Origin of the sequence: Haloarcula sp. JP-Z28 (genome assembly GCF_011440255.1) — an archaeon.
GTDB lineage: Archaea > Halobacteriota > Halobacteria > Halobacteriales > Haloarculaceae > Haloarcula > Haloarcula marismortui.
This window is the reverse complement of the sequence record NZ_JAAOHT010000027.1, coordinates 1-46,201: the sequence shown is the minus strand read 5'-3', so window position 1 is coordinate 46,201 and position 46,201 is coordinate 1. Positions and strand designations below refer to the sequence as shown.

Here is a 46,201-nt window from a genome sequence, read left to right as displayed (position 1 = left end):
CCGACGATTCCGAGTACGATGCCGATGACAAACAGCCAGTACCCGTAGGCCTCGTCGTCGGTCGTCGGCTCGCCGATGCGGCTCCGATACACTGCGAGTAATGTGTTATCAGCTGCCATGTTTGAAACACACAGAGGTGGTATATTACCTTGGTGTCGGCCATCGGGGCTTCGAGTGACTTATACCGGTTGCGTGGTAACATCAGTGGGAATGAGCAATCCGGAACTGGATGTCGTTGAGTTTCTGCTGACGGCCACTATTTACAGCGAGCGGCGGGACCTTGAGCCGGACGACCTGCCGGCCTCGTACCGGTCCGTCTTCTGGAGCGACGGCGAGATCGAACGGCCGCTGTCGGTCACCAACTCAACCGCGAGCGAGGCCACCGGTGTCGAGCGGCCCTGGGCGGCCATCTCCGGCTTGATGTTCACCGACCGCGACGATTTCTCGGGGAGTATTTCCATGACGGACCGCGACCTCGCCGAGGAGTGGTTCCTCGAACGGGTCGACGCCTCGGACCTCGAAGACAACCCGGTCCTGGCGAAAGCCTTCGAGGACCAGGTCGAGGGCGCTGACTACGAGCGGGCCCGCCAACAGAACCGACCGTCGCGCGCCGACCGCGCGTTCATCGACGCTAAACTGGAGGAGGCGTTCGACACCGACGACGAGGACGACGAGGAGATGCTCGACCTGGTCGATGTGCGCGCCCCCGAAGAGGTGGAAATGACGCTTGCCGACCTGGTGTTGACCACTGACCAGGAAGACGAGATCCAGAAGATCGTCAAGGCCATCGAACACCGCGACTACCTTGCCCGGATCGGCCTGCGCGAGATCGGGAAACTCCTCTTTGTCGGCCCGCCGGGGACCGGCAAGACCAGCGTCGCCCGCGCGCTGGCGCATGACCTTGACCTCCCCTTTGTCGAAGTGAAGCTCTCGATGATCACCAGCCAGTACCTCGGCGAGACGGCCAAGAACGTCGAGAAGGTGTTCGAGGTCGCAAAGCGGCTTTCGCCGTGTATCCTCTTCATGGATGAGTTCGACTTCGTCGCCAAGACCCGCTCTTCCGACGAACACGCCGCGATCAAGCGCGCCGTCAACACCCTCCTCAAGAGCATCGACGAGATTTCACTTATTCAGGACGAGGTGTTGCTCATCGGCGCAACGAACCACCCTGACCAGCTCGACGCCGCCGCCTGGCGGCGCTTCGACGAAATCGTCAACTTCCCCAAGCCGGATAGCGGTATGCGCGCGGACATCCTCCGTATCGTCACCCAGCAGATGGAGATCGACGACTTCGACCCGGAGACACTGGCCGACCTCACCGAGGGGCTGACCGGCAGCGACCTTCGGCTCGTGCTCCGTGAGGCCGTGCTCAATGCTCTGACCGAGGAGCGGACGACGCTCACACAACAGGACCTCGAAGACGCCATCATCGACTTCGAGGAGCGGGACAACCTCAAGAACATGGACATGATGGACGGCGACGCCGACGCGCTGGTCGCCGGGAGCGGCGGCTTCTCCGGCGACGGCGGCAGCGACCACGACCACGACCACTGAGCGATTGCTTACCCGCTCAGGCACCCGTTCTGGCTATCGGTATGAGCGATTTACTTATCAATGCAGGAACCATTCGGTAGCCATGGCTGACGACAGCGTATTCACCGAGACAGACGACCCCGCCGAGTCGTGGGTTGACGTTCGCATGACTGACCCGCAGGAAGGCGAGTGGGACGTAGACGTGGTTATCGCCGAGAAGCAAGTCGAGTACGTCGACCTGCGCATCCGCCCGGAGTTACTTGAGGGATTCTTCGAGTGTCTGTTCGACGACCTCGCCGACGAACGCGCCCAGTCCCTGCTGGTGGCGACGATGGAGCGACAGGGCATCGACCCGGCGAACCTGTTCGATAGCCAGTAACGAAAGCGAGGGGCTTAGGCGGGTCGCACTCTGAAGGACCGGTAATGGAGGTCACGCTGCTTGGGACCGGCGACACGACGGGGACGCCGACTGTCCAGTGCGACTGTGACACGTGCGAACGGGCGCGCGACCCTGACGAGGAACTCCGGGCCAGTGTTCGCGAGCGCGGCATCGACCCTACCGGCGGGGTCGAACGGTCGCGCTTCTCCGTCGCCGTAGAGAACGATGCAACCGGCGAGTCGTTGCTGGTCGACCTGAGTCCGGACTTCCGTCACCAGTTCCTCCGCGAGTCGGTCCCGCTGCCGGACGCGGCTATCATTACCCACATTCACTTTGACCACCTCGATGGCCTCGGCAATGCCTACCGTTTGTTCGACGAACTGCCGGTCCACGCCGCCGACGAGACGGACCCGGTGACTGACGAGAGCGTCGCTGAGGCCGTCCGGAGCCGCTATGACTACCTTGACACGGTATCGGTCCACGCACAGACGCCGCTCGAGCCGTTCACCGTCGCCGGCTTCGAGGTGACGCTCGTCCCGGTCACGCACCCGCCGCTTTTGTGTTACGGCCTGCGCATCGAGGAACCACAGACCGGTGCAGTGCTGTCGATTTCCGGGGACACCTGTTATGACGTGCCCGACCGCTCGAAATCCGTGCTGACCGGGGCCGACCTCGCGCTCGTCGAGGGCATCGTTCACCCGGAGGCCTGCGAATACCACCCGAAAGGCGGCACGCACCACAATGAGGACGGCGTGCCGCGGACCTTTGGCACGAAACACATGACCCTGCCCGGCGCGCGGGACTTCGCTGCCGACATCGAGGCCGACGACTACCGTATCGTCCACACCGCACACTACGTCCCCGCGGACAGGGCCTTCGCCGACGACATCGGACTCGACGGCGAGCAGTTCACGCTCTGACCCGGATTCGGCTGGGTGAAACGGACCGTAGATTATAGGCCATGGCAGCTAATGCCGTTGTATGGACAGGCGCGGCATCGCGGAGGTCGGTGGGCTGTCGCTGGCTGGCGGCGTCCTCGCAATCGCCGTCCAGCAGGGTATCGTGGGCAGTATCGACTGGGTGCTGGTGGTGGGACTGGTCACCTGTGTCGGTATCGCGGCCGCGGCGAACTATCAGGCCAGAACGAAACACGCGGCCAAAGTCGCTACCGAAGCACCGGCGGTGACCGAAGACAACTACGAACAGCACGGCCGCCCGACCGCTGGCGACGGCGGTTCCCCTCCCGATGACACCCCCTCGACGGACGACACCCGGTAGCGGTGACAACTTCTCGTGGCTATCCGAACCGATCCAGTCCCGACTGGCGACGCCTGCGCCCGTCGGGGTCTGCCTGCCACGGCGTCCGCTCGGCCCGGAGTGAGTCGCCGTCGACGGCCGGCGGGTCGGCCGCCTCGTGCCCACCGCAGTCCGGGCCGCAGTCGTCGCTTTCGCGGACAGCGCGGTCCTTCCACTGGCAGTACGGAATTCCGTCACTGTCGGGTGAACAGCGCTCACATGCTGGGTAGTCGAAACTCCGCCATCCCTTGCCGTACGCTCGCTCGGCTAGTTGCCGACGCGCGCGGGCCTTCTCCGAAGCGCCGACCATCCGCACGTCCGTCTGGACCGGCCGCTCCGCAAGGAGTTCGACGCCGGCGTCGTCTGTCGACAGTGGTGTCGCCTCTCGACGGACGTCTATCGTTCCGCTGTCGGCGTCGAACCGCCAGACGCCGACTTCCTCGGGAATCCGGTTGAGGTGCGCCCCGGTAACGTAGGACGCCGTCGCCAGTACGACGCGGTTGGCGAGCGCGAGCGACACGTCGGTCCGCAACTGTGATTCCAGATCGCCGGGGCGACTCAGGTCGGGCTTGTTCTCGATGGCGACGATTTCGCCGAACCAGTCGGGATATCGCGTCGTCTGTCGGACGTATGTCCGGCCACCCCGACGCTCCCGCTCGAAAAACCCTCGCTCGGCGGCCAGTTTGACGGCCCGCTCGGCGCGGTCGGGGTGACAGTCGAAGGCGTCCTTCCAGTACCGCGCCCGACCTGGGCCAACGTCGCTTTCAATGGCCGCCGTCGGCAGCCGTTCGGGAGTGATGGCCGCCCGCTCGTCGAGTTCAGGACCCGGCTCAACGACGACGGTGTCGAGGACGCGCCGGCCGTGGACAGCGCCGCCGAGCTGCCGGCTTACCAGACGGCCCTCGCGCTCAAGATGGGCACACAGCGCCAGTTCGAAGTCGAACTCCCGCACGACCGGAGGCAGGGCTGGGACGGGCAAAAGCCCCGCGCCCGGTTACCGGCTGGCGACGAAGAAACAGATCAGCGCCGCCAGCGCGAGGACCGGACTCTGTGAGAGTAGCGTCAGCAAGCCGAGGTAGACAGTCAGCACTCCCAGCAGGGAACGGCCGGTCAGGGGTGGATACGTCGGCCTGTACAGCTCGGGGTCAGCGTAGGGCGCAGGCTGGTACATTACAGTGAAACAATGGTCCCGAACGCCGATAAGTATAATCTGAATGATATTTCTGCGGGAGACACGCATCGGGGATCTCCTGAAAACGATTTCAGTCAGCGGAAAAACAGCGTACCCCCACAGGACCAACAGGTCGGCTCAGTGCCCGCAGTCCTGTCGCTCGAACTCGACCGGCTGGAGGTTGCCGTCCAGATAGGCAGTCAGTTCCGCTTCGGCCAGCGGAATCTGGACCGCGAGCCGCCACGGGTCGGTGGCTTCGACACTGGTGTACTGGTCGTCGACACACCAGGGCAGCGTCCAGTAAGGCCGACTCGACAGGTCGACGCCGTGGTCGTCGTAGAACGCTGCAACGCGGGAGTTATCGAGTAGCGTCAGCCCGACAGGCGAACAGAGTTCGTGGCGACACCGCTCGCAGACGAACTCGGCGCGGACCGACACGTCGAGACAGCAGTCGCCATCGCGGGATATCTCCGTCCCCATCCGACCGGCGCAGTCCGGGCAGACGCCGTCGGCGGCCAGACAGTGGAGGTGTCGCACCCGCTCGGCGAAGGCCGTCGCGACTTCCGCCGGTGTCCGGTCGACCAGACCGCCCGGCGGGAACGGGTACTCGCCGTGGGCCTTCCCGCAGTCCTCGCAGTCGATGGCGAACTGCTCGTCGGCGTACTCGGCCAGCAGACCGCCGCCACACCGCGTACAGGCCCCGGTCACCGGGAACGGGTCGATGTCGGGTGTCCGCGTGAACGTTCCTGCCCGCACCGCGCGGATGACCTGCGCCCCGGCGTACCGGAGGTCGTACCCGTCGGCTCCCTGGCTGACGAACTGGCCGGTGAGTTCCTGCAGGTGATAGTTGAACTGCCCGCTGTCGGCTAGCTCGACGTCGTCGAACAGCTCCGAGAAGCGAACTGGTCGGTCATCTGTGCGCCACAGCGCCTCCAGAATGTCCAGACGCGTCTCGCTTGCGATGACCGAGAACGCCGTCGCCGGGTCAATGTCGGCATCCGTTTCGGGGGACTCATCGACTCGCATCGTACGTTGACCTGTTCCTGCATAAACAAAAGCGTTCACAGAAACACAGTTACGTAATACCGGTGACAGAAGATGTCCACGATACACGATCGCTTCAGCGTTTCAGTCCCGCTCACTGAGCAGGGCTCGACTGGTTCGTCACGGGCGACAGCATGGGCTGATTGCTGCCCCCGACAGTATCGCAATGGCGATAGCCGGCGTAGCACCCGACTCGCACAGTCCGCTGCTCGCTCAGTGACGGGGTCGCGTCGCTATGTCGGGGCCAATACCGAGCAATCCAGTGACGTTGCCGCGGTCAGCAGGGACCAAATCGGCGATTGAACCGGGGTCGGCGGGGCGCAAACAGTAGGTTTATCAGTTGCACGCGGCGAAACTCCACCAAGATTACTCTCGAAATGACATCGAACAAACAACCGGAGGTGAACATCGGACTCGTCGGGCACGTCGACCACGGAAAGACGACGCTCGTACAGGCATTGTCCGGCGAATGGACCGACCAGCACTCCGAGGAGATGAAGCGCGGTATCTCTATCCGACTCGGCTACGCCGACGCGACGTTCCGTCGCTGTCCGGAGGCCGAGGAGCCGGAGGCCTTTACCGTCGACGAGCACTGCGACGACCACGACGTCGACACCGACCACCTCCGGACGGTGTCGTTCGTGGACGCGCCCGGGCACGAGACGCTGATGGCAACCATGCTGTCCGGCGCGGCCATCATGGACGGGGCCGTCCTCGTCATCTCGGCGACCGAGCCCGTCCCGCAGGCCCAGACTGAGGAGCACCTGAGCGCGCTCGATATCATCGGCATCGACAACATCGTCATTGCCCAGAACAAGGTTGACCTTGTCGACGAGGAGCGGGCGATGCAGAACTACGAGCAGATTCAGGAGTTCGTCGAGGGCACCGTCGCCGAAGGCGCACCGGTTGTCCCCATCAGCGCGGGCCAGGAGGCCAACATCGACCTGCTTATCGAGGCTGTCCAGTCTGAGATTCCGACGCCGGAACGGGACCCGGACGAGGACGCCCGCATGATGGTCGCACGCTCGTTCGACATCAACCGTCCCGGTACGACCTGGGACGACCTGATGGGCGGCGTGCTTGGCGGGTCGCTCGTTGGCGGCCAACTGGACGCCGACGACGAGATCGAACTCCGTCCCGGCCGCGAGGTCGAGGAAGGCGGCAAGACGGAGTGGCAGCCCGTGACGACGACGGTCCGCTCGCTCCAGTCCGGCGGCGACTTCGTGGACACGGTCACGCCGGGTGGCCTGCTCGGCGTCGGGACCGGGCTCGACCCCGCAATCACCAAAGGCGACGCGCTCGCCGGACAGGTCGCCGGGCCGCCCGGGAGCCTCCCGCCGGTCCACGAGACGTTCACGATGGACGTGGACCTGCTGGAACGCATCGTCGGTGACGATGGCGGTGAGGTCGACGAAATCTCGACCGGCGAACCGCTCATGCTGACTATCGGCACCGCCACCACGGTCGGGTCGGTCACGAGCGCGCGCGACGACGAATGTGAAGTCGCGCTCAAGCGCCCGGTCTGTGCGGCGCCGGGCTCGAAGATCGCGATCAACCGCCGTGTCGGCGCTCGGTGGCGGCTCATCGGTGTCGGCACGCTGCGGTGATGATCGTGCTGGACACGAACGCGCTGATGATGCCGGTCGAATGTAACGTACGCCTGTTCGAGGAACTCGATAGGGTGCTGCCGGACGCGACGGACTACGTCGCGCCCGCTGCCGTCCGCGACGAACTGGCGAAACTGGCCGATGGGGCTGGCGCGGAAGCGACGGCCGCCTCTGTCGGGCAGGACCTGCTCGACCGGTGTGCGATTCGGGAGACGACGGCGGACTACGCGGACGACGCCGTCCTCGAACTGGCACAGACAGACGATGCGACACACGCGGTCACGAACGACAGGCCCCTCAAACGACGCCTGCTGGACGCGGGCGTTCCAGTAATTAGTTTAAGGGGCCGGAACAAACTGGGTATCACTCAACCATAACACATGTATAAACGGGTACGCCTACGCGATACGGTCGAAGTCCCGCCACGCTTTCTGGCGGAGGTCAGTCCGGGGCTGGTCAAACGGCTCCTGCAAGAGAAGCTCGAAGGACGAATGGACGAAGACGTCGGCAGCGTCGTCTCCGTTATCGAGGTCCACGACATCGGCACCGGTGCCGTGCTGCCGAACAAGCCCGGCGTCTACTACGAGGCCGAGTTCGACGCCCTCACGTTCGACCCACAGATGCAGGAAGTGGTCGACGGCGAGGTCGTCGAGGTCGTCAACTTCGGGGCCTTCATCGGCATCGGGCCGGTCGACGGTCTGCTCCACGTCTCCCAGATCTCCGACGAGTATCTGGCCTACGACGAGGAGAACCAGCAACTCGCCTCCCGCGAGTCCAACCGGACGCTCACCGTCGGTGACGCCGTCCGGGCGCGTATCGTCACCAAGAGTATCGACGAGCGCAACCCGCGGGACTCCAAGATCGGCCTGACGGCGAAACAGGTCGGCCTGGGCAAGCACGGCTGGCTCCAGGAGGAGCGCGAGCGCCGTGAAGGCACGGCGGAAGCCGGTGATAGCTGATGGCGGACCGACTCGTCTGTCGCGACTGTCACCGCGTCCAGAGCGCGGAGATCGAAAGCCAGTGTGAGGCCTGCGGCGGCACCGCACTGACCGAGGACTGGGCCGGCTACGTCGTCATCGCGCACCCGGAGCGGTCAGACATCGCTGAGGAGATGGAAGTGACCGAGCCGGGCAAGTACGCGCTGAAAGTCCGCTAACGTGTCCGACGTCGTTCTCGAACTCCCGAGTGACTTGCGGCACGAGCTGAAAGAGCCGCTCGGACGGATTTATACTGATACAGCGGCGCTGCTGGCCGACGCCGGTGACCCCATCATCGCCGTCGGCGACATGGTCACGTACCACCTCATCGAGGCCGGGCGGACGCCCGACCTCGCGCTAGTCGACGAACGGACCAAGCGCTCGGCCGTCGACGCGGACGTGGCAGCGGCAATCGACGGCTTCGACCGGACGCTCTCAGTCGACAACCCGGCTGCGACACTCACCGCAGACCTGCTTGCTGCACTCAGAGACGGTCTCGACAGCGACGAGACGACACTTCTGGATGTCGACGGCGAGGAGGACCTCGCTACGCTCCCTGCAGTGCTTGCCGCGCCTGCTGGTGCCAGTGTCGTGTACGGCCAACCGGACGAGGGAATGGTGCTGGCCGACTGCGACGACACAGCCCGGGACCGGGTCCGGTCGCTGCTGGAGCGGATGGACGGCGACGCCGAGCGAGCGATTGCACTCGTGTCGAACTAACTAGCAAAAACGCGGACTGATTTTATTCCGGCCGAGGGACGCTGAGGTTCTGCATTTCTGTCTCACAGCGGCCACAGGAGACCGTCGAGCGCTCGCTACAGAGACGCTTCCCGCAGTCCGGGCATTCAAACAGCTGTTCGTCGTCGTCGCATGGGGCGGGGTCTGACCACGTTGGCATACTTGTGACTCATTAGCATTTGTCACGGCATAAACTTTGCTCATACCCGAACAAAAGACAACACCTGTCCAGAGAAAGTGAACGTATGGTCACTCAAGAACGTGGACGTGCCTGACCAGCGAGCGGTGAACGCGTCGCTTGAAGTAGTCAGTGACGGCCCAGCCCGCGCCGGTCGCGGCCTCGCGCCAGTCGCGGTCGGCGACGAGGACGCACCGCCCTGCGACGCGGGCGGCTTCGCCGAGCGCACCGGACACGAGCGGGGCCAGGTCACCTTCAATACGGGACTGACGACCGTAGGGGGCGTCGAAGACGACGGCATCGACGGTGTCGTCGGCCACTGGCAGTGCGGACGCATCGGAGCGGAACACCCCCCACTCGCCCGGGTCCGGGTACGACGCTCGCTCAGGGTGGCCGTCGCCGTCGAGTGCGTAGGCCAGGTTCTTGCGTGTCCCCGAGACCATCTTTTCTTGTGCGTCGCCGCCGACCACGTCGGCCCCGACCAGCCCCGCCTCTAGCAGGAGACCGCCGGTGCCACACATCGGGTCCAGTATCGTTGCGTCCGGGCCGGCTCCGGCGATATTGACCAGCGCGCGGGCTTCGAGCGGGTCCATGCTGCCGGGCTGGAAGAACGGACGGTCCGTCGGCTGGCGGCCCCCGAAGTCCCGCACGCTCTCGGCGGTAAGCCAGCCCAGCGCACAGCAGGCCTCGCCGGTCCCGCCCTCCTCGTCGCCGTCGGGGTCCGAGAGATAGGCGTAGAGGACGTGGTCGGGGTTGTCGAGGTCGACGGCGAAGCCGCGGTCGGTGAGCACGCCGCCCAGCGTCCGCTCGGCCTGTTGCGTGTCGATACCGGTGCTCGCTCGCACGTCGACCGCGCGCACGGCGACGCTCCCTTCGCGGTCGATGGTCGCGGCCGATAGCAGCGCGGCGGCGCTTTCGATGTCCGGGTCCGAGGTTCCGATCAGGTCACAGGCCCGGTGGGTGAACGCGAGGTGGCGAACGCGGTCGCTGATACCCCGTGCCGTCGCCAGTCCGGGGGCGAGCACGTCGACGGCGCTCGCGGCGCTTGCGGCTTCCCGCCGCGCGAACGCGTCGTCCTGCCCGCCAAGTTCGAGGACGTACACGCCCGAGCGGTGTGGGCGAGCGGCTATGAGCGTGCCGGTCGCGCCCGGGAACAAAACGCACAAGCGAGCGGCCGACGAACCCCGAGTATGCTCCAGTCCGGGTTCTCTAGCCTGACCGGCGGTGGTATCCTCGCGGTCCTCGTGACCGTCCTCGTCACCTGGCTCTTTTACGCTCTGACCCTCCACCTGGCTGCGACGTTCTTTATCGGCGACGTGCCGAGCCAACTCGCCGCAAAGGCGGCCCTCGCGCCGGCAATCGTCTCGCTCATCCTCCAGCGTTGGGGCGTCGAGTCCGGCGTCGTCTCGGCGGACCTCGGCGTCGCTGTCGTCCTGTTGCTCACTCTCGTTGCTGACGGGATCGCCATCAGCCTCTCCTATCGGTTGTCGACCCGCTCGACGGCCCCGCTCGTGGCGCTGCATCTGGCGTTTGCGGCGGTGCTTGGGTTCGCGCTGAACAACATTTTTATGTTCTTCTGACCCTCCGAGCCGGGACTGTGGTGGGAGTGTCTGCCGAATGCGGGCGCGGAGCGCGGCCTGCATACCGCGCCTTCGGCGCGGTTTCACTCCGAGCGCGGCCGCAGGCCGCGACTCGGAGGTCGTTTGTAGCGTAGATTTTTGCGAACCCGCTCCCCATAGCGCGCTCATAAAGCGCGCGAGGAGAGGGGGTGACGTAAAAAAGTACTATTCAACCAGCCGCTCTATCTCCGTCACGAGGATATCGCTCGCGCCCACGTCCTTGAGCGAGCTAATGGTCTCGAAGACAGCACGCTCCTCGACGACGGCGTGGACGGCGAGCTGGTCGGAACCGGCGATGTCCATCACGGTCGGACCGCCCATGCCCGGAAGCACGTCTTTCACGTCATCAAGGGCATCCTCGGGGGCGTTCATCATCAGATAGCGTTTGTCGTCGGCGGCGAGAACTGAGCCAAGTGCGGTGTCGACCTGCTTCACCTTCTCGTTGTCAGCGGTGTCTTCACGAGCGAACAGGCGGACGGAGCTTTCGAGCACCTCGTCGACGACAGCCAGCCGGTTCATCCGGAGCGTGGTCCCGGTCGAGGTGATATCGACGATACCGTCGGCGATATCGACGTGGGGAGTCAGTTCCGTCGCGCCGGACACCTCGGTCACGTCGACATCCACGTCGACCCGGTCGAAGTACCGGCGGGTGATTTTAGGGAACTCCGTGGCGATGCGGCCGTCCTCAAAGTCATAGACGGTCTCGATGTCGCTCTCTTCAGGCGCGGCAAGAACGAGGCGACAGCGGCCGAAATCGAGGTCCCGGAGTTCGACGAGGTCGTCGGTGTCAGACTCCCGGACCTGGTCGAGGCCGGTGATACCCACGTCGGCAGCACCGTCCGCGACGTACTCGGGGATGTCAGCGGCGCGGGCGTACAGGACGGTCACGTCCGGATCGACAGTATCGGCGTGCAGTTGGCGGTCGGCCCCGTCGACCAGATGGAGGCCGGCCCGTTCGAGCAGTTCCTCGCTTGGTTCGTGCAGGCGGCCCTTGTTGGGGACGGCGATTCGCATACGCCTACTGGCAGGCCGCGGGGCAACTGTCTTTCCCCTCAGGCCGGGGTCTGTGAGCGAAGTCGTCACAGGCGGTCCCGGCGTGGGAGGACAACGAAGGTACCCGCAGCCAGCAGTGTCAGGCCAGCGAGACCGTAGAATGCGAGCGCAAACAGATTCTGGTCGGCGAGCAGCCCGACAGCCGTCGAGCCCAGCGAACTGATCGCGAAGAAGCCGGTCCGGAGCAGGCCCCAGCCGGTGCCTTCGGCGGTGTCAGGCAGCGTATCGACGATGTAGGCGTTTGCCAGCGGGCCGACACTCATCCGAACACCGATGACGCCGGAAACGATGGCCAGCGGCATGACGCCGCGGACGGACGGAATGAGCACGAGTGGAACGGTACTGACGAGCGCGACAGCGGTCAGAACACTTGGCGTTCCGTATCGGTCAGCGAGCCGGCCGGTGACTGTCTGTGAGAGCGCGCCACCGACGAACAGCACCGAGAGAAGCGCCCCAGCGGTTCCCTGTGAGAGGCCCCGGACCGTGACCAGATACGTGGTGAGGAATGCTGTCACGGCCTGAAAGGCGAACAGCATCAGTGTCTTGCCCGAAACCGACAGCACGAGCCGGCGGTTGCGAAGGCCGGTGAGAACCGTTCGGAGGTCCCGCCGGAGGCTCCGTTCGGACTCGCCGGTCGGACGGTCCGACACCGAGAGCCAGAGCGCGCCGGCGACAAGCATGAACAGCGGGGCGGCGCTGGCAAGTGCCAGCCGCCACCCGTACCGTGTGGTGACGAACGCGGCAATGGCGGGTAGTGCCGCCGCTCCGAGAGAGCCGGCCGCCATCACGACACCGAAGGCGGTCCCCTCGCGGGCATCAAATGTCCGCGAGAGGGCGGTCCCGCGGGTCGGGCCGTACAGCCCCGTCCCGAGCCCGAACGCGCCCGTTGCGATAAGGAACAGCGAGAACACCGGCGCGAAGAAGTAGCCCAGCAGCCCGACGCCCGACAGCAACGCCGCGGCTACCAGTAGTGTCCGCTCCCCGATCCGGTCGATCAGCACCCCGGCCGGAAACTGCACCGCCGCGTATGTGAGCCAGAGCACCGTGACCGCGAGCCCGGCCTCTGCGTTCGAGATGACGAATTCCTTGCGTATCGTCGGGAGGACCGCAGGAACCACAAACCGCATCCCGAGGACGAGAAACCAGCCGGCAGCAACGGCAAGCAGCATTCGGGCTGGGCTTTCGTGCCGCATGGCGTTGACCCGCTGTCGGAGTTGCTCTGCCGCCGCCATTCTCTTGCCCACCTGAACGCACCGGAGCCGAAAGACCCCTGCGGAACAGGCACTGCTGTCACTGCGACACCTGCACATAGATGTGGCAACACGCCACACGACGGCGGCGTGGACCCGGCGAACTAAGGTCCGCGGTTGTGAAGCCACCGCCATGAGCGAACTTCTCGTCACCGGCGGACAGGTCCTCCGACCTGACCTGACCGTCGAGCGTGCGGACGTACTGGTTTCACAGGACAGCGGCGACATCGTGGCTGTCGACGACCCGGGCACACTGGACGGCGACGATGAACTCGACGCCAGCGACGGGCTGGTCATCCCCGGTCTGGTCAACGCGCACACCCACGTCGCGATGACACTGCTTCGCGGCCTCGCTGACGACAAGCCCCTCGACGCCTGGCTGCAGGAGGACGTCTGGCCCGTCGAAGCGGAACTGACCGCCGACGACATCCGCGCCGGGGCGGAACTCGGGCTGGTCGAGATGATACGGTCGGGGACGACGGCGCTGTCGGATATGTACTTCGAGGTCGAGGAGATCGCGGACGCAGTCGACCAAGCTGGGATGCGAGCAGTGCTTGGCTTTACTGCAGTCACCGTCGGCAAGGATGACGAGGCCGCGCGGTCTGACCTCGAAGAGAGCCTCGACGTGGCTCGGAAACTCGACGGTGCGGCTGATGGACGGGTTCGGACGACGTTTCAGCCGCACTCGCTCACGACCGTCGGCGAGGAGTACCTGCGCGAGTTCGTCCCACAGGCGCTTGAGGACGACCTTTCGATCCACCTGCACGCCAACGAGACGCGCGATGAGGTGACGCCTATCGTCGACGAACACGGACAGCGCCCGCTCGCCTACGCCGACGATATCGGCCTGCTCGACGGCGACACGTACGTGGCCCACGGCGTCCACGTCGACGACAGTGAAATCGACCTGCTGGCCGAGACGGGTACCGGCGTTGCTCACTGCCCGGCCTCGAACATGAAACTCGCCAGCGGGATGGCCCCGGTACAGGACCTGCTGGACGCTGGCGTTACCGTGGGTATCGGCACCGACGGCGCGGCCTCGAACAACGACCTCGATATGTTCGACGAGATGCGCGACGCGGCGATGATCGGCAAACTCGCGGCCGACGACGCCAGCGCGGTCGATGCTGGCACTGTCGTCGAAATGGCGACCGCAAACGGTGCGGCCCTGCTGGGCTTCGACAGCGGCCGCATCGAGACCGGCGCGAACGCGGACCTGGCCGTCATCGACCTCGACGCCCCACACCTGACGCCGGCCCACGACCTCGTCTCCCATCTGGCCTACGCCGTCCACGGGAGCGACGTGCGCCACACGGTCTGTGACGGTGAGGTGCTCATGCGCGACCGCACTGTCGAGGTGTTCGACGAGCAGGCCGTCCGCGAACGGGCCAGCGAGCACGCGGCTTCGCTGGTCGAACGAGCCGGTGACTGAACCGGTGGAATAAACGCTGAGAGCTGGCTTTAAACTGTATAACTATTCCTCAGTCGGTGTTGTCGACTCTGCAAACGGCCTGAACGGGTTGAACGAGAGGGGGTGTTTATCGCTCTCTCGGCGAACCAATTGGCTACGATGCGCACCAAACTCTTCGCACTGTACGCCGCTGTCGGACTGACATTGCTGGCCGTCGGTCCGGGACTGGCGGCCGCTGCGGACTCAGCCGGTAACACCGACGCAGGGAACACCCTCGCTGTCGGTGTCTCACAGGCTGACGACGGCAGCGCGACGGTATCGGTCACACAGAACGAGACGGGCGTCGAAAACGCCTCAGTTGCCGTGGAGACGGCTGACAACACCTCCTACGCTGGGACCGGAAACTACACGACCGACAGCAACGGGACGGTTGGACTGCCCGCCCCCGAGCAGAACGTGACGGTCGACGTGACGGCGACGGCCGACAATCACACTGCGACGACGACGGCGGACCTGACTGTCGCGCCGAACGCTACCAACGTGACCGAGTTCGACACCTTTGGACTCGAAGTGTCAGCCTACGTGAACGACCTGTTGAGCGACGAGAACCGGACCGGTGGTATCGGCCCGGCCGTGGCCAGTTTCGTGACGGCGAACAACCCCGGCAACGCGCCGGACCACGCCGGCCCGCCCGCACACGTCACTGGTGAGAACGAGTCCGACGACAACGAGACCCACCCCAGCGAACGACAGGGTCCGCCGGCGGACATCTTCGGTGACGACGAGAACGAGACTGAAAACGAGACAGACGACCGCCGCGGCCCGCCCGAGGACGCCGGACCGCCCGAAGACCGCGGTCCGGGCAGCGATGACGCGGAGAATGAAACGGACGACGAAAACGAGACGGACGACGACCGTCGTGGTCCGCCCGAAGACGCTGGGCCACCCGAGGACCGCGATGACGACGACGTGGAGAACGAAACTGAAGACGACGAGAACGAAACCGAGGAACCGGAAGACGAGACGGAAGAGCAAGACGAGTCAGAAGAGGAAGACGAGTCAGAAGAGCAAGACGAGTCAGAAGAGCAAGACGAGGACGACGATGCTGACGACGACACCGATAGCGACGACGATGACGACGGCGACCGCGGCCGACCGGACGACGCCGGCCCGCCGGACGAACGCGGTAACTGAACGGCTTCGGTAGCGTTTTAGGAACTCTCTTCCTCTGTTGTGACATGACGACGCCTATTTCGGAGCGACTTGATGACCTTGACGAGGCTCGCGATTCCGGCCGCCGAAAGATGGACTGGGCTATCCAGCATATGCCCATCTGCGGCGCGCTCCGCGAGCAGTTCGAGGCCGACCAGCCCTTTGCCGGCGAACGCATCGGCATGGCGATGCACGTCGAAGCCAAGACCGCTGTTCTCGCGGAAATCCTCGCGGTCGGTGGCGCGGAAGTCGCCATCACCGGCTGTAACCCGCTCTCGACGCACGACGACGTGAGTGCCGCACTCGACGCCGTCGACGGCATCACTTCCTACGCCGAGCGCGGCGTCGACGACGAGGAGTACTACGAGGCTATCGAGGCTGTCATCGGCCACAAGCCGACCATCACCGTCGACGACGGAATGGACCTCGTCGCGGCCATCCACGAGGACTATCCGGAACTCATCGACACTATCATCGGTGGGGCAGAGGAGACGACGACCGGCGTCCACCGACTGCGCGCGATGGACGATGACGGCGAACTCGACTATCCTGTGTTCGCTGTCAACGACACGCCGATGAAGCGCCTGTTCGACAACGTCCACGGCACCGGCGAATCCTCGCTGGCCTCGATTGCGATGACGACGAATCTCTCGTGGGCCGGCAAGACCGTCGTCGTCTCCGGGTACGGTGACTGCGGCAAAGGTGTCGCAAAGAAAGCCAGCGGTCAGAACGCCGACGTGATTGTGACCGAAGTCGAGCCCCGCCGCGCGCTCGAAGCGCACATGGAAGGCTACGAGGTCAAGCCGATGGCCGAGGCCGCCGCCGAGGGTGACGTGTTCATCACGACCACCGGCAACCGCGACGTCATTGTCGAGGAGCACTTCGAAGCGATGCAGGACGGCGTCTTGCTCGCCAACGCCGGTCACTTCGACGTGGAAGTCGACCTCGATGCGCTGTCCGACCTCGCTGTCGACACCTACGAGGCCCGCGACGGGGTCCAGACCTATGAGATGGCCGACGGCCGCCGCCTGAACGTGCTTGCCGAGGGCCGACTGGTCAATCTTGCGACGCCTATCGCACTGGGCCACCCTGTCGAAGTGATGGACCAGAGCTTCGGCGTGCAGGCCGTCTGTGTCCGCGAACTGGTCGAAAACGGCGACGACTACGAGGCCGGTGTCCACGCTGTCCCGGACCGACTCGACAAGGAGGTCGCGGAAATCAAACTTGACGCCGAGGGTGTCGACTTCGATTCCCTGACCGATACGCAGGCCGAGTACATGGATTCCTGGCAGCACGGGACATAGCGAGATTCTGAGCGGTGCGAAGAATCTCGCACCGGAACGGGGAGCGAAGCGACCCGTGGCGGACATAGAGTGGTTCGAGCGGAGCGAGAACCACTAACACGCCGAACGGCGAAGCCGTGAGACGTAGGGTGACCCCGAGCGTAGCGAAAGGTCGCCAAACTACGAGCGGCGACCGACGGAATTGACACGGAATAACCGATCGGGTGGCTTTCTTGCGTTGTGGCTAAAATATCTGGTTTTCGTCACCACGATGATTAGTGTCGGCGCTGATGTCTCGGTATGGCTGTCCACGAAACCGCTCAGATTGAGAATGCGACACTGGGCACCGTCGAGATTCGAGAATACGTCACAATCCACGACGCCGACATAGACGACGGCGTCCAGATTTACGAGGGGGCCTCGATCAAGAAGGCGACCATCCACGGCCCGACTGATATCAACGCAAACGTCTACGTTGAGAACGCAACGCTCGGCGAGTCCGTTCAGATCGGGCCCAACGCCTCTATCGTCGGCGTAACCCACGACCTCACCGACGCCGGCATGGAGTTCCAGAACGACACGCTCGACGAAATCGTCCTCGAGAACGGGGCTTTCGTCGGCGCTGGTGCGGTGGTCCTCCCGGGTGTCACGGTCGGCGAAAACGCCGTCATCGGGGCTGGGACCACTGTAACTGAAGATGTCCCGCCCGAGACAGTGGTCCGGAGTGCCACGGAAACGGTACAGCGATCCCTCTGAGGTCGGCACAAAACACCGGCCTCCACTTCCCGGCAAACGGGTTGCCCACCGCGACCGATTGGCTGGGCGGGGATACTCGCTCCATACAGACGCAAAACAGCTTGTTTCGTTGGTGTCGCCGATCGACTGTCGACTGGTCCTACTGGGTTACGTCGACAAAGACCGTCGACTGAATCCACGCAGACGGGTTCTCGGGGTCGCCGATATGGGCGACTGTATCCACGCCAACGTCGTACTCTTCGAATGTCGCTCTAATGCCCTCTTGTGAATTAGTGTCGTGCTCGTGCGTCATCAGTGTGCTCCGCGTCTCGTTTGGCAGTTACCTCGTCGGCAATGACTGCACCGGTCCAGTTCCCAGACTGAACCAAGTGCCGTCGCCGACCCGCGTGTCCTTACCACACTTGCACACTGGAGAGTGGCAGGCATCCGTCTATCTACTAGCTGTATTCACCTGCGTCCAGCCTTGGGCTATATGTATAGCCCCCTGGTCTGGTCGCTCTCGCTGTCGGGAATTCGACACCGACCGTCTCGGTGACGGCAATTTTATTCGCTCCCATCCGAAAGGTGGTGGCAATGGAACCGCTCCACGCACGCTACCCCTTTCTAGCGCGGTCGCGGGAGGCCGTCGAAGCCGCGGCGGTGGATTTGGGCGAGATTGTCGCCACGAACGAGACGGTCACGGCGCGCGCGCTGGAGCGGGTCGAATCGGCAATCACAGACGGGACTGTTGGGGAGCCACATCGACGGACTCGCGTCGAACTGCTGTCGTACCCGGTCGCCCGTGTGCTGGTGTCGCTCGTCGACGTCCACATCTGCACCCGGAAGTACGCACAGGCTGAGGCTGAGGCGGCCTACGACCGGTTTACAGAGGAGTTTGCGACGACGACAGAGCTGAAATCGACCCAGCGCGAGACACTGGACCGAACAGAACTGCTCGGGGAGTTCGACCTTGCAAGCGCTGTCAGCGACGCTGGCGACGGGTACCGCGTCGAGGTTGGCGCGTATCTCGACCTGGCGGCCGACCAGCGGGGCGATTCCTGGCGGCTGGTCAATCGGCCACTGACTGACGGCGAGGTCAGGGTCACCGCCGAGGAACTGAACGTTCTGTTAAAACAGGCGATTCGCCATCGGGTCACTGACGGCCTGCCGTTCACCGTCCCGGACGCGATCGCTGACGAACTGACGGCGGAGGTCGATCAGTTAGAGGAAGTGCTCTCGGAACTGGAACTCACCCGCGAGATCGACACTGTCGTTCCGGAACTGTTCCCGCCCTGCATGAAGTCCCTCCTCGATCAGGTGCAGAAGGGCGAACACCTCGAACACCACTCCCGGTTTGCTATTGCGACCTTCCTCGTCGGCATCGGAATGACGACGGACGAAATTGTCGACCTGTTCCAGGTCAACCCCGGTTTCGGCGAGGAAGCGACCCGCTATCAGGTCGACCACATCCGCGGGGATACCAGCCCGACGGAATACTCGACGCCGGCGTGTTCGACCATGCAGTCCTACGGCGACTGTGTCAACATGGACGACCTCTGTGAGGCGATTTCTCACCCGATGGGCTACTACGAACAGAAGTTAGACGACACCGACGAGGAGGAACTGGTTGACTGGCGCGAGGACGAGGGCGAGGAAGAAGCTGACGCCTAAAACTGCTGGCGTTCGAGCCAGAGGCCAGCAGCGGTCATAAACACGACGAACAGCCCAATTGCGCCGATGAGTGCATAGCCGCCCGTTGGCTCTACGGTTGACCCACTCAGATACATCTGTGAGGCGGTAACAGTTGTGCCGACGAACAGCACGACGGCGACCGCCGAGATGACGATTTGCAGGACCGTCTCCCGCTCGGTATCCATGCTCTGCGATTTCACAGGGCCGGCAAAAAGGGTATCGAAGCGCCGGAGCCCGCTGGCCGAGCCATTTAGGCCTGTGTAGCACCTACGTTTCAACTGGACACATTGGAAAATACAGCCGTGTCCGCACCTATGACGCTCATCGAGCCAGCAGCCGACCGGCAGAGTACCGCACTTGCACCGGACCTCCGCTCCCTCCCGGACCGGGCCGCCCGCGCCTGGACCGAGCGCATGGCCGTTCGCCCACGAGCGGACAGCACGTATGCCGTGACGACGGAAAGCGACAGCACATACCTCGTCGACATCGCACAGCACGCCTGTTCCTGCCCGGACAACCGCATCCGCGGCGAGCACTGCAAACACCTCCGGCGCGTTGCCATCGAAATCACCGCACGGCGGGTCGCACCGCCCGGCAAGCAACGGGCGGTCTGTGACGCCTGTGGCACCGTTACCTTCGTCGCCGCGGACGCGGGAACGCCACACCTCTGTGGCAACTGCCGACTGGAAACCGGCGATATCGTGCGGGACCGCGAGACGGACGACAGCCTCGTCGTTACGGCCGTCACCGACACGCCAGCCGACGACTGGACCATCGAGGCGACCGACGGGACAGTCGCCGACTACGACACCAACGACGGCTACCCGCCTGACGACCTCGTTGTGCTAGCGACGTATCTCTCCGACGCCGTCAGCGCGACTGAGCCACGAGAATACGCCTTTCCGCTGTCACGACTCCGCCGAGCCGAGGACGCCGAACTCGTCGGCGGCGGGACCCAGTAATCAAACGCCTGTGAACAGCTATTCCAGCATCGCTGCGGCTTCCTCTTTGTCGAGATCGCCGCGCTCGAAGGCCGACAGCACGTCCAGCACGCTCTGGTCGGGGCCGTCGTCGCCCACCTCGTCAAGCGTGACCTTCTCGGAGTTGCCCACGAACTCATCGAAGTCAGTCCCGTCGGAGAGGGCTTTCTCCTTCTTGACCCGATAGTTGCCGCCGTCGGTCGTGTGGAGGTCCGCCGGGTGGAAGAAGTACCAGTCCTCGCGGTCGAACCGGACGCCGATACGCGGCTTCGCGCCGAAGTTCCGGGCGAAAAACAGCAGCGCCTCGACCTCCTCACCAGTGAGATAGATGGGGTCGCCGGCGCTGGATTTCGCCTCGATAGCGTAGAACGTCTCGCCGTCACCCGAGAGCACGTCCGGCAGTTCCCGCTCGGTCGCGCTGCCGCTGGCTGGCGCGCGCATTACCGCAAAGCCCGCCTCGTCGAGTGCGTTGACCAGTTCGCGCTCGCGGCGGTTGCCCTTCGCGTTCGAGTTTGCCATTATCAGGTCGTGGAGCGTCGGGGGTAAAACCGTTCAGATACAGCCAGACCGTTCATTCCGTTCAGAGAGGCGTACACTGATTTGATCTATCGCGGGGCATATACACACCAGTACCATCCCAGATTATAGAATGAATACGTACGTAACAGCACGGACAGTATCGACGGCGACCAACCACACAGGTGAGAGCCAATGAGGCGACGACGATTTATGACGACAGGCGCTGGCGTCAGCGTCGGTCTCCTCGCAGGCTGTTCCGGGTCGAGCGACTCAGGCAGCGGTGACGGGACCAGCGGTGACGGCACCAGCGACGGCGACTCAACCGACGAGAACACGATGACGAACGACGGTGGAACCGTCGGGACGTTCCGGTTGCTAATCAGCGACCAGCCCGCGGCTATCGGTGACTTCGATTCGCTCGACGTATCCTTCTCCAGAGCCCGCATCTTCCACGCGAAGGGCGACGAGGAGACGGACGAAGGCGACGACGCGACCGAGACCGAATCCACAGAAACGGCCACAGCAGAAGCAACCGGGACAGAGACGGCCGAAGCGACCGAGGCAGAGACGGCCGAAGCGACTGAGACAGCGGATGATGACGACGCAGAGGATGAAACCGAAGCCGAAGGCGAGGACGAGGAAGCCGACGGAGGCGACAGCGGCTTCGAGGTTCGTGACCTCGACGGCGCAACCGTCGACCTTACCGAAGTCGTCGGGGACAAAGCCATCGGCGTCCTCGATGGTGAACTCGAAGCGGGCCGCTACAGCAAGATCGAACTGTACGCCGAATCCGTTGATGGGGTCGTCGACGGCGAGTCGGTCGATGTAAAGATTCCGAGCGAGAAGCTCCAGTTGACCAAGCCGTTCGAAGTTGTCGCTGGCGAATCGGTCGACTTCGTCTTCGACATCAACGTCGTCAAGAAGGGCAACGGCGGCTACAACCTCCTGCCGGTCATCTCGGAAAGCGGGGTTGCCGGGAAGGACGTTGCTGTAGAGGAAGTCGGCACCGACGGTGCGGAAGGCGAGGCTGACGGGACGGAGGCGGACGGCGACGATACCGACGACGAAGAGACCGAGGCCGAGACAACAGAAATCGAGGAAACTGACCGGGACTCGACGCCGGAGTCGGACCAGCGCGGCAGCACAACGACGGCTGCCGAGTAGCGCTCAGTCTTCGATTCGCGACTCCAGTTCCTGAATGACCTCGTCGGTTGTGCCGCCGTCGCCGCGAACCGCCTGCGTGTAGCGCCTGTATTCCTTGGGGGACACCTCCACAGTCTTAGTTTCGCCTTTGTGCGAAATTTCCAGCTTCACGGTTCCGTGCGGGTCGTTGCGACGCCGGAAGCTTGCCATCGCCGTGAAGACGAACCAGAACGCCACGCACGTCCCGATAAAGTACGCCATCGTCGTCTCAAAGGCCAGTGTCTGCTCGCCGACCGTCCAGTTGTAGGGATAGGCGGCCTGAAACAGTCCGATTCCGACCAGACAGAGGACCGCGCCGACGGCGACACCACTCTGTTCACGACGGCTTGAGGGAAGCACAGCGACGACACTCAGAAACATCGCGGGGATGCCAAGGCCACCCAGTGTCCCGCCGAGCTTCTCGGCGGCGTGGGGTTCAGTTGCGCCGACGACTGCCGACAGCGGGGTCGTCACCAGCAGTATCGCCACAACCACTGCCAGCGCGCCGACACCCCCCAGGGTCGCACCGGCAACGACGCGGCGAGGGTCGCGCCCCTCCCAGCGCCGGTTGCTGTACGCGTCCCCGAGGTTCTCCATACCGGCCCGTTGGCACCCGGCCCACAAAACGGTACGTCAGACGCGCGTGCGACGCTGTGCGGCGGCCAGCGCGTCGTCGCCAGCAGCTGTCAACGTACCGAGATGGTCGCTGTCGACGCGTTCGAGCGAGGCGTCCGGAAGCTGCTGTGCGAGGGCGGTCCCCGTCGCCGGGGCAACGTTGGCGTCGTTTTGCCCCTGAAACACAGTAACCGGCACTGAAATGTCTTCGAGGGCAAACGGCCATGGCTGTGAGAGGAGTCGCTGCTCGCGGATGATCCCGCTTGGACCGCGTGCCATCGACGTGAGCATATCCGCACGGACGACCCGAGCCACCTCGTCGGCTGTCAGGGCATCCGTTTCAGGCGTCTCCTCGGCGACGAACCCGACGGCGTAGGACGGGTCCCGGCGGAGGGCGAACCATCGTTGCAGCCGGAAGAGTCGCCCGAGCGCCCACGGAGCGTGTCGGGACAGTGCTCCCACAAACTGCTGGACGCGCCCTGTCGCGCCGACTGACGGCGGGCCGCTGCTTCCCAGGAGTGCAACGCACTGTATCTCGGGCAGTCGGTGACAGGCCAGCGCGAACGCGCCGCCGCCGGAAAAACCGATGGCTCCGGCCGTGTCGACATCGAGATGGGAAAGGAGGTTCGCGGCGTCGTCCGGCCAGTCCTCGAACGTAACAGCTGCGTCTTCGGAGTTCCCGATGCCCGGCCGGTCCGGAGCGATGAGGTTGATGCCGCGTTCGCGAGCCGGCGCGGCGAGCAGCCGTGCGGCGACGTGTGATCCGGGGGTACCGTGACAGAAAAGGACCGGATAGCCGTCGGCGTCGCCGTAGGTGGCGTAGGCCAGCCGCCGACCGTCAGGGAGCGAGAGCGACTCGGTCTCGGAATCGTTCGGCAGCCAGTCGGTGGCCGGAATCGGCGGCGCGGACCCCATCCGTCGTTATTCGCTCTGGATGCGCGGCGCGAGCATATACGTGACCCGGCCCTGGCCTTCAGCGAAGCTGAAGTGCATCTTGACGGGGAACTCCTCACCGAGTTCCATCTCAACCTCGGCGTCTTTCGGGATGGCCTTGTTCATGTTCTTCAGGTAATCCAGCGAGAACAGGGAGTGGGCGTCCCCGGGCGTGAGGTCGATGAGGTCGTCGCGGGTGAGTTCGAGGTGGACATCGTCCGTGTCGCCCTCGGCGTCCACGTAGAACAGCTCATCGGTCGCGTCGACGCCCAGCGCGATGTGGTCGCTGACCATGTCCGCGGCGGTGACCGACCGGTCGATGTCTTTCCCTTCGATGACGATGTTTGCCGAGAGGTCCAGATCTGGGAGGTCAGGCTCCTGACGGATGGAGTCGGGGTCGATCAGCGCGAGGGTGTATTCGAGACCGTCGATAGAGATGTGGAGCTTCCGTGTCTCTTCGTCCAGATCGAGGTGGACGAGCTGGCCGGCGTCGGCCATACCGGCGATGTCTTCGAGGCGGGAGAGGTTGACGCCGATGAGCCCACCATCAGTCTCGTAGGACTCGAAGGCCGCCGCGTCGAGTCGCAGGTCGACCATTCCAACGTTTGCCGGGTCGACTGCCCGGATTTCCAGCCCGTCTTCTTCGAGGTGGATCTTGCACTCGTCCACCAGCACGCTCACAGAGTCGAGAGTCGCCTGGAGCGTGTCTGCGCTCACGATGGCGTTGAACATCTTGAACCGGACTATGCCCCCATCCATTAAAAAGTCCCTCATTGAAACCGCGTGCGCGCGAGCGACCGCGGACGAGAACGACAGTCGGCAGCGGCCCGTATTGTGCGTAATCAAGCCCAACCGGGAACAGACAGTGTGGCGCGCTCCGTCGTTGAACGGGTCAGGCTTCCGGTTCGAACACATCGGGGTTTGCCGCCCCTTCGCGGTTGATGATGGCCATCGTGCCCTTGCGGGCGACCCGGGAGAGCGCGTGGTCGACCAGCTTGATGGGGCCGGGCACCTCGGCGTGGAGCGTGGCGATGGCACAGGACCCCGGCTTGACCGGCGTGGTCTGGACGTACCTGTTCGGCGGTCCGGCGATAGAGCCCTGCTGCCAGACCTCGTCCCAGACGGACCCGATTGGGTGGAAACTGGAGTCGAGGTTCGGACCGCCGGTCACGAAGTACACGCGAGCGGTGTCGCCGACCGACATGCTCGGCGAACCGTGTCGGTCCGGCGTGATGGCGTACTTTTCGCCGTTCATCAGGACGTACGTCGGCTCTTCGGCCGCCATCGCCTCCATGTCGAAGTCGTGGTGCCCCTTCTCGCCGGTGTCGCCGGTAGTGTACAGTTCGTGCTGGCCGAAGTAGAACTCGTGGTCCACTTCGGGGAGCCCCTCTTTCGGCTCGACGAGTATCATCCCGAACATCCCCGAGGAGATGTGCATATCGAGGTTCGGGACGGCACAGTGGTAGATGAACGCGCCGGGGTAGGTAGCCTTGAACCGGAACGTCTTGGTCTGGCCCGGCGTGACCATCGACGCCTCAGCACCGCCACCGGGGCCGCGGACGGCGTGGAGGTCGATGTTGTGGGGCATCGAGTTCCCCTCCTCGTTCGTGATGGTGAGTTCGACGGTGTCGCCCCGGCGAACCCGGATCATCGGGCCGGGGATCTGGTCGCCGAACGTCATGTACGTGTAGGTGACGCCCGGTTCGATCTCTGCGACCTGCTCTTTGGTGGTCATCTCGACCGACACGGTCTTTGGCTCCGACCGGTCGATGGGGTCCGGGATCGCGGTCGGGTCCGCGGCAATACGGTCGACGTCGGTCTGTTGTGCGGCGTTCATAGCTGGCTCCTGTGGAGTCGTCTCCGATTCGGTCGCTTGCTCTTTTGCGCCTGGCGCGCTGGCACAGCCCGCGAGTGCGGCCGTGCCGACGCCCAGGGCTTCTAACACCCGCCTCCGCGTCGCCGTCGGAATGGTTGACATGGGGAGGTCACTTCCTACAGATTGGACTCAGTGCGTGACCTGTATATATGGGGCCGGCAGATCTCAGCCGCTGAGACGCGTTCTTACGCGGTAAGAACGACAGTGAACGTGTTCGGGTCGGTGGTAAAGCATGGCGTCTAGAACCGGTAGCATATCTTAATTTCTAGATATGACAACCGACTGGCGACTGTCGTGCAGTAGCTCGGCCGGAAACTTCGAGTCGGCATCCATTTGAGCGCTGACCGTCTCCGTGATACTATGAATACGAGTTCGCCATATTTCGGCAGTCGAGACGCTCCCGGTGTGTGGTAACCATGTCGGGCAAAGACGACTACTACAACAGAGCGAAGCAGGAAGGGTACCGCGCGCGGTCGGCGTACAAACTGCAGCAGTTAGACGACACGGCCGGCCTCCTCGGCGAGGGGCGGACCGTCGTTGACCTCGGTGCTGCACCCGGCGGCTGGATGCAGGTCGCGGCCGAGCGCATCGGCGAACGCGGGACGCTTGTCGGCGTCGACCGCCAGACAATCGACGACTTGGAGGACCCCGAACCGACCGTCGAGTACGTCCGCGGCGACATGACCGAGGACAGCACGAAAGACGAGATCCGCGATATCGTCGGGGAAAGCGACGGTAGCGGTGGCCCGGTCGACGTTGTCATCTCAGACATGGCTCCGAACATGACCGGGCAGTACGACCTCGACCACGCTCGGTCGGTTCATCTGGTCCGGCAGGCCTTCGAGGTCGCGACGGACCTGCTCGACGCCGGCGGGGACTTCTGTGCGAAGGTGTTCGACGGGCAGGACCTCGATGACCTCATCGCCGACATCGAACCGGAGTTCGAATACGTCCGCGAGGTCCGTCCCGACGCCTCGCGAGATTCCTCCTCGGAGCTGTATCTGGTGGCGAAACACCGCCTGACTGGGCCGGTCCGCGAGGGTGACATCGTCGAAGTCACGATCGACGATATCGGCGAGGAGGGTGACGGTATCGCTAAAGTCGAGAACTTCACTGTGTTCGTCAGCGGCGTCGAAGACGGCGAAACGGTCGAGGTCCGAATCGATGACGTGAAACCACGGTACGCGTTCGCTGAACCGGTCGAATAAGCCGCTTCCAGTCGTTTTTCAATCAGCGCTCGCCGGGGTCGTAACGACGTTGTTTCGCCGGGCAAAGCCGACGACAGCGTAGACGAACGGCGTGTCGAGAACGGCGATAGCGACTTTTAGCAGGTACTGGCCGACGATGAGTGCCAGCGCCTCGCTCGGCGGGACGCCCTGAAACAGGATGAAGCCGACACCGATGAAGATGACCGTATCGATAAGCTGGCTGGTGGCTGTCGAGCCGATGTTCCGGAGCCAGAGCTTCTCGCCGTCTGTTTGGTCTCTGAGCCAGTGGAAGACGAACACGTCCCAGTTTTGGCTTATGAGGTAAGCCGATAGGCTGGCGACGACGATGGCCGTGCTGGCCCCGAGGACGTTCTGGAAGGCTGCGAGGTCGACCGGCTGTGCCGCCTGCGGGAGGCCGGGCGCGAAGATGGTGCTCCAGACCAGCGCCAGCAGGACGAAGTTCATCGCGAAGCCGACGTTGACGACGACCGTCGCGGCCCGGCGGCCGTACAGTTCGGCGTAGCAGTCGGAGGCGAAGAACGTCAGCGCGTACGCCAGCGCGGCTCCGGGCAGGACGAGCGTCGACCCGGCAAGCGGGAGCGAGAACGGCAGCGAGAACGCGAGTAGCTTCGAGGCCGTCACCTGTGAGGTGACCAGCGCTGTCACGAACAGCGCGACGAGACCGACGCGCACCGCCTCCGACCGCTCACTGGTCATCGTCGAGTCGTCCCTGGCGTTTATCGATGTCGTCGAGCATGTCAAGGGTCTTTCGTACCGAGGCGCGGATAGCCTCGCTCCGGTTGACGAACTTCCCGTCTTCGCCGACGTGCTTGTCGATGTCGTCCAGCAGTTCGGCCGGGACTTCGACGCTTATCTTGGGCATATCTGAGGAATATACCGGGCATAAGCTTAGCCACTGTGGTTTATTGACCGGACGTATCGACTCGCAGGCGATCTCCAGACACCACGAGGGCTACTGCACTCACGACAGGCCGGATGGCGGAAAAGCCCAGATTTCGGCCAGTAGAGGAGCGTCTCGCGGGGCTGCTATCGGGATTTCAGGTCGTTACGAGTAGCACTGCGCGTTCCACGACTGCGACCGCGGCGCGATAATCGTCGAGGTTCACGACTCGGCGCTGCACACAGCTATCAGTCAGCCGGTTCGCTTCGGCGGTTCGTCGTCCGCCGGCCGCCCAGCGTGTACACCCAGAGGATGCCGAGCCCAAGCATGTACGCCAGCGCTGTCGGAATACCGACGATAAACATCGTGAAGATGCCGCTAGGCGAGAGAATTGCCGAGAGGGCGACGATAGCGATGACGACCTCCCGCCAGCGCTCGTACATCAGGCGGAACGGGATGATGCCGCCCTTGTGGAAGAGGAACATCGTCACCGGAATCTCAGCCAGCAGGCCGATGCCGATGGTGAGGAAGAACACGAGCCAACCGAAGTTGCTCACCCGGTAGGCGATGACCATGTTCGAGTTCAGCTGGTCGTAGGCGATCCAGGAGATTGTCGTCGGGGCCACGTAGAGGAACCCGAGCAGGCTTCCGCCGATGAGTGCGGCGAACAGCGTCCCGCCCCAGATGCCGAGGATGTTGCGGTTCCCGATGACGAGGCCGCGCTCGCGCATCGCCGGCCACGCAAAGTACAGCACCACGGGGATGACCGAGACGGCCCCGAGTATCGTCGAGAACTTGACGATAAACACGAGATGCTCGACGGGGTGGAGCGTGACGATGCTCACGTCAGCGGCCATCTCCGGCGGGAGCCGGCTGACGAACGTCCGCTGTATCGACCCGATGCCGCCCTGATAGAGGAACAGGAACGCGGCGGCGAGCACCGCCCCGAAGATGCCCAGAATCACGAACGCCCGGGAAGCCAGCGCACTGAGGATGAACTGGATGTCGTAGTAGTAGCCGCCGATCTCGTCTTCAGTGGTCTCGTCCTCGGTGAAGGCGTCGACCATGCCAGCGGTCGTCGAGGTGAACACGCCTGCGTCTTCCTCGTCCGCTTCGGCGGTCCCGTCGGCACCGTCGCCCTCGCCCTCCGGCTCTGGGTCGTCCTGGTGGGCCATGTCCCAGCGGTCGAGGACGGCCTGAGCTTTCTCCTTGTTGTCGTCCGCAAGAGCGCTGTCGGCGTGAGCAAGCGCCTCGTCCTCGGTCATCTCCTCGAACACTTCGGGGGGCGCGACCTCGACGGCCGAGGCGTTGAGTTCCTCGATGTCGATGGCCGTCGGGTCGCCGACCTGACCGGGACCGGCTTTCTCGGACAGTGCGGTTAGAACGTGGTAGTACAGAACAGCAACAGCACCGATGACACCGAATACGGCGGCGAGAAGTACTGCTGTACTCTCGACCGGCAGTCCGAACAGCGCTGGCGGCTGAATGTCGCCAGTGAGCCGGTCGGACGGGAATACTTCGGCGAACTGCTGGATGTACTGGAATGCTGGCGTCGCCAAGACGTAGTACACCACACCGCCGCCCAGCACTGCACCGCCGAGAATCGTGTTCCAGTGCCCGCGGGCGACGTTCCACGTACTCACCAGATCACCGGAGCGACGGACCAGCATCGCGAGTTTCGCCAGCGCGAGACTGATACCGTAGAGGCCACACAGCGGCGCGGCCCACATAATCTGGGTGAAGGGGTCCGGCGGCGAGAACAGCGCCCCGAAGGCGAAAATCCCCATCACCGCGTAGCGCCACTTGTCCCGGAACGTCTCGTAGGGGACGATTTCGGTGTAGGAAAGCACCGTCATCACGAGCGGCAACTGGGCGGCGAGCCCGAAGGAGACGGCCAGCAGGAAGACGAACTGGAACCACTTGACGATGGAGTACTGTGGCGTGAAGCCTGCTTTGAAGGCATCTCCGGCGAGGAAGTTGAACATCAGCGGGAAGAACAGCTCGTAGGCGTAGGCGACACCGCCGAAAAACAGGCCCAGGCTTATTGTGACAAACAGCGCGCCCTTCCAGGTCGGGATGTGCTCGGCCGGCCACCAGCCGCGCTGGCGGAGCCCGTCGCGGCCGAAGTAGATCAGCAGCGGCAATGACATGAGAATCCCGATGACGGCTCCGATTTTCACCTGCAGGAGGATGACGTCGAACGGCGTGACCGCGACGATGCTCGTGGCCTCCTGTGTGGTGAGGTCCATCTGCGAGTACAGGAGATCGGCACGCAGCGTGTCCCAGACGCCGTACTGCAGTCCCATGATCGTGCCGATCATCCCGATGACGAAGACGATGAACACCTTCTGGAGGTGCACCTGCGCCGAGCGAAGCATCGCGCCGAGCGTCGCGCGCCCGCTCTGGACCGTCTGGACGGTGTCCTCGTCGATAGCACTCGCCATCTTCTCTGTGCCTAGCCCAGTGGGCGTTATCAATTTATTCATCCCGGTGACGGCCACTGCTCGAAAAGAAAGTTTACAACACCCACCGTCTAAGCCCGGGACAGATGGAGGACGGTGACGCAGACGACGAGCGGCGCAGGCCCGATGAGCCGCCACTACCGTCCGATGACGAATCCGACGATTCGTCAATCCCCACCGACCCCGTGGCCGAAGCCGATGCCAACCGGGAAACGGACGACGTGACGGGTCCCGGTCCAGCGCCGGCCGGCGGTGACGAGGACGCTGTTGGCTCGCACGCTGCTCCAATCGAATCCGAATCCAGTGCGGGACTGTTCGACCGGGATGCGTCCGATATCTCCGCTGCTGTCCCGGCAGATGTTCCGACCGACTGGGGCAAGTCGACGCCCTCGCCGGCTGGTGGCAGTGCCACACCGACCCACGGCGGCGGGAACGCGCCCACCTACGACCCGGACGCCGACATCGTCGACGAGGGCGCGCCCGACGACGAGGAGATGCCCCTCGCCGACCACGTCGAGGAGATGGCGATGCGGCTGTTCGTCGTTGTCGGCGTGATGGCCGTCGTTGCCGTCATCGCGCTGCCGTACTCCGACGAACTCATCAACTTCCTGTGGTACTCCTTCCTCGATGGCCCGGCGAGCCAATGCGGTCAGGTCGCGACGAATGCCGATGGCAGTGTCGTCGAAGGGGCGGACTGTCCGAACGTATACAACCCGCTCGCGCTGATTCTGGCGCGGTTGAAGGTCTCCTCGCTAGTCGGCTTTATTGTCGCCTTGCCGGTGTTCGTCTACCAGACGTACCTGTTCATGCGACCGGGGCTGTACCCCCGCGAGCGACGCTACTATCTGGCCGCGGTTCCGACAAGCCTCGTTCTCGCAGCTGTCGGCGTCGGCTTCGCGTACTTCGCCGTGTTGCGGGCGATGTTCGATTACTTCATCACCTACTCCGACCGCGCGGCCGACCTGGCCTTCGGCCTGAGCGAGACGTTCAACCTCATCATCCTGATGCTCGGGCTGTTCGCGCTCATCTTCCAGATTCCGCTGTTCGTGATGCTCGCGGTGATGATGGGCGTGACGACACGCCAGTGGCTGCAGGACCGGCGGCTGTACTTCTGGGGTGGCTTCGCCGCCGTGGCGTTCCTGTTCAGCCCCGACCCGACCGGGATGGCCCCGCTCATGGTCGCCGTGACGATGATCGGCCTGTTCGAGGGCACCCTGCTGCTCCTTCGCTGGACCGGCAGCACGTCCCCGGTCCCGACGGCGGACGACCTCGCCGCGCGCCGCCCCGCCGCGTGGCTGACCGCCGGTATCGCCGGCTACGTCCTCAGCCCTGCGCCGGTCCCGACGGGCTACTACGAGCAACTGCCAGCCACAGTTACTGAGACGCTCGCATCTGTCGGCCTCGGGAACGCCACGCCGATGCTTGTCGGCGGCGGGATGATCGTCCTGTTCGAGGCGCTGGCGTACGCGAACAAGAACTACTACGGCTCGGTCAAACTCTGGCACGGGTTCCGGGCCGCCCGCCTGCCGGTGTGGGCCGTCGCCATCGTCGTCGGCTACCTCGGCAGCCCCGACCCGACGCTGTTCCGCCTCATCAACCAGTTCAGCCTCCCGAGAAACGCCGCAATCGCCGTCGCTGCCGGCCTCGTCCTCCTCTATGAGGGGACCATCGCCGTCGCGCGCTGGCGAAGCCGGGAGGAATAAAATGGGGACCCTCCTCGTCGCCCGGCACGGCGAGACGACGTGGAACCGCGACGGTCGTATTCAGGGGTGGGCCCCGAGTCGGCTGACCGACCAGGGACAGAAGCAGGCCACGGCGCTCGGAACGTGGCTCGATGAGCGCTACGGCGTCGACCGCGTCTTCGCGTCGGACCTCCGACGCACCCGCGAGACGGCCGCCGCAGCCAACGACGGCTACGGTGGCCTGCCCGACCCTGAGTTCGAGACTGACTGGCGTGAGCGCGGCTTCGGAACCATGCAGGGCCTGTACGCGGAGGAACTGCTCGATGAGTTTCCCGGCCACGACCGGGACGCGAGCGTCATCTCACTCGATGCCGCCCCGGAAGGCGGCGAGGGCATCCCGACCTTCCGCGGACGGGTCGAGTCGGCTTGGGACCGGGCAATCGCGACCACCGACGCCGGTGAAACGACGCTGGTGGTCACCCACGGCGGCGTCATCAAGGTCTTGCTGGCGAAACTCACCGATGTGGACCCGGACGCGGCGCTGGCCAAAAGCTCACAGCCGAACTGCGCGGCCAATGAAATTCGATTGGATGAGGGCAGTCCCGAACTGGTCAGCGAAGAGATGACCGGCTGGCGGACGTTGCTGGACTGAGAGCGGCTTGCTCAGTCGACGGACGGATAGTCCGCGTCGAAAACGTTGCTGACCACGTCTTCTTCGGCTGATTCTTCTGTTTCCGGACTTACGCTGCCGGTTTCGTACCCGTGGAGGTCAAGCGTCACGTGGTCGAAGCCGCAGTCCTCGATGTGATCACGGGCGGTGCGAACGAAGTCAGGGTCGAGCGCGGTTTCGAGTTCTTCTTCGCCGACCTCGATGCGGGCGAGGCCGTCGTGGTCGCGCACGCGGAACTGCTCGAAGCCCCACGTCCGCAGGAGTCGCTCGGCCTTCTCGACGCGGGAGAGGCGCTCCTCCGTGACTTCGAGACCGGTCGGAATCCGCGAGGAGAGACACGCCATCGAGGGCTTGTCGGCCACGGAGAGGTCGTACTCGCGGGCGATCTCCCGGACCTCGGACTTCTCGATGTCGTGTTCCAGCAGCGGGGAGTAGGCGTCCAGTTCCTCGACGGCGCGCAGGCCAGGGCGGTGGCCCTCGCCCGTGTCGGAGGCGTTCGTCCCGTCACACACGATGTCGATGCCGAGTTCGCGGGCGCGGTCGTACATCGCCCCCAGCCGCATCGACCGGCAGTGGTAACACCGCATGTCGTCGTTCTGCATGAACTCCTCGCTGTCGAGCTCGGAGAACTCCACGATTTCGTGACGGATACCGATTTCCTCGGCGACGCGAGTCGCGTCCGTCAGCTCGGCAGCGGGGAGCGTCTCAGATTTGGCGGTACAGGCGATGGCGTCGTCGCCGAGGGCGTCGTAAGCCAGTGCGGCGACGACACTCGAATCGACCCCACCGGAGAAGGCGATCAGCACGCCGTCTCGCGACTTGAGGTCTTCGCGGGCGGCCGCTAGCTTCTCCGAAACAGCAGACATAGAATTTCTTTCTCGGTGGAGCGCAAAAACGCCTTCGCGTTCGGTGTTCGGCTGGCCGGGCCGAGCGGTGTCGACCGCCCACTCCGCCGCCGGAGCCGCTGGCAACGGGTTTTTTCTCGCTGGCGTCGAATGGGCGGGCAGATGGAGCTCGAATCGGTTCCGGGCGTCGGGGCGAAGACAGCCGCGGCGCTCCGGGAACTAGACGACCCGGAGGCGGCACTTCGGGACGGCGACGTGGCGTCGCTCGCACGCGCACCGGGAATCAGCGAGGGCCGGGCCGCCCGCATCGCTCGCGGTGCGATCCGGGCCGAACACGACGACCCCGGTGGGTTCACCGCGACGAAACGCGCCCGAGAGATCCACGAGGATGCACTGGCCCTGTTGACCGAGCGGACAGTGACCGACTACGCCGCGAAGCGACTGGAGACGATCTATCCCAGCGGCGTCCGCAGCCGTATCGAGGAAGTCCGCTCGTTCGCCGAGTCGGCGATGACCCGCGAGCCTGACCCGGCAGTTCTCGACGCCCTCTCGGCCGTTGAGCCGCTGGCTGAACCCGGCGACGTGCGGGTCCGGGACCGCTGTCTGGCGACCCGCGACGCCGAGCGCTACGCCGACGCACAGGCCGCGATTCCGGAGGTCAGTGTCGAGGTCGTCGACGACGCCCGCCAGCTGGCCGAACTCGCCCGCTCGTACTCGACGGTCGTCGCGCTGGACGAGGCCTTCGCCGGCGTCGATATCGAGGGCGACGTACGGGTGGAGCCAAACGCGCTCGAAGAGCCCGAATCGGTCGTCCCAGAACGCATGCTCACCTTCTTCGCCCGCAACCGCGACCGGATACGGGCCGCCGCCGAGGTCCACCGCGTCGCCGACCTCGACGCGCCGTGTGACCTTGAGACGCTCCTGTCGGCGCTTGCCCAGCTTGATGCGGACGGCAGCGTCAGCGGCGACGAGGAACTCGACCGGCTCGCCACTGCTGTCGACGACCTCGACGCGGCGGTGTCGACGGCCGAGAGCGTCGCAAACGACCACCTCCGCGAGGCCATCGAGGAGCAGGACGTGACCATCGAGGGGACGGACCTGCTGTCGCTGGTCGAGCGCGGCGCGGGTGTCGACTCGTTGCTCCAGCGAGAACTGGCCGACGAGTACGCCGCCGCCGTCGGGAAGGCACGCGACCACCTCGTCGACGCGCTGGCGCTCCGGGACATGGAGGCGACGGCGCGCCGGGCGTTCCCCGACGAGCCCGCCTATCCCGTCGAACACAGCGAGGATGTCGTTGCCCGTCTCCGCGAAGAACTGACCGCGGCGCGCGACCAGCGCGCCACCCGCCGGAAGCGGGAGCTGGCAGATGACCTCGCCGAGATGCGCGAGGACGCCGCGGCGCTGGTCGACGCCGCGCTGGAACTCGACGTAGAGCTGGCGATTGCCCGCTTTGCCGACGATTTCGATTGCACGATGCCAGCGCTGACCGAGTCTGAGGGCGTCGCCATCGAGGGCGGGCGCTCCCCGCTGCTGGATGTCCCCTTCGAAGCCGTCGAGCCCGTCGATTACGCTGTCGAGGGTGTGACGGTCCTCTCGGGGGTCAACAGCGGCGGCAAGACATCGACGCTGGACCTCGTGGCGCTGGTAACGACCCTAGCCCACATGGGCCTGCCCGTTCCGGCGGAGTCGGCCCGCGTCGGCCGGGTCTCCGAACTCCACTACCACGCCAAGACCCAGGGGACGCTGGATGCCGGCGCGTTTGAGGCCACGTTGCGGGAGTTCGGCGACCTCGTCGCGGATGTCGACTACCGTTCGGGGCCAGCGGGGGCCGAGACGGGTGGAGACAGCGGGGTGACTTCGGACGACCCAGCGGCCGGGACCGACGACCGCCCGGTGATGGTGCTTGTCGACGAACTCGAATCGATCACTGAGCCCGGAGCCAGCGCGAAGATTATGGCAGGCATCCTCGAAGCGCTGGGCGAACGGCAGGCCACGGCCATCTTCGTCTCACACCTCGCACGCGACATCCGCGCGGCCGCTGAAACCGATATTAGCATCGACGGCATTGAGGCGAAGGGGCTGGAAGACGGCGAACTACGGGTTGAGCGCTCGCCGGTCAAAGGGAAGCTCGCCCGCTCGACGCCGGAACTCATCGTCGAGAAGCTCGCCGACGACGGTGCCGACGATGCCGATGGGTTCTACAGTGATCTACTCGGGAAATTCGAGTAGCGACTGCCCGAGACGCACTGACCTGTCACTGTGGGTGAAGCTGTGGCAAATGGTTAAGTGGGCCGCGAAGCTCGGTGAAAGTGATGAGTGACGACCCCGAGGACCGGATGCTCGGCTGGGACGAGTCCGTCTTTCGGGACGAACACGTCTTCGAAATCGACTGGCTCCCGGAGACGTTCAAACACCGGGATACCCAGATGGAGACGCTGAAATACGCGCTTCGGCCGGCCGTCCGGGGGTCGCGCCCGCTCAACGTCATCGCCCGCGGACCGCCCGGGACGGGGAAGACGACGGCCGTCCAGATTCTGTTCGACGAACTCACCGCCCAGACGGATGTCAAAACCGTCCGGGTGAACTGCCAGATGGACTCGACGCGCTATGCCGTCTTCTCTCGCCTGTTCGCTGAAATATTTGACTACGAGCCACCCTCTTCAGGCATCTCGTTCAAGAAGCTGTTCTCCCAGATAACCGACAAACTGGTCGAGGAAGACGAGGTACTCGTCGTCGCGCTGGACGACGTGAACTACCTGTTCTACGAGAGCGAGGCCAGCGACACACTGTACTCACTGCTGCGCGCCCACGAGGCTCACTCGGGCGCGAAAATCGGCGTCATCTGTGTCTCCTCGGACCTCGAACTGGATACCATCGACGCCCTCGATACACGCGTCCAGTCCGTATTTCGCCCGGAGGAGGTGTATTTCAACCCGTACGGACAGGCCGAAATCGCAGATATCCTGGGCGAGCGTGCCGACCGGGGGTTCAACGAAGGTGTCGTCGGCCCCACGGTGCTTGACCGCGTCGCCGAACTGACCGAAGAACAGGGCGGGGACCTCCGGGTCGGTATCGACCTCCTGCGCCGGGCCGGGATGAACGCCGAAATGCGCGCCTCCCGTTCCGTCGAAACCAAGGACGTCGAGGCAGCCTACGACAAGTCAAAATACGTTCACCTCTCCCGCCGGTTGCGGGAGCTGTCGGACTCGGAGACCGCGCTCGTGGAGGTCATCGCCGCTCACGACGGCCAGCAGGCCGGCGATATCTACGACGCCTTCTCCGAGCAGACGGATCTTGGTTACACCCGGTACTCCGAAATTATCAACAAACTCGACCAGCTGGACATCATCGACGCCGACTACACTAACGTCGAGGGACGAGGCCGCTCGCGGGAGTTGACGCTCAACTACGACGCCGACGCGGTGCTGGAACGGCTGTAAGACACTGTATTGGTTTGTTTACGCCGGTGGAAAACCCGCCCCCTGTTTGGAGACAACTGATAGCTTTCCGGACTCTGTCTGGGGTTATGACTGTTATAGATTCTTTGCTAGGAGTTAGAGGCACTATTCCGAAAGATAATTCAACACCTAACTATCTATTTTGAACAGATGAAAAGACGAAATTATATTGCCAGCCTGGGGAGCGGTCTCACGCTGCTGGCCGGGTGTGCTACGGGAGAAGGGAGCGGTGAGGGCGAGACGAACTCGACAGCGACGGAGACGGAAACCGCCACCGACACGCCGACACCGACGCCGACACCGGAGCCTGACCCGAAAGCAGTCATCACCGATGCAGGGTTGATCCGAGAACGGGGCCGGTACACCGATCTGGCACGGAGTATTACTGGCGTTGGCCTTGGCGGCGAGGCTATTGTCGGGATGGAATACAACCTCCCGATCAAAGACGGTGCCGTATCGGCTATTGCTCAGGCAACAGTGTACGACGACGCCGGCACCCAGACCACCCAGTCGTCGATGGATGTCGACAGAGTTGTACAGGACGAATCGGAGTTCATCTCACGGCAGGGGTGGTTCGCGGTCGAAACAGATGACTGGACCACCGGGACCCACACGATAGAACTGGTCATCAACGCCACAAACTACGGGACAACCAGTGACCCAATGTCCGTCGAGTTTGATGTGGTTAAGCCATTGGGTCCCGAGGATGTCGAACTTGAACTGGTCGAGAAACCGACGACCATCAGGGTAAACAAGGAGTTTGACCTGACGTACAACATCCGGAATGTGAGTGACAGGGACTCGAGCCTCGTCGTGGACACAGTATTCATCGATCATCAAGAGCTAGAAGGAATTGAACTCGAACGGGACATCACTGGGAACATCCCGAAGGGTGGCCGGGAGCAGTTCGACGAAGCAGACCTCTCATTCAGAGTGGCCGGCGAGTTCACATACCAGATTCCGGAACTCGACGTAGAGTTCCCGTTCACGATTAAACCGCCGAAATAGCACGCCTCACTCCATCTTCTCGAACGTCGTCTCGGCCCACTGGACGGCGTAGTCAGCGCCGTACTCCAGATAGGCCTCGGTGTCGAGTGCGGCAAACGGCGCGGGCAGGTCGAGGCCGTGCTTGACGCCGCTGCAGGCGAGTTCGGCGGCCGCGGCGAACTCCGTCTGGCCCTGTGCAATCTCGCTGGGGAGGTCTTCGAGGCGGGGTTGCAGGCGCTCGCCGGCGTCGTCCCACGCCGCGTACAGATCTGGATAGTCGTCGGCCCAGTCGCCGAACTCCGCGCGGGTCTGGAGCCCGAGGTACGCCGTGTACACCGCCGCTGCGAGCTGGTATCGGGCGTTCGCATCGAGGTGGTCCTCTGTGGCAGCCACGAACTCCGGGTACTGTTCGCCGAAAAAGCCCAGAAAGTGCTCGGGTTCGTCGAGGCTGACCTCGACGAGCGCCTCCGCGACGAGAAACGAGACGAAGTCGTCCGGCGAGGTCTCCAGCCGCGGTTTGACGAACACGCAGGGCGGAACCGTCTGGCGCGTCCAGGCGACGCCGCCGTCGCCGGGCATCCCGATGGTGAGGTCATTCCCGATGTACTCCTGTAGCACCTCTGGCGCTGTGGTCGGGAGCCACGCACCGTCGTAGGAAATCTGGTCGAGGCTGTCGGTCACCAGCAGGAGTTCCTCGGCGACTGCAGGGTCCAGTGTCTCGAAGTCACGGTCGCAGTTCAGTACGAGCGTCTCGGGGGCGTAGGCCGCACGTACTGCCGGCAGATCGCCGGTCAGTGAACGGTCGGTGAACATCTACGCCGAGAACAGGACGAGGTTGATGATGATGCCGACCGACAGTAGTGCCGACACGCCGATTGTTCCGAGGACGATTTTTGTGGCCTTGCTCATGCCAATGAGTATCTCGGGCCAGACATTAAAACTTGAGAAACGATTTTCGGGGTCCACAGTGAGTGTCGAGTATGCGCCGCGAACGCACTTCGACGGGCACCGCCTGGGAACAGCAGGTTGGCTACTCGCGGGCGATACGCACTGGCGATACCGTCCGTGTCGCCGGCACCATCGCTACGGATGACGGCGGGGAGGTCGTCGCGCCGGGTGACCCGTACGAACAGACGAAACACGCCTTCGGTATTGTTTCGGACGCACTGGCAGCCCTTGATGCCGCTATCGAGGACGTGGTCCAGACCCGGATGTATGTCACCGACATCGACGATCAGGAACGGGTCGGCGAGGCCCACAGCGAGTTCTTCGGCGACGTTCGTCCCGTGGCGACGATGGTCGAAGTGAGCGGGCTGGCCACACCAGAGGCCGCTGTCGAGGTCGAAGCCGTCGCAGAAGTCGAGTAAGGCGCTGGGCGACTCTCTCCGCGATTACTTGTCAGTCCTGCCGACACCCGCGCGGCGGGCGACGGCACGCCACTCCCCGGAGCGGAACCGACCGACATTGACAGCGGCTTTTAAGTAGAAATCGCCGATCAGCGCGGCGAAGATAGCCGGCAGGCCGAGTCCCAGCCCCGGAGAGAACGAAACGCCGATGACGGGGATCGGTATGACGAACGCCGTCGGCAATGCGAGCGCGGCGACCGGGAGGCGGTAGCAGTAGCTTGCAAGCACGGTCCCGTACAGCGGCCACCGGGTGTCACCAGCACCCCGAAGGCTTCCGCGCATCGTCCGTGACATCGAGAAGCCAGCGACGAGCAGTCCGAAGACGCGGACAAACGTCGCCGCCAAGTCCGGGTAGGCGGTCCCGAACAGGGACACGATGGGGCGGGCGAACACCACGAGGAGCAGCGCGACGGCCAACTGGACCGCGAGTGCGACACCGAGCGACTGCCAGCCGTACGCCGTCGCTTCCTTCGGGTCGTCCGCGCCCAACGACTGTCCGACCAGCGTCGACGCAGCGGTCGCATAGCCCCACGCCGGCATCAGCGCGAGCAGCATGACCCGGCGGCCGATGGCGTAGGCCGCGAGCGTCGGCGTGCCGAGCACGCCGAGAATGAACAGAAACGGGAACCGACCGAACGTCTGGAGCAGGCGCATTCCCGACAGCGGGAGCGCAACACGGACGAGTTCGGTCAGCAGGCCGAGGTCGAACTGCTTGCCACCGAGCGGGAGCGCCGTCGCGTACCGACCGGAGGCCAACAGTCCGAAGAAGATGACTGCAGCGAGCGTGTTCGCTGCGACAGTCCCCCACGCAGCCCCCGCGATTCCCATCGGTGCAATCGGTCCGAAGCCGAATATCAACACGCCGTTGAGCACGACGTTCGTCGGCACGGTCAGCAACCGGACGTACATCGGCGTCCGCGTGTCGGCGCTCCCCGCGAGGGCACGAGCGGCGACCATACTCCAGAACCGCGGCACCATCGACAGCATCACAATCGCGAGATACGTCGCGCCGTACTGTATTGCGGCCGGGTCATCGGAGAGAACGTCGAGCAGCGCAGTCGGATACACCCACGCGACAGCAGTCAGTGGCAACGATAGCACGATTGCAAGCCACAGCGACTGCTTGACGGCTAGATTTGCCCGGTCCGGCTGGCCGCTCCCCTGCAGGCGGGAGACGACGCTAATTGTGCCAGAGGAGACTGCGAGTGCAAGTCCGAACCCCACGAAGTAGTACTGAAATCCCAGTTCGAGACCGGCCAGCGCGGCGTCGCCAAGTGCCAGACCGACCATCAGAAAGTCCGCGAGCCGCAGCAGGATTCGTAGGCCGCCCGTGACCATCACCGGCGCGGCCAGGTCCGTCGCCTCAATGGCCCGGTCCCGGTCGACAGCATCCAATCTGGAGAGCGCGACCGGGACGGTGCGTACCAGCCGGCGGAGGGCGTCGCCGAGCACAGTTGTGCCACGGCGAGCAGGCAAACGTAGCTTACGACTTCGATACCCCGTAGGATTGCACACAGCGCTTATCTACGCAAATCCCTTTCTATGGCTATGGATCAATCCGCCTCTAGACGGTCGTTTTTGACCGGTGTCGGGGCTGCTGCCACCGCCGGGCTTGCCGGGTGTACAGGCCTCGGATTCGGGGACCAGACGTTGACGATGATCGACTGGGGGTACGTCTACAGTAACGACGTCATCGAAGCCTTCGAGGAGCGCCACGGGGTGACGGTGGAGCGACAGGCCGCACAGGGGTCGGCCGAGACGCTCGCGCAGTTGCGGGCCGGACGAGCCGATTACGACCTGGTGCCGCTTGGCAACTACGCGGTGACGCCGGCGATGGAAGAGGGCTACCTCCAGCCGCTCGACCTCGACCAGGTGCCGGCATACGACGACGTGTTCGACTTCCTGAAAGCGGATTACTTCGAACAGGACGGCGAAGTGTACGGGATTCCCCGGAGCTTCGGCCAGACGCCGCTCGCCGTCAATACTGACATCGTCGAGCAGGATGTCACCGCGCTGGCTGACCTCTGGACCGAACCGCTCGCCGGCGTCGTCGGTGGTCGCGACGACGCGCGGCTACAGGTCCTGTACCGAAACGCCGCGAAAGGCGAGCCGCTCAACCCGACACGTGCCGACGACGTGGACTTCGATTCGCTCCGGACCGACCTCATCGACCGACTGGAACTGACTTCCGGGCTCTGGAACAACGGAGGCGAGTCAGAACAACTGCTCCGCAGTGAGGAGGTCGGTGTCCAGCCGGTCTGGAACTACGTCATCCAGTCGATGCAGTCCGACGGTATTCCCGTCGAGCGGGTCTACCCCGCTGAGGGAACGAAAGCGTGGTTCATCCAGCACTGTATCCGAGACGGTGCGGAGAACCCCGAGCTGGCACACACTTTCATTCAGGAGTGGCACACGCAGATGGGCTACAAGTCGCTGATGGAACCGAGCAATATCGCCGTCCCGAACGAGCAGGTATTCTCTGAACAGGACGTCGAGAAGGCGGCGTACGGACTCGACGACCCGGACCAGTTCATCTACGAGGAACCGAAACCTCAGCCGCTCATTGAACAGTACACTGAGACGTGGAACCGGGCAAAGACGGAGGCTGATCTGTAGTGAATGCGCTCGCTGTCGACGGTCTCGGCAAGACCTTCGACGGAGCGCCTGCCGTCGACGATATCTCGCTGACTGTCGGGCAGGGGGAGTTTTTCTCGCTCATCGGACCGTCCGGCTGCGGCAAGACGACGACGCTCAGGATGCTTGCTGGCCTCCTTACGCCGGACTCGGGACAGGTGCTGCTCAATGGACAGGACGTGACGGACCGACCCGCCCGCGAGCGAGCGACGAACATGGTGTTTCAGGACCTCGTCCTGTTCCCCCATATGAGCGTCGCGGAGAACGTCGGCTACGGGCTGGCCCGAAGTGGTGTTACAGAGCCGGAGCGCGGACAGCGCGTTGAGGACGCTCTGGCACTGGTCAATCTGGCGGGATTCGGCGACCGTGACCCGTCTGACCTCTCTGGCGGCCAGCGCCAGCGGGTCGCACTGGCCCGGGCGCTGGTCAACGACCCGGCGATACTGCTGCTTGACGAACCGCTTGCGTCACTCGACCGGGCGCTTCGGGAAGATATGCAGGCGGAGTTCCGCCGGATACAGCGCGACAGCGACACGACCTTTCTGTACGTCACACACGATCAAGAGAGCGCGATGAGTATGTCCGACAGAGTCGCCGTGATGCGGGACGGACGCATCGTCAACGTTGGCCCGCCTCGCCAGCTGTACACGGACCCACAGACCCGGTTCGTCGCGTCGTTTCTCGGTGACGCCACGTTGCTAGACGGCGACGTTATCCGCCGCGAGGGTCCCGACGTTGTTGTCCAGACCGGTGCTGGACCACTTCGGGCTGACGCAGACGCAGCGAGCTATGCCGTGGGCGACACGGTGACGGTCGCAGTCCGACCGGAAGCAGTGACACTCGGCGGCGGCGACCTGACCGGCACCGTCACCGATGTCGCGTACAAGGGCTTCTACGAGGAAGCGACCGTCGATTGCAGCGGTGCGGAACTGGTCGTCCGACGCGAACGCAACACGGCGGCACCGGACACCGCAGCATCCGCTGACGGCGGCACAGACCTCCCGTTCCGCGTCGGCGAGACCGTCGAACTGGGCGTGAGCCGGGCTGTTCTCGTCAGAGATGAGCGTCGCTAACACACCCGGTCGGCTCCGGGACTGGCTCGTCGCTGGCAGCCCGCTCCTGCTGGCACTGGCACTGGGCGTGTTTCCGCTCCTGACGCTGTTCGTCGAGAGCATCGGCCCCGGCCTCGGCGGCGAGAACTACGCGGAGGTGCTGTCGCCCCTGTACCGCGGCGCACTGCTGTACTCTATCGGCGTCGGTGTCGGCGTCACTGCTGTCTGTCTCGCCGTTGCGTATCCGATTACGTACTGGATTGCCCACCGGTGTCCGGACCGGTACCGGCTCATCGCGCTGGTCTCAGTGACGCTGCCGCTGTGGCTCAATTACGTAGTGCTCAACTACGCTTGGGTGTGGATTCTGGCCCGGGGCGGCGTGGTGAACCGAATCCTCGTCGGGACAGGCCTCCTCGATTCGTCCCTTGACCTCCTGTACAACAATATCTCGATGGGGATCGGGTTCGTGTACATCTACCTTCCGTACGTCGTCCTGACGATGTATGTCTCGATGGAGCGGCTCGATTACCAGCTCATTGAGGCCGCACGAGACCTCGGCGCGAGTGATGTCCGGGTGTTTCTCGACATCGTGCTCCCGCGAACGCTTCCCGGCGCGGCGGCGGCGACGCTCATCGTCTACGCACGCATCGCCGGGGCGTTTGCGACCCCGGAAATACTCGGCAGTCCCGGGAACGTCATGATTGCACGGCTCGTCGTTCAGGCGTTTCGGCAGTACACGAACTACGGGTTCGCGGCGGCGCTATCGTTCGTGTTCCTGCTGCTGGTGCTTGGAACGCTCGGGCTCGGGGCGCTTTCGCCGCGAGTCAGACGGGAGTTACGACAATGGTGAGCCGCGTCACGCGGCTGGCTGAACGCGGGGCTGGCCGGCTCCCGGGCATCGTTGTTGCGCTGACGCTCGTGTTTCTGTACACCCCTGTTCTCGTCATCGGGTATCTGTCGCTCTCACCGGCCGGCCAGCCGACGATTCCCATCGACGCGTTCTCGCTGCGGTGGTACACCGCAGTTCTGACTGACACACGGTTCATCCGGGCGCTACTGACGAGCCTCGGCATCGGCGTCGTCACAGCTACTGGTGGGACTGCGCTGGGGCTGGCCGGCGCATACGTGATCGTTCGGAGTCAGCTCCCTCAGCTTGCCCGTCGAAGCATCGCCGTGATTATCGCTCTGCCGTTGTTCGTTCCAACCGTTGTTGTTGCGTTCGGCATCGGGCGCGCCAGTGCGCTCGTCGGCCTCGGCTACGGCTACCTTCCGGTCATCCTCGGTCATCTGTTCTGGGTACTCCCGTTCACGACGTTTCTCATCGCCGCCCGCTACGCGGAGCTAGACGACCGTCTTTCGGCTGCAGCCCGCGACCTCGGTGCCGACGACCGGACTGTGTTCCGGACGATCACAGTCCCGCTGTTGTGGCCGGCACTGATGGCGAGTGTACTGTTCGCGTTCGCGCTCTCGTTCAACGAGTTCCTCATCACGTTCTTCCTCGCCGGGTCGAGCGTGACGACGGTCCCACTGGAGATATTCGGCAAGGTCAGAATCGGTGCCACGGCCTTTCTGAACGCGGCGAGCGTGCTCGTTATCGTTGTCAGCGCTGTGGCGGCCGGTGTGGCTTCGACGCTGCGCCGTCCTGTGTGAGCGGTTCCAGCCCCCAGTCGGCTCCCCGAACCGGCGGCACGCTTTTGTCACCGAGCACCGAGCGCCGAAGTGATGCCAGCTATCGAAGTCGGCGAGACGTTCACCGAAACTCGGACGTTTCGACCCGAAGATGTCGACCAGTTCGCCGCTCTCTCCGGAGACGACCAGCCCCGCCACACGGAACCCGATGGGGACGGCCGGCGGATGGTTCAGGGGTTGCTCACCGCGTCACTGCTGACCAGTATCGGCGGCGACCTCGAAGTGCTTGCCTCGCGGATGGACCTGCAGTTCCAGCGCCTGGTGTACACCGGTGAGACGCTGGTCTGTGAACTAACAGTTGTGAGCGCTGACCCGCATACCGATGGTGGCGTCGCTCTTGTGGGCGATGTGGCTGTCCGGCGAGTCAATCGCGACGATAACTCTGGTCAGGCTGACACAGCCGCCCCGAACTCGGCAGATAGTGCTCCCGCCGGAACCGTCGTGCTTGAAGCGACCGTCGAAGGACTAATCAGGGAATGAGCTGTTCGCCGTCGTCATCGTAGATCGTGATGGCGTCGACCGGACAGGTCCGGGCCGCGAACTTCGCGTCCAGTTCGGCGTCGTCTGGGACCTCCCGGACGAACACGTCCTCGTCCTGTTCCTCACTGTCCGCCAGCACCGCTTTGCCGGCGTCCTCGTCGCGCTCGAAGGCGTCCCACTCCGCGACACACTGGAACATCCCGATACAGGTGTCATAGTCATATTCGACTCGCATACCCTGTGTTGGCCGCTCGCGGGCAAAGGCGTTCCCCTCGGTGCTCGATGCGCCAGCGGACCGACGCGGTTGCAGTGCGACAGTTTAAATCGGGGCAGGACCCAAGCGGAGTGTAATGGACGTTGCGGACCTGCCGGGCGTGCCCGAGTGGCTCCCGGACCACCTGCGCGACGACGGCATCGAAGAGCTGTACCCGCCACAGGCCGAGGCCGTCGAGGCCGGCGTCACCGAGGGGGAGAATCTGGTCGCGTCGATTCCGACGGCGAGCGGAAAGACGCTCATCGCCGAGCTAGCGATGCTTTCATCGGTTGCTCGCGGCGGGAAAGCGCTGTACATCGTTCCACTGCGAGCGCTGGCCAGCGAGAAGCAGGCCGACTTCGAGGAGTTCGAACAGTACGGCCTCGATATCGGCGTCTCGACGGGGAACTACGAGTCCGAGGGCGGATGGCTCGCCGACAAGGACATCGTTGTCGCCACCAGCGAGAAAGTGGACTCGCTGGTCCGCAACGACGCGCCCTGGATCGAGGACCTCACCTGTGTCGTCACCGACGAGGTCCATCTGGTCGACGACGGGGAGCGAGGGCCGACACTGGAGGTGACGCTGGCGAAGCTCCGGCGGCTCAACCCCGACCTGCAGACCGTCGCGCTGTCGGCGACCATCGGCAACGCCGAGGCGCTGGCGACGTGGCTCGATGCGGGGCTCGTCGACTCTGATTGGCGGCCTATCGACCTCCAGAAGGGGGTCCACTACGGGCAGGCGCTGCACCTCGAAGACGGGAGCCAACAGCGGCTTTCGGTACAAAACAACGAGAAGCAGACGGCGGCTATCGTCCGCGATACGCTGGAAGACGACGGGTCGACGCTGGTGTTTGTCAACTCCCGGCGTAACGCCGAGGCGGCAGCGGGCCGGCTAGCGAACACGGTTCGGCCCCACCTCAGTACCGAGGAACGGGACCAGCTGGCCGACATTGCCGAGGAAATTCGGGATGTGAGCGACACGGAGACGAGCGACGACCTCGCGGACGCCGTCGCGGACGGGGCGGCGTTCCACCACGCCGGACTCTCCCGGGGCCACCGCGAACTCGTCGAGGACGCCTTCCGAGACCGGCTGGTGAAGGTCGTCTGTGCGACGCCGACGCTCGCGGCCGGCGTCAACACGCCCTCCCGGCGCGTTGTGGTCCGCGACTGGCGGCGCTACGACGGCTCGGC

At 64.3% G+C, this 46,201-nt stretch carries 51 protein-coding genes; 30 read left to right on the top strand and 21 right to left on the bottom strand.

Annotation, left to right across the window (positions count from 1 at the left end; genetic code table 11):
* Positions 1-210 precede the first annotated feature (210 nt).
* From G9463_RS11830 to G9463_RS11815, 4 genes are all read left to right on the top strand, one after another.
* A complete protein-coding gene (locus tag G9463_RS11830) occupies positions 211-1,554 on the top strand; it encodes an ATP-binding protein (protein ID WP_049939060.1) in 1,344 nt (447 codons plus the stop codon).
* Between the two features lie 82 nt (positions 1,555-1,636).
* Positions 1,637-1,912, top strand: a complete 276-nt coding sequence (locus G9463_RS11825) for a hypothetical protein (RefSeq protein WP_004960471.1) — start codon at positions 1,637-1,639, stop codon at positions 1,910-1,912.
* A gap of 44 nt (positions 1,913-1,956) precedes the next feature.
* Positions 1,957-2,832, top strand: coding sequence for an MBL fold metallo-hydrolase (locus tag G9463_RS11820; protein WP_165896812.1), 876 nt, complete (start codon positions 1,957-1,959; stop codon positions 2,830-2,832).
* Positions 2,833-2,893: 61 nt separating this feature from the next.
* Complete coding sequence (locus G9463_RS11815; protein WP_004960466.1) at positions 2,894-3,190, top strand: hypothetical protein; 297 nt, start codon at positions 2,894-2,896, stop codon at positions 3,188-3,190.
* Positions 3,191-3,209: 19 nt separating this feature from the next.
* Here the strand turns inward: G9463_RS11815 and G9463_RS11810 are convergent, their stop codons facing one another.
* From G9463_RS11810 to G9463_RS11795, 3 genes are all read right to left on the bottom strand, one after another.
* Complete coding sequence (locus G9463_RS11810; protein WP_165896811.1) at positions 3,210-4,160, bottom strand: DUF5787 family protein; 951 nt, start codon at positions 4,158-4,160, stop codon at positions 3,210-3,212.
* Positions 4,161-4,202: 42 nt separating this feature from the next.
* A complete protein-coding gene (locus tag G9463_RS11800) occupies positions 4,203-4,379 on the bottom strand; it encodes a hypothetical protein (protein ID WP_004960459.1) in 177 nt (58 codons plus the stop codon).
* A 138-nt stretch (positions 4,380-4,517) separates the two neighbouring features.
* Positions 4,518-5,405 carry a helix-turn-helix domain-containing protein gene (locus tag G9463_RS11795; protein ID WP_165896810.1) on the bottom strand — a complete coding sequence of 296 codons (888 nt, stop codon included), beginning with the start codon at positions 5,403-5,405 and terminating at the stop codon, positions 4,518-4,520.
* A gap of 395 nt (positions 5,406-5,800) precedes the next feature.
* Here G9463_RS11795 and G9463_RS11790 point away from each other — a divergent pair, with 395 nt between their 5' ends.
* The 5 genes from G9463_RS11790 to G9463_RS11770 are packed head-to-tail and all read left to right on the top strand — an operon-like array spanning position 5,801 to position 8,727.
* Positions 5,801-7,030, top strand: coding sequence for a translation initiation factor IF-2 subunit gamma (locus G9463_RS11790; protein ID WP_121302115.1), 1,230 nt, complete (start codon positions 5,801-5,803; stop codon positions 7,028-7,030).
* Entirely contained in the window at positions 7,030-7,407 is a 378-nt protein-coding gene (locus G9463_RS11785; RefSeq protein WP_165896809.1) for a twitching motility protein PilT, read from the top strand. The genes G9463_RS11790 and G9463_RS11785 overlap by 1 nt, the downstream gene beginning before the upstream one ends.
* 3 nt (positions 7,408-7,410) lie before the next feature.
* On the top strand, positions 7,411-7,989 hold the full coding sequence (locus tag G9463_RS11780; protein WP_004516007.1) for a DNA-directed RNA polymerase: 579 nt from the start codon (positions 7,411-7,413) through the stop codon (positions 7,987-7,989).
* Positions 7,989-8,186 (top strand): transcription elongation factor subunit Spt4, encoded by a 198-nt coding sequence (gene spt4, locus G9463_RS11775; protein ID WP_004960449.1) that lies wholly within the window; start codon positions 7,989-7,991, stop codon positions 8,184-8,186. The genes G9463_RS11780 and spt4 overlap by 1 nt, the downstream gene beginning before the upstream one ends.
* 1 nt (position 8,187) lies before the next feature.
* Entirely contained in the window at positions 8,188-8,727 is a 540-nt protein-coding gene (locus tag G9463_RS11770; protein WP_121302114.1) for a GTP-dependent dephospho-CoA kinase family protein, read from the top strand.
* A gap of 22 nt (positions 8,728-8,749) precedes the next feature.
* Here G9463_RS11770 and G9463_RS11765 read toward each other — a convergent pair whose 3' ends face one another.
* Both G9463_RS11765 and G9463_RS11760 read right to left on the bottom strand, forming a co-directional pair.
* Positions 8,750-8,905, bottom strand: a complete 156-nt coding sequence (locus tag G9463_RS11765) for a rubrerythrin-like domain-containing protein (RefSeq protein ID WP_004960444.1) — start codon at positions 8,903-8,905, stop codon at positions 8,750-8,752.
* A gap of 89 nt (positions 8,906-8,994) precedes the next feature.
* Positions 8,995-10,026 carry a TIGR01177 family methyltransferase gene (locus G9463_RS11760; protein ID WP_127013892.1) on the bottom strand — a complete coding sequence of 344 codons (1,032 nt, stop codon included), beginning with the start codon at positions 10,024-10,026 and terminating at the stop codon, positions 8,995-8,997.
* An 87-nt stretch (positions 10,027-10,113) separates the two neighbouring features.
* On the opposite strand from G9463_RS11760, the gene G9463_RS11755 reads away from it, so the two are divergent.
* Complete coding sequence (locus tag G9463_RS11755) at positions 10,114-10,503, top strand: hypothetical protein (protein WP_004590159.1); 390 nt, start codon at positions 10,114-10,116, stop codon at positions 10,501-10,503.
* A gap of 204 nt (positions 10,504-10,707) precedes the next feature.
* On the opposite strand, the gene hisG is transcribed toward G9463_RS11755, so the two are convergent.
* Positions 10,708-11,556, bottom strand: coding sequence for an ATP phosphoribosyltransferase (hisG, locus tag G9463_RS11750; protein ID WP_004960442.1), 849 nt, complete (start codon positions 11,554-11,556; stop codon positions 10,708-10,710).
* Between the two features lie 65 nt (positions 11,557-11,621).
* Positions 11,622-12,764, bottom strand: a complete 1,143-nt coding sequence (locus G9463_RS11745) for an MFS transporter (protein ID WP_165896813.1) — start codon at positions 12,762-12,764, stop codon at positions 11,622-11,624.
* A gap of 214 nt (positions 12,765-12,978) precedes the next feature.
* Between G9463_RS11745 and G9463_RS11740 the strand changes: the two genes are divergently transcribed.
* From G9463_RS11740 to G9463_RS11725, 4 genes are all read left to right on the top strand, one after another.
* On the top strand, positions 12,979-14,277 hold the full coding sequence (locus G9463_RS11740) for an amidohydrolase (RefSeq protein ID WP_165896808.1): 1,299 nt from the start codon (positions 12,979-12,981) through the stop codon (positions 14,275-14,277).
* Between the two features lie 138 nt (positions 14,278-14,415).
* Complete coding sequence (locus G9463_RS11735; protein WP_165896807.1) at positions 14,416-15,450, top strand: hypothetical protein; 1,035 nt, start codon at positions 14,416-14,418, stop codon at positions 15,448-15,450.
* A 44-nt stretch (positions 15,451-15,494) separates the two neighbouring features.
* On the top strand, positions 15,495-16,772 hold the full coding sequence (locus G9463_RS11730) for an adenosylhomocysteinase (protein WP_004960433.1): 1,278 nt from the start codon (positions 15,495-15,497) through the stop codon (positions 16,770-16,772).
* Positions 16,773-17,051: 279 nt separating this feature from the next.
* Complete coding sequence (locus G9463_RS11725) at positions 17,052-17,507, top strand: DapH/DapD/GlmU-related protein (protein ID WP_165896806.1); 456 nt, start codon at positions 17,052-17,054, stop codon at positions 17,505-17,507.
* A 139-nt stretch (positions 17,508-17,646) separates the two neighbouring features.
* On the opposite strand, the gene G9463_RS11720 is transcribed toward G9463_RS11725, so the two are convergent.
* Positions 17,647-17,799: a hypothetical protein gene (locus G9463_RS11720; protein WP_004960429.1), complete on the bottom strand. Its 153-nt coding sequence runs from the start codon at positions 17,797-17,799 to the stop codon at positions 17,647-17,649.
* Positions 17,800-18,080: 281 nt separating this feature from the next.
* Here G9463_RS11720 and priL point away from each other — a divergent pair, with 281 nt between their 5' ends.
* Positions 18,081-19,157 carry a DNA primase regulatory subunit PriL gene (gene priL, locus G9463_RS11715; RefSeq protein ID WP_165896805.1) on the top strand — a complete coding sequence of 359 codons (1,077 nt, stop codon included), beginning with the start codon at positions 18,081-18,083 and terminating at the stop codon, positions 19,155-19,157.
* Here priL and G9463_RS11710 read toward each other — a convergent pair.
* Positions 19,154-19,363, bottom strand: coding sequence for a hypothetical protein (locus tag G9463_RS11710; RefSeq protein ID WP_165896804.1), 210 nt, complete (start codon positions 19,361-19,363; stop codon positions 19,154-19,156). The two genes, priL and G9463_RS11710, sit on opposite strands and share 4 nt — an antisense overlap.
* Before the next feature lie 129 nt (positions 19,364-19,492).
* Here G9463_RS11710 and G9463_RS11705 point away from each other — a divergent pair, with 129 nt between their 5' ends.
* A complete protein-coding gene (locus G9463_RS11705) occupies positions 19,493-20,140 on the top strand; it encodes an SWIM zinc finger family protein (protein WP_165896803.1) in 648 nt (215 codons plus the stop codon).
* Positions 20,141-20,158: 18 nt separating this feature from the next.
* Here G9463_RS11705 and hjc read toward each other — a convergent pair whose 3' ends face one another.
* On the bottom strand, positions 20,159-20,677 hold the full coding sequence (gene hjc, locus G9463_RS11700; protein WP_165896802.1) for a Holliday junction resolvase Hjc: 519 nt from the start codon (positions 20,675-20,677) through the stop codon (positions 20,159-20,161).
* A 210-nt stretch (positions 20,678-20,887) separates the two neighbouring features.
* On the opposite strand from hjc, the gene G9463_RS11695 reads away from it, so the two are divergent.
* Positions 20,888-21,841 carry a DUF4382 domain-containing protein gene (locus G9463_RS11695; protein WP_165896801.1) on the top strand — a complete coding sequence of 318 codons (954 nt, stop codon included), beginning with the start codon at positions 20,888-20,890 and terminating at the stop codon, positions 21,839-21,841.
* Positions 21,842-21,844: 3 nt separating this feature from the next.
* Here G9463_RS11695 and G9463_RS11690 read toward each other — a convergent pair whose 3' ends face one another.
* The 4 genes from G9463_RS11690 to nirK form a co-directional block, all read right to left on the bottom strand.
* On the bottom strand, positions 21,845-22,456 hold the full coding sequence (locus G9463_RS11690; protein ID WP_011224468.1) for a hypothetical protein: 612 nt from the start codon (positions 22,454-22,456) through the stop codon (positions 21,845-21,847).
* A gap of 36 nt (positions 22,457-22,492) precedes the next feature.
* On the bottom strand, positions 22,493-23,389 hold the full coding sequence (locus G9463_RS11685) for an alpha/beta fold hydrolase (RefSeq protein ID WP_165896800.1): 897 nt from the start codon (positions 23,387-23,389) through the stop codon (positions 22,493-22,495).
* A gap of 6 nt (positions 23,390-23,395) precedes the next feature.
* Positions 23,396-24,139, bottom strand: a complete 744-nt coding sequence (locus G9463_RS11680) for a DNA polymerase sliding clamp (protein ID WP_007187874.1) — start codon at positions 24,137-24,139, stop codon at positions 23,396-23,398.
* A gap of 160 nt (positions 24,140-24,299) precedes the next feature.
* Entirely contained in the window at positions 24,300-25,385 is a 1,086-nt protein-coding gene (gene nirK / locus G9463_RS11675; RefSeq protein WP_165896799.1) for a copper-containing nitrite reductase, read from the bottom strand.
* A 314-nt stretch (positions 25,386-25,699) separates the two neighbouring features.
* Here nirK and G9463_RS11670 point away from each other — a divergent pair, with 314 nt between their 5' ends.
* Positions 25,700-26,491 (top strand): 23S rRNA (uridine(2552)-2'-O)-methyltransferase, encoded by a 792-nt coding sequence (locus G9463_RS11670; RefSeq protein WP_165896798.1) that lies wholly within the window; start codon positions 25,700-25,702, stop codon positions 26,489-26,491.
* Positions 26,492-26,509: 18 nt separating this feature from the next.
* Here the strand turns inward: G9463_RS11670 and G9463_RS11665 are convergent, their stop codons facing one another.
* From G9463_RS11665 to G9463_RS11655, 3 genes are all read right to left on the bottom strand, one after another.
* Entirely contained in the window at positions 26,510-27,208 is a 699-nt protein-coding gene (locus tag G9463_RS11665) for a queuosine precursor transporter (RefSeq protein WP_165896797.1), read from the bottom strand.
* Positions 27,198-27,374 (bottom strand): ribbon-helix-helix domain-containing protein, encoded by a 177-nt coding sequence (locus G9463_RS11660; RefSeq protein WP_004960391.1) that lies wholly within the window; start codon positions 27,372-27,374, stop codon positions 27,198-27,200. The genes G9463_RS11665 and G9463_RS11660 overlap by 11 nt, the downstream gene beginning before the upstream one ends.
* Positions 27,375-27,640: 266 nt before the next feature.
* On the bottom strand, positions 27,641-29,836 hold the full coding sequence (locus G9463_RS11655) for a twin-arginine translocase subunit TatC (protein ID WP_165896796.1): 2,196 nt from the start codon (positions 29,834-29,836) through the stop codon (positions 27,641-27,643).
* A gap of 104 nt (positions 29,837-29,940) precedes the next feature.
* On the opposite strand from G9463_RS11655, the gene G9463_RS11650 reads away from it, so the two are divergent.
* Both G9463_RS11650 and G9463_RS11645 read left to right on the top strand, forming a co-directional pair.
* Positions 29,941-31,557: a twin-arginine translocase subunit TatC gene (locus G9463_RS11650; protein WP_165896795.1), complete on the top strand. Its 1,617-nt coding sequence runs from the start codon at positions 29,941-29,943 to the stop codon at positions 31,555-31,557.
* Between the two features lies 1 nt (position 31,558).
* Positions 31,559-32,188 (top strand): histidine phosphatase family protein, encoded by a 630-nt coding sequence (locus G9463_RS11645; RefSeq protein ID WP_165896794.1) that lies wholly within the window; start codon positions 31,559-31,561, stop codon positions 32,186-32,188.
* An 11-nt stretch (positions 32,189-32,199) separates the two neighbouring features.
* Here G9463_RS11645 and larE read toward each other — a convergent pair whose 3' ends face one another.
* On the bottom strand, positions 32,200-33,072 hold the full coding sequence (gene larE, locus G9463_RS11640) for an ATP-dependent sacrificial sulfur transferase LarE (protein ID WP_007187881.1): 873 nt from the start codon (positions 33,070-33,072) through the stop codon (positions 32,200-32,202).
* A 141-nt stretch (positions 33,073-33,213) separates the two neighbouring features.
* On the opposite strand from larE, the gene G9463_RS11635 reads away from it, so the two are divergent.
* The 3 genes from G9463_RS11635 (at position 33,214) to G9463_RS11625 (ending at position 37,517) form a co-directional block, all read left to right on the top strand.
* On the top strand, positions 33,214-35,280 hold the full coding sequence (locus G9463_RS11635) for a helix-hairpin-helix domain-containing protein (RefSeq protein WP_165896793.1): 2,067 nt from the start codon (positions 33,214-33,216) through the stop codon (positions 35,278-35,280).
* Positions 35,281-35,363: 83 nt separating this feature from the next.
* Positions 35,364-36,491, top strand: coding sequence for an ORC1-type DNA replication protein (locus tag G9463_RS11630; RefSeq protein ID WP_165896792.1), 1,128 nt, complete (start codon positions 35,364-35,366; stop codon positions 36,489-36,491).
* Between the two features lie 168 nt (positions 36,492-36,659).
* Positions 36,660-37,517, top strand: coding sequence for a hypothetical protein (locus tag G9463_RS11625; RefSeq protein ID WP_165896791.1), 858 nt, complete (start codon positions 36,660-36,662; stop codon positions 37,515-37,517).
* A 6-nt stretch (positions 37,518-37,523) separates the two neighbouring features.
* On the opposite strand, the gene G9463_RS11620 is transcribed toward G9463_RS11625, so the two are convergent.
* The gene (locus G9463_RS11620; protein ID WP_011224478.1) at positions 37,524-38,309 is read right to left on the bottom strand and encodes a hypothetical protein; all 786 of its coding nucleotides are present in this window, start codon (positions 38,307-38,309) and stop codon (positions 37,524-37,526) included.
* A gap of 167 nt (positions 38,310-38,476) precedes the next feature.
* On the opposite strand from G9463_RS11620, the gene G9463_RS11615 reads away from it, so the two are divergent.
* Entirely contained in the window at positions 38,477-38,863 is a 387-nt protein-coding gene (locus tag G9463_RS11615) for a Rid family hydrolase (protein ID WP_004960360.1), read from the top strand.
* 24 nt (positions 38,864-38,887) lie between these two features.
* Here the strand turns inward: G9463_RS11615 and G9463_RS11610 are convergent, their stop codons facing one another.
* Positions 38,888-40,354, bottom strand: coding sequence for an MATE family efflux transporter (locus G9463_RS11610; RefSeq protein WP_165896790.1), 1,467 nt, complete (start codon positions 40,352-40,354; stop codon positions 38,888-38,890).
* Positions 40,355-40,450: 96 nt separating this feature from the next.
* On the opposite strand from G9463_RS11610, the gene G9463_RS11605 reads away from it, so the two are divergent.
* The 5 genes from G9463_RS11605 (at position 40,451) to G9463_RS11585 (ending at position 44,757) form a co-directional block, all read left to right on the top strand.
* Positions 40,451-41,518, top strand: a complete 1,068-nt coding sequence (locus G9463_RS11605; protein ID WP_165896789.1) for a PotD/PotF family extracellular solute-binding protein — start codon at positions 40,451-40,453, stop codon at positions 41,516-41,518.
* Entirely contained in the window at positions 41,518-42,609 is a 1,092-nt protein-coding gene (locus G9463_RS11600) for an ABC transporter ATP-binding protein (protein WP_165896788.1), read from the top strand. The genes G9463_RS11605 and G9463_RS11600 overlap by 1 nt, the downstream gene beginning before the upstream one ends.
* Positions 42,596-43,438, top strand: a complete 843-nt coding sequence (locus tag G9463_RS11595; protein ID WP_004960347.1) for an ABC transporter permease — start codon at positions 42,596-42,598, stop codon at positions 43,436-43,438. The genes G9463_RS11600 and G9463_RS11595 overlap by 14 nt, the downstream gene beginning before the upstream one ends.
* Positions 43,432-44,238: an ABC transporter permease gene (locus tag G9463_RS11590; protein WP_004960342.1), complete on the top strand. Its 807-nt coding sequence runs from the start codon at positions 43,432-43,434 to the stop codon at positions 44,236-44,238. The genes G9463_RS11595 and G9463_RS11590 overlap by 7 nt, the downstream gene beginning before the upstream one ends.
* A 72-nt stretch (positions 44,239-44,310) precedes the next feature.
* A complete protein-coding gene (locus G9463_RS11585) occupies positions 44,311-44,757 on the top strand; it encodes a MaoC/PaaZ C-terminal domain-containing protein (RefSeq protein ID WP_165896787.1) in 447 nt (148 codons plus the stop codon).
* Here the strand turns inward: G9463_RS11585 and G9463_RS11580 are convergent.
* A complete protein-coding gene (locus G9463_RS11580; RefSeq protein WP_004960333.1) occupies positions 44,747-44,992 on the bottom strand; it encodes a ferredoxin in 246 nt (81 codons plus the stop codon). The two genes, G9463_RS11585 and G9463_RS11580, sit on opposite strands and share 11 nt — an antisense overlap.
* 115 nt (positions 44,993-45,107) lie before the next feature.
* On the opposite strand from G9463_RS11580, the gene G9463_RS11575 reads away from it, so the two are divergent.
* A partial coding sequence (locus tag G9463_RS11575; protein WP_165896786.1) for a DEAD/DEAH box helicase occupies positions 45,108-46,201 on the top strand: 1,094 nt, incomplete at its 3' end.

Excerpts from the sequence above, each read along its gene's own strand:
- G9463_RS11730 (WP_004960433.1), top strand. The coding sequence starts at position 15,495 with ATGACGACGCCTATTTCGGAGCGACTTGATGACCTTGACGAGGCTCGC.
- G9463_RS11690 (WP_011224468.1), bottom strand. The coding sequence starts at position 22,456 with ATGGAGAACCTCGGGGACGCGTACAGCAACCGGCGCTGGGAGGGGCGC.
- hjc (WP_165896802.1), bottom strand. The coding sequence starts at position 20,677 with ATGGCAAACTCGAACGCGAAGGGCAACCGCCGCGAGCGCGAACTGGTC.
- G9463_RS11615 (WP_004960360.1), top strand. The coding sequence starts at position 38,477 with ATGCGCCGCGAACGCACTTCGACGGGCACCGCCTGGGAACAGCAGGTT.
- G9463_RS11820 (WP_165896812.1), top strand. The coding sequence starts at position 1,957 with ATGGAGGTCACGCTGCTTGGGACCGGCGACACGACGGGGACGCCGACT.
- G9463_RS11665 (WP_165896797.1), bottom strand. The coding sequence starts at position 27,208 with ATGACCAGTGAGCGGTCGGAGGCGGTGCGCGTCGGTCTCGTCGCGCTG.
- G9463_RS11650 (WP_165896795.1), top strand. The coding sequence starts at position 29,941 with ATGGAGGACGGTGACGCAGACGACGAGCGGCGCAGGCCCGATGAGCCG.
- G9463_RS11745 (WP_165896813.1), bottom strand. The coding sequence starts at position 12,764 with ATGCTGCTTGCCGTTGCTGCCGGCTGGTTTCTCGTCCTCGGGATGCGG.
- G9463_RS11705 (WP_165896803.1), top strand. The coding sequence starts at position 19,493 with ATGACGCTCATCGAGCCAGCAGCCGACCGGCAGAGTACCGCACTTGCA.
- G9463_RS11795 (WP_165896810.1), bottom strand. The coding sequence starts at position 5,405 with ATGCGAGTCGATGAGTCCCCCGAAACGGATGCCGACATTGACCCGGCG.
- G9463_RS11765 (WP_004960444.1), bottom strand. The coding sequence starts at position 8,905 with ATGCCAACGTGGTCAGACCCCGCCCCATGCGACGACGACGAACAGCTG.
- G9463_RS11635 (WP_165896793.1), top strand. The coding sequence starts at position 33,214 with ATGGAGCTCGAATCGGTTCCGGGCGTCGGGGCGAAGACAGCCGCGGCG.
- hisG (WP_004960442.1), bottom strand. The coding sequence starts at position 11,556 with ATGCGAATCGCCGTCCCCAACAAGGGCCGCCTGCACGAACCAAGCGAG.
- nirK (WP_165896799.1), bottom strand. The coding sequence starts at position 25,385 with ATGTCAACCATTCCGACGGCGACGCGGAGGCGGGTGTTAGAAGCCCTG.
- G9463_RS11720 (WP_004960429.1), bottom strand. The coding sequence starts at position 17,799 with ATGACGCACGAGCACGACACTAATTCACAAGAGGGCATTAGAGCGACA.
- G9463_RS11695 (WP_165896801.1), top strand. The coding sequence starts at position 20,888 with ATGACGACAGGCGCTGGCGTCAGCGTCGGTCTCCTCGCAGGCTGTTCC.
- G9463_RS11830 (WP_049939060.1), top strand. The coding sequence starts at position 211 with ATGAGCAATCCGGAACTGGATGTCGTTGAGTTTCTGCTGACGGCCACT.
- G9463_RS11680 (WP_007187874.1), bottom strand. The coding sequence starts at position 24,139 with ATGTTCAACGCCATCGTGAGCGCAGACACGCTCCAGGCGACTCTCGAC.
- G9463_RS11605 (WP_165896789.1), top strand. The coding sequence starts at position 40,451 with ATGGATCAATCCGCCTCTAGACGGTCGTTTTTGACCGGTGTCGGGGCT.
- G9463_RS11585 (WP_165896787.1), top strand. The coding sequence starts at position 44,311 with ATGCCAGCTATCGAAGTCGGCGAGACGTTCACCGAAACTCGGACGTTT.
- G9463_RS11685 (WP_165896800.1), bottom strand. The coding sequence starts at position 23,389 with ATGGGGTCCGCGCCGCCGATTCCGGCCACCGACTGGCTGCCGAACGAT.
- G9463_RS11790 (WP_121302115.1), top strand. The coding sequence starts at position 5,801 with ATGACATCGAACAAACAACCGGAGGTGAACATCGGACTCGTCGGGCAC.
- G9463_RS11800 (WP_004960459.1), bottom strand. The coding sequence starts at position 4,379 with ATGTACCAGCCTGCGCCCTACGCTGACCCCGAGCTGTACAGGCCGACG.
- G9463_RS11710 (WP_165896804.1), bottom strand. The coding sequence starts at position 19,363 with ATGGATACCGAGCGGGAGACGGTCCTGCAAATCGTCATCTCGGCGGTC.
- spt4 (WP_004960449.1), top strand. The coding sequence starts at position 7,989 with ATGGCGGACCGACTCGTCTGTCGCGACTGTCACCGCGTCCAGAGCGCG.
- G9463_RS11595 (WP_004960347.1), top strand. The coding sequence starts at position 42,596 with ATGAGCGTCGCTAACACACCCGGTCGGCTCCGGGACTGGCTCGTCGCT.
- G9463_RS11755 (WP_004590159.1), top strand. The coding sequence starts at position 10,114 with ATGCTCCAGTCCGGGTTCTCTAGCCTGACCGGCGGTGGTATCCTCGCG.
- G9463_RS11655 (WP_165896796.1), bottom strand. The coding sequence starts at position 29,836 with ATGGCGAGTGCTATCGACGAGGACACCGTCCAGACGGTCCAGAGCGGG.
- G9463_RS11590 (WP_004960342.1), top strand. The coding sequence starts at position 43,432 with ATGGTGAGCCGCGTCACGCGGCTGGCTGAACGCGGGGCTGGCCGGCTC.
- G9463_RS11620 (WP_011224478.1), bottom strand. The coding sequence starts at position 38,309 with ATGTTCACCGACCGTTCACTGACCGGCGATCTGCCGGCAGTACGTGCG.
- G9463_RS11725 (WP_165896806.1), top strand. The coding sequence starts at position 17,052 with ATGGCTGTCCACGAAACCGCTCAGATTGAGAATGCGACACTGGGCACC.
- larE (WP_007187881.1), bottom strand. The coding sequence starts at position 33,072 with ATGTCTGCTGTTTCGGAGAAGCTAGCGGCCGCCCGCGAAGACCTCAAG.
- G9463_RS11670 (WP_165896798.1), top strand. The coding sequence starts at position 25,700 with ATGTCGGGCAAAGACGACTACTACAACAGAGCGAAGCAGGAAGGGTAC.
- G9463_RS11785 (WP_165896809.1), top strand. The coding sequence starts at position 7,030 with ATGATCGTGCTGGACACGAACGCGCTGATGATGCCGGTCGAATGTAAC.
- G9463_RS11625 (WP_165896791.1), top strand. The coding sequence starts at position 36,660 with ATGAAAAGACGAAATTATATTGCCAGCCTGGGGAGCGGTCTCACGCTG.
- G9463_RS11735 (WP_165896807.1), top strand. The coding sequence starts at position 14,416 with ATGCGCACCAAACTCTTCGCACTGTACGCCGCTGTCGGACTGACATTG.
- G9463_RS11740 (WP_165896808.1), top strand. The coding sequence starts at position 12,979 with ATGAGCGAACTTCTCGTCACCGGCGGACAGGTCCTCCGACCTGACCTG.
- G9463_RS11780 (WP_004516007.1), top strand. The coding sequence starts at position 7,411 with ATGTATAAACGGGTACGCCTACGCGATACGGTCGAAGTCCCGCCACGC.
- G9463_RS11660 (WP_004960391.1), bottom strand. The coding sequence starts at position 27,374 with ATGCCCAAGATAAGCGTCGAAGTCCCGGCCGAACTGCTGGACGACATC.
- G9463_RS11825 (WP_004960471.1), top strand. The coding sequence starts at position 1,637 with ATGGCTGACGACAGCGTATTCACCGAGACAGACGACCCCGCCGAGTCG.
- G9463_RS11580 (WP_004960333.1), bottom strand. The coding sequence starts at position 44,992 with ATGCGAGTCGAATATGACTATGACACCTGTATCGGGATGTTCCAGTGT.
- G9463_RS11815 (WP_004960466.1), top strand. The coding sequence starts at position 2,894 with ATGGACAGGCGCGGCATCGCGGAGGTCGGTGGGCTGTCGCTGGCTGGC.
- G9463_RS11630 (WP_165896792.1), top strand. The coding sequence starts at position 35,364 with ATGAGTGACGACCCCGAGGACCGGATGCTCGGCTGGGACGAGTCCGTC.
- G9463_RS11645 (WP_165896794.1), top strand. The coding sequence starts at position 31,559 with ATGGGGACCCTCCTCGTCGCCCGGCACGGCGAGACGACGTGGAACCGC.
- priL (WP_165896805.1), top strand. The coding sequence starts at position 18,081 with ATGGAACCGCTCCACGCACGCTACCCCTTTCTAGCGCGGTCGCGGGAG.